This window comes from Nitrincola alkalilacustris (assembly GCF_008973755.1).
Classification (GTDB): Bacteria; Pseudomonadota; Gammaproteobacteria; order Pseudomonadales; family Balneatricaceae; genus Nitrincola; species Nitrincola alkalilacustris.
On the sequence record NZ_WBOM01000003.1, the window covers coordinates 1 to 57531 of the forward strand.

Annotated in this window: 54 protein-coding genes and 5 tRNA genes (1 of these 59 only partly in view); 43 read left to right on the forward strand and 16 right to left on the reverse strand. The window is 53.3% G+C overall.

The genetic code is table 11. The features are described 5' to 3' along the window. Positions 1–375 (forward strand): group II intron maturase-specific domain-containing protein (locus tag F7R27_RS05630; protein ID WP_276612557.1); only part of this gene is annotated, 375 nt, incomplete at its 5' end. A gap of 68 nt (positions 376–443) precedes the next feature. On the opposite strand, the gene F7R27_RS05635 is transcribed toward F7R27_RS05630, so the two are convergent. Together F7R27_RS05635 and F7R27_RS05640 are read right to left on the reverse strand one after the other, a co-directional pair. Then, positions 444–650, reverse strand: coding sequence for a hypothetical protein (locus F7R27_RS05635; RefSeq protein WP_240776253.1), 207 nt, complete (start codon positions 648–650; stop codon positions 444–446). Continuing rightward, positions 647–2191 (reverse strand): ABC transporter substrate-binding protein, encoded by a 1545-nt coding sequence (locus tag F7R27_RS05640; protein ID WP_151703271.1) that lies wholly within the window; start codon positions 2189–2191, stop codon positions 647–649. The genes F7R27_RS05635 and F7R27_RS05640 overlap by 4 nt, the downstream gene beginning before the upstream one ends. Before the next feature lie 229 nt (positions 2192–2420). On the opposite strand from F7R27_RS05640, the gene F7R27_RS05645 reads away from it, so the two are divergent. The 4 genes from F7R27_RS05645 to F7R27_RS05660 all read left to right on the forward strand — a co-directional run bounded on the left by F7R27_RS05645 (position 2421) and on the right by F7R27_RS05660 (position 5786). After that, on the forward strand, positions 2421–2744 hold the full coding sequence (locus F7R27_RS05645) for a DUF1244 domain-containing protein (protein WP_151703272.1): 324 nt from the start codon (positions 2421–2423) through the stop codon (positions 2742–2744). Next, on the forward strand, positions 2741–3262 hold the full coding sequence (gene moaB / locus F7R27_RS05650) for a molybdenum cofactor biosynthesis protein B (protein ID WP_151703273.1): 522 nt from the start codon (positions 2741–2743) through the stop codon (positions 3260–3262). The genes F7R27_RS05645 and moaB overlap by 4 nt, the downstream gene beginning before the upstream one ends. Before the next feature lie 8 nt (positions 3263–3270). Further along, positions 3271–4476: a molybdopterin molybdotransferase MoeA gene (locus tag F7R27_RS05655; protein ID WP_206060415.1), complete on the forward strand. Its 1206-nt coding sequence runs from the start codon at positions 3271–3273 to the stop codon at positions 4474–4476. 182 nt (positions 4477–4658) lie between these two features. Continuing rightward, complete coding sequence (locus F7R27_RS05660; protein WP_151703274.1) at positions 4659–5786, forward strand: Fic family protein; 1128 nt, start codon at positions 4659–4661, stop codon at positions 5784–5786. A gap of 69 nt (positions 5787–5855) precedes the next feature. Here F7R27_RS05660 and F7R27_RS05665 read toward each other — a convergent pair whose 3' ends face one another. After that, positions 5856–7943, reverse strand: a complete 2088-nt coding sequence (locus tag F7R27_RS05665; protein WP_151703275.1) for a sensor histidine kinase — start codon at positions 7941–7943, stop codon at positions 5856–5858. 1 nt (position 7944) lies between these two features. Next, complete coding sequence (locus F7R27_RS05670; RefSeq protein ID WP_151703276.1) at positions 7945–9333, reverse strand: sigma-54-dependent transcriptional regulator; 1389 nt, start codon at positions 9331–9333, stop codon at positions 7945–7947. Positions 9334–9576: 243 nt separating this feature from the next. Between F7R27_RS05670 and F7R27_RS05675 the strand changes: the two genes are divergently transcribed. The 10 genes from F7R27_RS05675 to F7R27_RS05715 all read left to right on the forward strand — a co-directional run bounded on the left by F7R27_RS05675 (position 9577) and on the right by F7R27_RS05715 (position 19329). Beyond that, on the forward strand, positions 9577–10416 hold the full coding sequence (locus F7R27_RS05675) for an ABC transporter substrate-binding protein (protein WP_240776254.1): 840 nt from the start codon (positions 9577–9579) through the stop codon (positions 10414–10416). 67 nt (positions 10417–10483) lie between these two features. Next, a complete protein-coding gene (locus tag F7R27_RS05680) occupies positions 10484–11191 on the forward strand; it encodes an ABC transporter permease (RefSeq protein ID WP_151703277.1) in 708 nt (235 codons plus the stop codon). A gap of 10 nt (positions 11192–11201) precedes the next feature. Continuing rightward, entirely contained in the window at positions 11202–11828 is a 627-nt protein-coding gene (locus tag F7R27_RS05685; RefSeq protein ID WP_151703278.1) for an ABC transporter ATP-binding protein, read from the forward strand. A gap of 15 nt (positions 11829–11843) precedes the next feature. Further along, positions 11844–12416 (forward strand): molybdenum cofactor guanylyltransferase MobA, encoded by a 573-nt coding sequence (mobA, locus tag F7R27_RS05690; RefSeq protein ID WP_151703279.1) that lies wholly within the window; start codon positions 11844–11846, stop codon positions 12414–12416. 53 nt (positions 12417–12469) lie between these two features. Further along, complete coding sequence (gene mobB, locus F7R27_RS18700; protein ID WP_206060416.1) at positions 12470–13039, forward strand: molybdopterin-guanine dinucleotide biosynthesis protein MobB; 570 nt, start codon at positions 12470–12472, stop codon at positions 13037–13039. Next, entirely contained in the window at positions 13040–14341 is a 1302-nt protein-coding gene (gene moeA / locus F7R27_RS05695; protein ID WP_206060418.1) for a molybdopterin molybdotransferase MoeA, read from the forward strand. 15 nt (positions 14342–14356) lie between these two features. Then, the gene (gene moaC / locus F7R27_RS05700) at positions 14357–15142 is read left to right on the forward strand and encodes a cyclic pyranopterin monophosphate synthase MoaC (protein ID WP_151703280.1); all 786 of its coding nucleotides are present in this window, start codon (positions 14357–14359) and stop codon (positions 15140–15142) included. A 2-nt stretch (positions 15143–15144) separates the two neighbouring features. Next, a complete protein-coding gene (gene moaE, locus F7R27_RS05705) occupies positions 15145–15603 on the forward strand; it encodes a molybdopterin synthase catalytic subunit MoaE (RefSeq protein WP_151703281.1) in 459 nt (152 codons plus the stop codon). Between the two features lie 2 nt (positions 15604–15605). Beyond that, positions 15606–16613, forward strand: a complete 1008-nt coding sequence (gene moaA / locus F7R27_RS05710; RefSeq protein WP_151703282.1) for a GTP 3',8-cyclase MoaA — start codon at positions 15606–15608, stop codon at positions 16611–16613. Between the two features lie 91 nt (positions 16614–16704). Beyond that, positions 16705–19329, forward strand: coding sequence for a mechanosensitive ion channel domain-containing protein (locus F7R27_RS05715; protein ID WP_151703283.1), 2625 nt, complete (start codon positions 16705–16707; stop codon positions 19327–19329). A gap of 152 nt (positions 19330–19481) precedes the next feature. Here F7R27_RS05715 and htpX read toward each other — a convergent pair whose 3' ends face one another. Next, a complete protein-coding gene (gene htpX, locus F7R27_RS05725) occupies positions 19482–20369 on the reverse strand; it encodes a protease HtpX (RefSeq protein WP_151703284.1) in 888 nt (295 codons plus the stop codon). 92 nt (positions 20370–20461) lie between these two features. On the opposite strand from htpX, the gene F7R27_RS05730 reads away from it, so the two are divergent. Then, positions 20462–20944: a 3'-5' exonuclease gene (locus F7R27_RS05730; RefSeq protein WP_151703285.1), complete on the forward strand. Its 483-nt coding sequence runs from the start codon at positions 20462–20464 to the stop codon at positions 20942–20944. 25 nt (positions 20945–20969) lie between these two features. Here F7R27_RS05730 and F7R27_RS05735 read toward each other — a convergent pair whose 3' ends face one another. Both F7R27_RS05735 and F7R27_RS05740 read right to left on the reverse strand, forming a co-directional pair. Further along, positions 20970–21338 carry a hypothetical protein gene (locus F7R27_RS05735; RefSeq protein ID WP_151703286.1) on the reverse strand — a complete coding sequence of 123 codons (369 nt, stop codon included), beginning with the start codon at positions 21336–21338 and terminating at the stop codon, positions 20970–20972. A 95-nt stretch (positions 21339–21433) separates the two neighbouring features. Further along, positions 21434–22648, reverse strand: a complete 1215-nt coding sequence (locus tag F7R27_RS05740; RefSeq protein ID WP_151703287.1) for a pyridoxal phosphate-dependent aminotransferase — start codon at positions 22646–22648, stop codon at positions 21434–21436. Positions 22649–22799: 151 nt separating this feature from the next. Here F7R27_RS05740 and msrB point away from each other — a divergent pair, with 151 nt between their 5' ends. Further along, positions 22800–23195 (forward strand): peptide-methionine (R)-S-oxide reductase MsrB, encoded by a 396-nt coding sequence (msrB, locus tag F7R27_RS05745; protein ID WP_151703288.1) that lies wholly within the window; start codon positions 22800–22802, stop codon positions 23193–23195. Here the strand turns inward: msrB and F7R27_RS05750 are convergent. Together F7R27_RS05750 and syd are read right to left on the reverse strand one after the other, a co-directional pair. Continuing rightward, positions 23192–23779, reverse strand: coding sequence for a YajG family lipoprotein (locus tag F7R27_RS05750; protein WP_168927438.1), 588 nt, complete (start codon positions 23777–23779; stop codon positions 23192–23194). The genes msrB and F7R27_RS05750 overlap by 4 nt on opposite strands. 4 nt (positions 23780–23783) lie before the next feature. Then, positions 23784–24362, reverse strand: coding sequence for a SecY-interacting protein (gene syd / locus F7R27_RS05755; RefSeq protein ID WP_151703290.1), 579 nt, complete (start codon positions 24360–24362; stop codon positions 23784–23786). A gap of 297 nt (positions 24363–24659) precedes the next feature. Between syd and F7R27_RS05760 the strand changes: the two genes are divergently transcribed. From F7R27_RS05760 to F7R27_RS05840, 17 genes are all read left to right on the forward strand, one after another. After that, positions 24660–24736, forward strand: a tRNA-Asp gene (locus F7R27_RS05760). 84 nt (positions 24737–24820) lie between these two features. Beyond that, a tRNA-Val gene (locus F7R27_RS05765) sits at positions 24821–24896 on the forward strand. 37 nt (positions 24897–24933) lie between these two features. Next, positions 24934–25010, forward strand: a tRNA-Asp gene (locus F7R27_RS05770). Positions 25011–25092: 82 nt separating this feature from the next. Continuing rightward, a tRNA-Val gene (locus tag F7R27_RS05775) sits at positions 25093–25168 on the forward strand. Between the two features lie 24 nt (positions 25169–25192). Then, positions 25193–25269: transfer RNA gene (locus tag F7R27_RS05780), tRNA-Asp, on the forward strand. A gap of 389 nt (positions 25270–25658) precedes the next feature. Next, positions 25659–28034, forward strand: coding sequence for a TonB-dependent receptor domain-containing protein (locus tag F7R27_RS05785; RefSeq protein WP_206060420.1), 2376 nt, complete (start codon positions 25659–25661; stop codon positions 28032–28034). 198 nt (positions 28035–28232) lie between these two features. Further along, the gene (locus tag F7R27_RS05790; RefSeq protein ID WP_206060421.1) at positions 28233–28763 is read left to right on the forward strand and encodes a DUF2271 domain-containing protein; all 531 of its coding nucleotides are present in this window, start codon (positions 28233–28235) and stop codon (positions 28761–28763) included. Positions 28764–28765: 2 nt separating this feature from the next. Further along, positions 28766–29587, forward strand: coding sequence for a DUF4198 domain-containing protein (locus F7R27_RS05795; protein WP_151703291.1), 822 nt, complete (start codon positions 28766–28768; stop codon positions 29585–29587). A gap of 22 nt (positions 29588–29609) precedes the next feature. After that, a complete protein-coding gene (locus F7R27_RS05800) occupies positions 29610–29912 on the forward strand; it encodes a hypothetical protein (RefSeq protein WP_151703292.1) in 303 nt (100 codons plus the stop codon). Between the two features lie 82 nt (positions 29913–29994). Further along, entirely contained in the window at positions 29995–30489 is a 495-nt protein-coding gene (locus F7R27_RS05805) for a DUF6162 family protein (protein WP_151703293.1), read from the forward strand. Then, positions 30486–31373, forward strand: a complete 888-nt coding sequence (locus tag F7R27_RS05810; protein ID WP_151703294.1) for a metal ABC transporter solute-binding protein, Zn/Mn family — start codon at positions 30486–30488, stop codon at positions 31371–31373. Before F7R27_RS05805 ends, F7R27_RS05810 begins: the two co-directional genes overlap by 4 nt. Next, on the forward strand, positions 31373–32077 hold the full coding sequence (locus tag F7R27_RS05815) for a metal ABC transporter ATP-binding protein (RefSeq protein ID WP_151703295.1): 705 nt from the start codon (positions 31373–31375) through the stop codon (positions 32075–32077). Before F7R27_RS05810 ends, F7R27_RS05815 begins: the two co-directional genes overlap by 1 nt. Then, positions 32077–32955, forward strand: coding sequence for a metal ABC transporter permease (locus tag F7R27_RS05820; protein WP_151703296.1), 879 nt, complete (start codon positions 32077–32079; stop codon positions 32953–32955). Before F7R27_RS05815 ends, F7R27_RS05820 begins: the two co-directional genes overlap by 1 nt. Continuing rightward, positions 32952–33773 carry a hypothetical protein gene (locus F7R27_RS05825; protein WP_151703297.1) on the forward strand — a complete coding sequence of 274 codons (822 nt, stop codon included), beginning with the start codon at positions 32952–32954 and terminating at the stop codon, positions 33771–33773. The genes F7R27_RS05820 and F7R27_RS05825 overlap by 4 nt, the downstream gene beginning before the upstream one ends. A gap of 140 nt (positions 33774–33913) precedes the next feature. Continuing rightward, on the forward strand, positions 33914–35110 hold the full coding sequence (locus tag F7R27_RS05830; protein ID WP_151703298.1) for an efflux RND transporter periplasmic adaptor subunit: 1197 nt from the start codon (positions 33914–33916) through the stop codon (positions 35108–35110). Next, positions 35110–37095 (forward strand): MacB family efflux pump subunit, encoded by a 1986-nt coding sequence (locus F7R27_RS05835; protein ID WP_151703299.1) that lies wholly within the window; start codon positions 35110–35112, stop codon positions 37093–37095. Before F7R27_RS05830 ends, F7R27_RS05835 begins: the two co-directional genes overlap by 1 nt. Positions 37096–37100: 5 nt before the next feature. Then, complete coding sequence (locus F7R27_RS05840) at positions 37101–38486, forward strand: efflux transporter outer membrane subunit (RefSeq protein ID WP_206060423.1); 1386 nt, start codon at positions 37101–37103, stop codon at positions 38484–38486. Positions 38487–38579: 93 nt separating this feature from the next. On the opposite strand, the gene F7R27_RS05845 is transcribed toward F7R27_RS05840, so the two are convergent. Genes F7R27_RS05845 through F7R27_RS05860 form a run of 4 tightly spaced genes read right to left on the reverse strand, consistent with a single transcriptional unit; the run spans position 38580 to position 41387 of the window. Further along, a complete protein-coding gene (locus F7R27_RS05845) occupies positions 38580–39533 on the reverse strand; it encodes an energy transducer TonB (RefSeq protein WP_151703300.1) in 954 nt (317 codons plus the stop codon). 33 nt (positions 39534–39566) lie between these two features. Further along, a complete protein-coding gene (locus F7R27_RS05850; protein ID WP_151703301.1) occupies positions 39567–40010 on the reverse strand; it encodes an ExbD/TolR family protein in 444 nt (147 codons plus the stop codon). Continuing rightward, complete coding sequence (locus tag F7R27_RS05855) at positions 40007–40441, reverse strand: ExbD/TolR family protein (RefSeq protein WP_168927439.1); 435 nt, start codon at positions 40439–40441, stop codon at positions 40007–40009. The genes F7R27_RS05850 and F7R27_RS05855 overlap by 4 nt, the downstream gene beginning before the upstream one ends. Further along, positions 40431–41387, reverse strand: a complete 957-nt coding sequence (locus F7R27_RS05860) for a MotA/TolQ/ExbB proton channel family protein (RefSeq protein ID WP_240776255.1) — start codon at positions 41385–41387, stop codon at positions 40431–40433. Before F7R27_RS05860 ends, F7R27_RS05855 begins: the two co-directional genes overlap by 11 nt. Positions 41388–41571: 184 nt before the next feature. Here F7R27_RS05860 and F7R27_RS05865 point away from each other — a divergent pair, with 184 nt between their 5' ends. From F7R27_RS05865 to F7R27_RS05895, 7 genes are all read left to right on the forward strand, one after another. Beyond that, complete coding sequence (locus F7R27_RS05865; protein WP_151703303.1) at positions 41572–42504, forward strand: 1-aminocyclopropane-1-carboxylate deaminase/D-cysteine desulfhydrase; 933 nt, start codon at positions 41572–41574, stop codon at positions 42502–42504. Positions 42505–42534: 30 nt separating this feature from the next. Further along, positions 42535–43404, forward strand: a complete 870-nt coding sequence (locus F7R27_RS05870; RefSeq protein ID WP_151703304.1) for an NAD(+) kinase — start codon at positions 42535–42537, stop codon at positions 43402–43404. A 63-nt stretch (positions 43405–43467) separates the two neighbouring features. Further along, the gene (locus F7R27_RS05875; protein WP_151703305.1) at positions 43468–44478 is read left to right on the forward strand and encodes a metallophosphoesterase; all 1011 of its coding nucleotides are present in this window, start codon (positions 43468–43470) and stop codon (positions 44476–44478) included. Continuing rightward, on the forward strand, positions 44475–45095 hold the full coding sequence (locus F7R27_RS05880) for a rhomboid family intramembrane serine protease (protein ID WP_151703306.1): 621 nt from the start codon (positions 44475–44477) through the stop codon (positions 45093–45095). Before F7R27_RS05875 ends, F7R27_RS05880 begins: the two co-directional genes overlap by 4 nt. 30 nt (positions 45096–45125) lie before the next feature. Next, positions 45126–45392: a YeaC family protein gene (locus F7R27_RS05885; RefSeq protein WP_151703307.1), complete on the forward strand. Its 267-nt coding sequence runs from the start codon at positions 45126–45128 to the stop codon at positions 45390–45392. Positions 45393–45406: 14 nt separating this feature from the next. Next, entirely contained in the window at positions 45407–48034 is a 2628-nt protein-coding gene (gene pepN / locus F7R27_RS05890) for an aminopeptidase N (protein WP_206060425.1), read from the forward strand. Positions 48035–48138: 104 nt separating this feature from the next. Beyond that, positions 48139–48525 carry a hypothetical protein gene (locus F7R27_RS05895; protein WP_151703309.1) on the forward strand — a complete coding sequence of 129 codons (387 nt, stop codon included), beginning with the start codon at positions 48139–48141 and terminating at the stop codon, positions 48523–48525. Here the strand turns inward: F7R27_RS05895 and F7R27_RS05900 are convergent. Both F7R27_RS05900 and F7R27_RS05905 read right to left on the reverse strand, forming a co-directional pair. After that, positions 48516–49658, reverse strand: a complete 1143-nt coding sequence (locus tag F7R27_RS05900; RefSeq protein ID WP_151703310.1) for a sensor domain-containing diguanylate cyclase — start codon at positions 49656–49658, stop codon at positions 48516–48518. The two genes, F7R27_RS05895 and F7R27_RS05900, sit on opposite strands and share 10 nt — an antisense overlap. A 96-nt stretch (positions 49659–49754) precedes the next feature. Next, positions 49755–50369 carry a riboflavin synthase subunit alpha gene (locus F7R27_RS05905; protein ID WP_151703311.1) on the reverse strand — a complete coding sequence of 205 codons (615 nt, stop codon included), beginning with the start codon at positions 50367–50369 and terminating at the stop codon, positions 49755–49757. 87 nt (positions 50370–50456) lie between these two features. Between F7R27_RS05905 and F7R27_RS05910 the strand changes: the two genes are divergently transcribed. After that, complete coding sequence (locus F7R27_RS05910; RefSeq protein ID WP_151703312.1) at positions 50457–51341, forward strand: TIGR01777 family oxidoreductase; 885 nt, start codon at positions 50457–50459, stop codon at positions 51339–51341. Between the two features lie 32 nt (positions 51342–51373). Here F7R27_RS05910 and F7R27_RS05915 read toward each other — a convergent pair whose 3' ends face one another. Continuing rightward, a complete protein-coding gene (locus tag F7R27_RS05915) occupies positions 51374–53083 on the reverse strand; it encodes a BatD family protein (RefSeq protein WP_151703313.1) in 1710 nt (569 codons plus the stop codon). A 146-nt stretch (positions 53084–53229) separates the two neighbouring features. Here F7R27_RS05915 and F7R27_RS05920 point away from each other — a divergent pair, with 146 nt between their 5' ends. Then, positions 53230–57531: the 5' portion of an NAD-glutamate dehydrogenase gene (locus tag F7R27_RS05920; protein WP_151703314.1), read on the forward strand. It continues 549 nt past the right edge of the window; the window shows 4302 of its 4851 coding nt (coding positions 1–4302); the start codon lies at positions 53230–53232; its stop codon lies off the right edge, out of view.

Here is a 57531-nt window from a genome sequence, read left to right on the forward strand (position 1 = left end):
CTGACGAAGCGAAACCGGGGTGTGGGACTGGCGGCGATCATCCGCGAGCTGAATCCTGTGCTACGGGGCTTTAGCAATTACTTCCGGGTAGCGAACTGCGCAAGGGTATTGAAACAGGTGATGAAGTGGATACGGCGGAGGTTGCGCTGCATCCAGTTAAAGCAGTGGAAGAAGTCGAGCCGACTGCATCGTAGGCTGAAGCAACTGGGTTACCGCCCGCCGTTTCAGTTTATCAAGATGCAAAGCTGGCGAAATGCGGCGTCACCACTGGCACATCTGGCGCTGTCCAATAGCTACTTGCACGACGAACTGGGGTTGCTTGACTTAACCAAAGTGAAAACGGGTATCGCTGTCCCCGAGCTCGGGGTAAGTTAAAGGCATGAGCCGTATACGAGGCCCGTACGTACGGTTCTGTGAGAGGGATGAGGCGGTGACGCCTCACCCTACTCGATCAGTCCCAGTTCGGCACGCACCAGTTCAGCTGCACTGGCAGAGACATTATCCTGACCATAGCGACCGGCAGCGATGCGGTAGGCCATATCTCCCGGCAGAGAGCGCATCAGAATAAAGGTCAGAGTGCCGACCCCCCAGGCGACCATAAATGCCTGAATCAACCGGCGCATCAGGCTATTCAACAGCGTGTGCTTCATTTTGATGAGAGTTCCATTTCACTCAGAAAGTAGCTGCGCTCAAAGGGATCAAAACGGAAGTTCTGAACACGCTGATTCACCGCTGTCTGCTGGGTATAGAAGGCGATGGGGATGAGTGGCAGTTCCTCGGCTATCTGTCGGGCTATCGACTGCGCTGTCTGACGGTAGATTTCGGCACTTGTTTCTGTTTTCAACTGCTCGATGGCGGTAGGCACGTAAGCGTTGGTCCAGTTCATGGCACCCCAGTCACCGCCTTGCTCAGAGCCGAAATCAGCTATCATCACGCCCAGTGGATCCGCGATAAAGCCGTAGTTACGGGCAATCAAGGCCATCTCCAGCGAACCATCCTGATGGCCGGCTGGAATGGCGCTGGAGTTGGTGACCGATACATTGACCTCAATACCTATCTCGGCAAGCTGCGCCTGAATCGCAGTAGCCACAACAGTCAGCTCTGGACGGTCTGCGTAGGTGATCAGGGTCAGAGCAAAGCGTTCGTCATTGCGTGTCAGGACACCATCCGGGCCGGGAGTCCACTCCAGTGCGGCCAGTAGATCACTTGCTTGCTGCTGATCCTGAATCGCTGTTGGCAGGTCGTCCAGATACCAGTCTCCCAGTGAGGAGGGGACCAATTGGTTGGCTTCTGAGCCTGGTACCCTCAGAACAGCGCGGGCGATACCGCTTCTATCCAATGCCAGACTCAGGGCCTGACGTGCCTCTACCGGCCCCAGAAACGGATGGCCGCTGTTGATCTTGAGCAGAATCGTGCGCGGGATCAGATCAGAGTGGACTGCCACATGCTGTTCCCGATTGAGCATGTTGAGGCTGGCCGGATCAAGGGTAAAGGCGATGTCCGCCTGGCCGCTTCTGGCTTGGAGCACACGGCTCTCACCTCTGTGACCGGTCAGATACTCGGCATGGCTGATGGCAGCTTTGCCACCCCAGTATTGATCGAAACGGCTGACACCCAGTTTGTGTGGTGGTTGAAATGAGCTCAACTGATAAGGGCCAGTGCCCAGTAGCTGCTCCACCGAGCCATCTGCGAGGTAAGCTGCGGGGGAGAGGATGACATTGGCATAGTTGGCCAGTACGGCCGGGAGCAGGTTGTAAGGCTGTTGTAATCGTATAACCACTTGACCGGCATCAGCCTGTATCGATTCGATCGGCGCATTGCTCAGTGGGCCATGCTTTTCCAGCGCGCGAGTCAGGCTATTCGCAACGCTGGCTTCATCCATCAGTTGGCCATCATGAAACAACACCTGCTCGCGCAGTTGAAAACGCCACTCCAGCAGATCATCACTGACCTCCCAGGCAGTGGCCAAGCCTGCTTTCAGCGTGCCGTCCGCTTCGACATCCACCAGAGTCTCAACGATTTGCATGCGGGTATAGATGTAGCCACTCTGTGAAGGATCCAGATTGGTGAATTCAAAAGGGCCACTGATCGACAGGGTATCATTTGATGGCTGAGCCGGAAGCATTGCAGAAAACAGCAGACAACTGGAGCAGGTCAGTGCCAGCAGCAGTTTTGAGCGGATCTTTTTCATCGATCTATTCCTTGTAGAAAGTTTTCCAGGAGGTGATGGTAAGAAGTTGGAGGTGGGAGGGGAGTATAAATGAGAACCATACTTATTTGTTATGTTATAACAAAATATTTTCGTATAAGTTAATTCAATACGGATTCTGCATCGCCTTATTAAAGGGTGTGAAACCCTGTAGCCCCGAACCGCATATCAGGTTATGCTTTTTGTCTGATATGCCTTTGGAGCCAACAAGATGAAAGAGTTTGACACTAACACCCGGACAGAGCTTGAAGCGGCTGCCTTTCGTCGTTTACTGCAGCATCTGGATGACAACAAGGATGTGCAGAATATTGATCTGATGGTACTGGCCGATTTCTGCCGCAACTGCCTGGCCAAATGGCTGGTGGCAGCGGCTGAAGAGCGTGGTCATACGCTGGATTATGAAGTGGCCCGCGAATACATCTATGGGATGCCCTACAGCGAGTGGAAAACCCTGTATCAAAAGCCGACCACGCCTGAACAGATGGCTGCCTTCAATGCCAGAGAAGCGCGCAAGAAGGCGGAAACGTCATCATGAGTCAGGAGCAGATACCACTGAAAATTGCCGTGCTGACGCTGTCGGATACCCGCACGCTTGAGCAGGACCGCTCCGGTGATACGCTGGTTCAAATGCTTGAGGCGGCTGGCCACACACTGGTGGCGCGCGAATTGATTCCGGATGATGTGTATCGCATGCGGGCCGTTGTCAGTGGCTGGATTGCCGATCCTGAGGTGCAGGTGGTGCTGACGACCGGCGGAACCGGCTATGCCGGGCGAGATTCCACGCCCGAGGCGATGCGACCGCTGTTTGATACCGAAATAGAGGGGTTTGGTGAACTGTTTCGCCAGTTGTCACATGCCGAGATCGGCTCTTCCACCGTGCAATCCCGCGCTCTGGCCGGACTTGCCAATCGGACTGCCATCTTCTGTCTGCCTGGTTCGACCGGTGCCTGCAAGACCGGCTGGAACAACATTCTGGCTGAGCAGCTGGACAGTCGACACAAGCCCTGTAATTTTGTCGGCATACTGCTGCACGGCAAACAACTGCATAGCTGAACAGTGAGATGATGTTGAAACCCGATCTGATACCGGTTGAAAATGCGCTGAGTGCGATGCTGCAAGCAATAGCACCAGTCACGGAAAGTGAAGTGGTTATGTTGGAGGATGCGCTGGGGCGTGTCCTGGTAGATCCGGCTGTGGCGCAGGTGGATGTGCCACCGGCAGACAACAGCGCAATGGATGGTTATGCGCTGAATCTGGAGGATTTGCCTGCAACTCTGCCGATCAGTCAGCGTATTCCGGCAGGCCAGTCTCCGCTGTTTCTGACCCCGGGGACCTGTGCGCGAATCTTTACCGGCGCAGAGGTGCCACCCGGTGCAAACTGCGTGGTGATGCAGGAGACAGTGGTCCTGACGGATGATGGAGAGATCGCCTTTCCAGAAGATCTTGGGCTGGAACTGGGCGAGAATATTCGCCCACGAGGGCAGGATGTCCGCGTTGGTCAACAGATTGTGGAGGCGGGTCAGCGGCTTGATTACCGCCATCTTGGTTTGCTGGCGAGTGTCGGTGTGGAGCAGGTCAGGGTTTATCGACAGCTTACAGTCGCAATTCTCTGTACCGGTAGTGAACTGGTACAACCGGGGCAACCTCTGCAGCCTGGGCAGATCTATAATTCTAACCGCTTTCTGCTCAAGGGTTTCTTGCAGCAAAGAGGCGTTCAGGTGATGGATCTGGGCTCGGTAGAAGACACGCTAGAAGCGACTGTGGAAGTACTCAAGCAGGCATCCGCCGCAGATCTGATCATCTCCACCGGTGGTGTTTCGGTAGGTGAGGAGGACCATATACGCCCTGCGATTGAGATCCTCGGCGAGATCAGCCTCTGGCGACTGGCTATCAAGCCGGGTAAACCCCTGGCTTTCGGTCAGGTGCAAGGCGCGCCGTTTATTGGCCTGCCAGGCAACCCAGTGTCCACTTTTGTCGGGCTTCAGCTTTTCGTGCAGCCTGTTCTGCGAAAGCGTGCAGGCGAGAGGGGTGCTTTGCAGCAGAGCTTGCTCTGTGGTGTAGCCGAGTTCAGTGCAAAAACACAGATTCGTCAGGAGTATCTGCGAGCAAAACGCACCTGGCGCGATGGCCGCTGGTATCTGGAGACCTATCCGAATCAGAACTCCGGCGTATTGACCTCAGCTGTCTGGGCCGACTCACTGGTGGTGATGCCGCCCAATACTCAGGTACAGCCGGGGGATGAGGTGAGTTTCTTTTGTTATGGATAAGTCTATTAAGGCTGCCAGCGTGCCTGCTTCCGATGGTAAGACTTATGAGGTCGACTATTCCAATCAGAATGCTGTCTTCTGCAAACAATAATCGACTGTAAGTTGAGCTCAACTACCCATTGAGCCGAATACTTGCCATAATCGGCTCATAACTTGATCTGATTGGGTGAGGTATTCGGCTCATGTACATATGGGAACAACCCGACTGGCCACATTTTATCTGGGATGAGGTGATTCTCAAACCTAAATTGGACACTGTACGACTGTTGCAGGGTCGGTTGCTGGGTCGTACAGAAGTTGTCCCCGAGCAGGCAGGACTGGACGTGGAGATGGATGCGCTGATCCAGAACGCAATCCGCACCAGTGAGATTGAGGGTGAGCACCTGGATGTGGGCTCTGTGCGTTCGTCGGTTGCGCGTCACCTGGGTCTGGAGCGGGCTGGAATATCGGGCAGAACCACGCCAGAGTCCGAGTCGTTGGTCAGGTTGTTACTTGAAGCTACGCACCAACCAGATGAGTCTCTGTCTTGCGAACAGCTTTGCCAGTGGCAATCCATGCTTTTCCCTCATGGCCCCGGTCTGTTGCTCAAAATCCGTGTAGGAGAGCTGCGTGGCGAACAGCCCATGCAGGTGGTTTCCGGTCGATTGGATCGGCCCAAAGTGCACTTTGAGGCGCCTCCCCGGCATGGCCTTGATAATGAGGTGAATGCGTTTATTGAGTGGTTCAATCATCCTCCTGCCGGATTGGATTATCTGCTACGTGCAGGGATCGCTCATCTTTGGCTGATCACTCTGCACCCCTTCGATGACGGAAATGGGCGTGTCACTCGTGCTGTGACGGACCGGGCACTGGCACAGGCTGAACGGCAGTCTGTACGCTTTTACTCCTTGAGTGCTGCCATTATGGCTCGTCGCCATGCCTACTACGATCATCTTGAGCAGGCTCAGAGTGGCGGTCTGGATATTACTCGGTGGCTTGCCTGGTTTCTGGATACATTGGAAGAGGCCTTGCAGGATGCACTGTTACGAGTGGCGCGGGTATTGGTCAAAGCACGGTTCTGGCAGCGCCATGCCACTACAGTATTGAACGAGCGACAGATTAAAGTGCTGAACCGGTTGCTGGATACTGCTGGTGAGGCGTTTGAGCAGGGTATCAATGCCCGTAAGTATCAGTCTCTGGCCAAGGTCAGTAAGGCCACAGCGACAAGGGATCTGGCAGAGCTTTTAGACAAGGGTTGTTTGTGTAAACTGCCTGGAGGGGGGCGCAGTACTCGTTATGCTATTGCGATTGAAAGCATGGAAAATGAGTAAGTAATGCCAGTCCTGCAAGTACTGACTTTTAATTTATCCAGAGGATAGTCTCAATTGTAACAACTTCGCTCAAGCCACTCCCAGCCCAGCAAGCAACTGCTGCATGGTGGCTTCATCATCGTGGCGGATCAGCGCTTTTGCTCTGAGCAGAACGGTGAAGGTGCTGCCATGGCCCGGGGTGGATTTGACTCGCAGGTCACCACCATAACGGCGCGTCAGGCTGCGGCTGATCGACAACCCCAGGCCGTTGCCGCCCTCGCGTGTGGTAAAGAAAGGGTCGAAGATCTTGTCCAGCACCGCTTCACTTATCCCCTGGCCATAATCCTCAACATGAATGCAGACCCCCTCGGCACCATCCGGTGCATGCCAGGGGCGGGTGCGGACAAGGATATCGCCAGTGTGCTCCATGGCATTGGCTGCATTCAGCAGCAGATTGATCAACACCTGCTGTATCTGCTGGCGGTTACCTTCAACATCGCAGATCTCGGTAAAGTCCAACGCTATGCCGATCCCTTTCTTGTCCAGAGCATGGCGCACCAGCGCTTCGGTATCCTCAATGGTGCGGTTGATATCGATCACCTGCAACTGATCAATCACCTGATCGGGGCGACTGTATTGCAGCAGATTATTGATGATCGCCTGGATACGGTAAACCTGTTCGATAACAGTATCGATCTCCTCCTGCACATCGGCCGCATCTGGTCCGAGCTCCGCCTGGAGCAGGTCCATATGACCCAGAATTACGGCTGCGGGATTGTTGATCTCATGCGCGATGCCAGCGGTCAGCTCGCCCAGCACGGCCAGTTTCTCTTTGGTGAAGAGCTCTTCGCGGGTCGCCTTGAGCAGTTCAATATGCTCCTCCAGCTCCAGTGTCTTGCGTGTCAGACTCAGCGTGCGCTCTTCGACCAGATGCTCCAGACGTTCGGCAGACTGACGGATGGTGGACTGGCGTGCATCCAGCTCATTCAGCATCGCATCGAAGTGGTGGGCGAGATCGGCCATCTCATCCCCTGTTTCTAAACGTCCAATGCGTGCCTGATTATTGCCGGCTCGGACTTCCATGACAGACTGGTGTATCCGCTTAACCGGGGCGAAGAGTCGGCTGGCACTTCGCCAGACCAGTAATGCCGAAATCAGCAAAATAATCGCCAGTATGGCGCCCAGTTCCAGAAGTGTGCGCAGGTAGGCGCGGATAAAGGGTCCTTCCGAAAAGCCGGCATAGAGTACGCCGATCAACTGGTTGTGCAGATCATAGATCGGTTCATAGGCGCTGACATACCAGTCGCTGACAACAAAGGCGCGATCCAGCCACATCAACTCCTCGCCCAGCACTCGGTTGTATACCTCTTCGGATATGCGGGTACCGATGGCGCGTTCCTGCAGCGTGTCCGTCAATTGTGAACCGGGTGCCGGCACATTAGTCGTGATACGGGTGTCATCCAGAAACAGGGTAACGGTTCCGATACCGCCTTCAGGCAGTGTGTCGGGGCCATAGACCAGCTCGCGGATGGTATCCACAAACTGCAGATTGTGATTCAGCATCACGCCGCCATCCAGCAGATATGCCGGGTCGCCATTGGCATCAAAAACAGGATAGAGGGTACGGACAAACATGGCTCGTGTTTCACGAGACTTATCAGATGGGCGAGCACGTGGTGTCGGAACAACCTGAATGGTGGCCTGCTCGGCCAGATCCGGATGAACTCGCTGCATCTCATCCTGCTCAATAACAGACAACCCTTTGATACCTTTGCCTTCAAGAGCCTGAGCGATCAGTGGTGCCAGACTGGGTTCGTTCTGCCGTGCCTGTTCCAGTTGTTGCATATCCAGCAGACGAAGAAAATCAAAATCATGGCGATCGCGAATCTGGTTTACCAGTGCATTCAGCAAGGGGCGTTGCTCATCTGTCAGATTTTTGTGCACGTGCCAGGCATTGCTCAACTGTTGCAGCCGCTCAAGCTGCCGATTCTGCATCATCTGCAGGGTGCTTCTGGCTACCGACAGGTCTGCCGCCACTTTCATGTAGAGTTGGCGATTGACATAGCTGCTGGTCCAGTAAGCGGTCAAACCGATCAAGGCCAGAAGTGTCAGCACAATGGGAATCAGTGTCAGCGTCAGCAGCTTACCCTTGACGGACTGATGAAGTGGGAGAGACATTTCAGCTCTGCTCGGTGGATTCTATCAGCGGCTCATCCTGCCAGGCGATCAGCTTGCGCTCCAGCGTCTTGCGGGCAATACCCAACTGACGGGCTGTGGCTGACTTGTTTCCTTCGCAGGCCTCCAGCACACGCAGAATATGGCGTCGCTCCACCTCATCCAGAGGCCAGCAACTTGGATATCCGGGCGTTCGCCCGTTCAGGCTGTCCTGTGCGGTCAGCTCATGCAGGGGCAGGTGTCCGAGCAGAATGCAGCGCTCGATAAAGTTCTTCAACTCACGGATATTACCTGTCCAGTGATGTGCCTGCATCGCCATCAGGTCTTCGTGCGAGAAGGGCACGGCAGGCAAGCCAAGCTCTTGCGAGAGTTTGCGCGAAAAATAGTGAGCGAGCTGTGGGATATCCTCTGCCCGTTCACGCAGGGGAGGCAGGGTCAGTGTCAGCACATTGAGGCGATAGAAGAGATCCTCACGAAAACGACTGGCCTGAACTTCATCGGCAAGCGAGCGATTGGTAGCTGCGAGGATACGTACATCAATGGGTATCTCCTGCTCACTGCCCACCGGCCTGACTGTTTTCGATTCCAACGCGCGCAGCAGTTTGGCCTGCATGCTCAGGGGCAGTTCGCCTATCTCATCCAGAAACAGCGTGCCACCGCTGGCAAAGTTGAACAGCCCTTCACGAGCTCTGTCTGCACCAGTGAATGCACCCTTGGTGTGGCCGAACAGTTCTGCTTCCAATAATTCAGGTGCTATGGCGCCGCAATTCACCGGTACATAAGGACCATCCCGGCCGGACTGCTGATGCAGTGCTCTGGCAACCAGCTCCTTACCGGTACCGGACTCACCCTCGATCAGTACGGCCGAAGGGGTAGGTGCAACGCGTTGAATCACAGCCTCGAGGCGTTTGATGCCGGGGCTGTCGCCGAGCATGGGGCTGTCGGTTTCAACCAGTTGAGTCATCTCACGGCGCAGCAGAAAATTCTCTCTGGCCAGTTGTCGCCTCTGCAGCACACGTCTGACCGCATTCATCATTTGCTCAAGGCGAAAGGGCTTCAGGATGAAGTCGGCTGCACCCACGCGCAGTGCCTGTATGGCTGTATCCAGTTCGGCATAGGCGGTCATGAAAATCACGTCGCTGTGACGGTTGGGGTCTTCAAGGGCTTCATACCACTCGATGCCGGATCGACCGGGCAGTTTGACATCAAGAATGATCAGGTCAAAATGGCAACGCTTGCGCAGCTCTTCCGCCAGTTCAATGCTGCCAGCCACCTCTACCAGGCCAAAATGTTTTTGCAGGGCTTTCTGCAGAAACGAGCGCATACCCGCTTCATCATCAACCACCAGAACTGATGCTGACCGGCAAAGATTGAAATCCTGCAGAATTGACATAGACAGACTCGGTTATTGTTATGTTTTAAAAAATGAGACTTATTGTCTCTATTGGATATGTCGGTGGGTTATTCTGACCCATCCATTTGATCAGCGTCCAGTAAAATACCTATTACTTTAGGCTAATATCAAGCGGCTTGCCTTGACAGATCAAGGCCTTGGCAGGCTTTTAAGCCCTATCTGGCCTTTAAATTGCTTATCATTATCTGGATATACACGATTACACGTATAAGAGATCACATCATGACAAAAAGGGGAGTTGCCCGCAGGTCACTTACCTGTGTGATGCTGCTGTTTTTTACAGTAACAGTTATTGCAACTGTTACTACCGCTGCTCAGGCCAGAGAGATGCTGCGTTTGGCAACAACAACCAGTACTTACAACTCGGGTCTTCTGGATTATCTGTTACCGCACTTTGAGGCAGAGCATGACACCACCATTCATGTGATATCAGTGGGTACGGGAAAGGCACTGAGACTGGGGCAGGACGGTGATGTCGATCTGGTCATGACACATGCTCCCGAAGCTGAAGCACGTTTCGTCGCTGACGGCCACGGCATTGATCCTCGTTCGTTGATGTACAATGACTTTGTTATTGTTGGCCCACAGGCTGATCCGGCTGGGATCAGCGAGCAGGATTCGGTGGTGGAGGTATTTCGCGCCATCGCTGCTGAGCAAGCCATATTTGTATCAAGAGGGGATGATTCAGGCACGCATATCAAAGAGCTTGAGATCTGGCAGCAGGCGGCGGTGGAACCTCCTTTTGCAGGGTATCGAGCAGTCGGTCAGGGCATGGGGCAGGTATTGTCGATTGCCGATGAGATGGAAGGCTATACACTGGCAGACCGCGGTACCTGGCTGGCGATGCGTGCCAGACTGGATGCAGCGCTGCTGTTTCAGGGGGATGAGGTACTGTTCAATCCCTATCAGGTGATTCTGGTGAGTCCCGCGCGTCATCCGGATGCGAATCATGATCTGGCCCGGAAACTATCAGACTGGCTTGTTTCTGAAGAGGGTCAGGCGTTGATAAACAGCTTCAAGGTTGATGGAGAGCAGCTTTTCTTTGCCAATCACCAGCCATGAACTCTATGATTTGCTGTATTTTCCAGGTATCCATTCATAAGCCGTAAGATGAGATAAGCAGTCGTTAATGGATTCATTGATACAGGCAACATGTGCAGCGCTTAAGCTGCTGTTTTCAGGTGATGCAGTTCTCTGGGAGATCATCATGGTCTCCTTTCGTGTATCGCTGACGGCTCTGTTCATCTCCTTGCCTCTGGCATTGCTGGCAGGTTTTGCGTTGAGCTTCTGGCGTTTTCCCGGCCACTGGATAGTGGTCACGCTGAACAATACCTTGTTGGCGATCCCAACGGTGGTGATCGGATTGATACTGGTGCTGCTGTTATCGCGCAGCGGTCCCTTCGGTGATCTGAGGCTGCTGTTCACTCAGCCCGCCATGATCATCGGACAGATACTGATCTGTTTTCCGTTGCTGGTCGCCATGCTGCATGCTGCCTACCAGGGCGTGTCGCGCCATGCCTGGGAGACAGCCCGCTCACTCGGGTGCTCGCGCCTGTATACCCTGTGGTTGATCACGCTTGAGGTGCGTTTTGCGGTGCTGGCCGCGGTAGTGATGGCTTTTGGCCGCATTGTGGCCGAGGTGGGGTGCGCCATGATGGTCGGTGGAAATATCGCCGGTTACACACGCACCATCACCACCTCAATCGCACTGGAAACCACTAAAGGTGAATATGTCCAGGGCATCGCACTGGGTATTGTTCTCCTCACGCTGGCGCTGGTATTGAATGTGATCGTGGGCGTCAGTCGTGGTCGCAGTATTCAGAGTGTCACGCAATGAGGCAGCTTGCATGAGTCATCTGCTGGAGGCCTGGAAGCTCGAACAACAGTTCGATGGTAAACGCTTATGGCAGATTGAGCAGCTGACCTGGCGGCAGGGGGAGTCTATCCACCTGGTTGGGGTTAACGGCAGTGGCAAGACTACCCTGATGAAGGTACTCTCGGGGCTGATTCAGCCGACACATGGGAAATTGTTGCTGGATAATCGACAACTGAAAGTCGGTACTTGTTGTTATCTGCACCAGCATCCCTATATGTTTGATAAGCGTGTTGTAGATAATCTGCGCCTTGTCGCTATCAAGGGCGTCAGCCGGCAGGCACGCGAAGAGCGGATCAAAGAGGCGCTGAGCTGGGCGGGCCTTGAGCACAAGGCGCACCAACAGGCGAGAACTCTGTCAGGAGGTGAGCGGCAGCGGCTGGCGATGGCGCGTGCCTGGCTATTGCGGCCAGCCTTCTGGTTGCTGGATGAACCGGCAGCCAATCTGGATACGGATGCTGTGGAACAGTTAGTGGCACTGATTCGCAGTTTGCAGGAGCAGGGTGCCGGTATACTGCTGAGCTCACACCAGACAACTGCACTCAGTGCGATCTGCGAGCAGCGCTGGGTGCTGAGTAATGGACAATTGCTGCATTATTGAAACGCAGAGGGAACTATGACATTGGCAAAAGAGAAAATAACGGCAGTTGTGCTCGCTGGCGGCAGAGGTCAGCGAATGGGTGGGGAAGATAAAGGCTGGGTGCTCTATCAGGAAAAACCCTTGATCGAACATATTATTGAGCGGCTGTCGCCTCAGGTGGGTGAGTTGATCATCAATGCTAATCGTAATATTGATCGCTACTCATCACTGGGCTATTCGGTGTTCAAGGACCTGGATGAGGGTTTTCAGGGGCCGTTGATGGGGATCGCTACCGGACTGACGCATGCCACCGGAGATTGGGTGGTATTCGTGCCCTGTGATGGCCCTTTCATACCATTGGATCTTGTTGCCAGGCTCAGTGCCGAAGCGGTTCGAAGTGAACAGCCGATCGTAGTGGCCAGTGATGGTGAGTGGTTGCAGCCGATGGTGGTGATGATGCGACGCTCAGTGTTACCTGAGCTGATGAAGGCTCTGGCTGCGAACGAACGCAAGCCGGATCGCTGGTATGCCTCGGTGGGGATGTCGGAGGTCAGTTTTCCGCCGGAAATGCTGCATAACTTCAATCGTCCGGAAGATATCAAGTCCTGATGTTATTAAAGCCTGAAATTATTAATTGATAGTGCGACAGAGTTGGATGGCTGATGAATGAAAATAAAGCGCTGCCCCTGATCGGTTTTGCTGCCTGGAGTGGCACTGGCAAGACAACCCTGCTCAAAGCCCTGTTGCCCAGATTGAAGCAGCGCGGCATTCGAGTCGGCTGTATCAAGCATGCACATCATGAGTTTGATGTCGATAAACCCGGCAAAGACAGCTATGAAATTCGTCATGCCGGTGCCAGTCAGATGCTTATCGCATCGCAAAAGCGCTGGGCCTTGATGGTGGAGGATGCACGTGAGACAGACCCCTCTCTGCAGGAGATGCTGCAGCATCTGGATCACAGGAACCTGGATCTGATACTGGTTGAAGGGTTCAAGGCGGAAGCCTACCCGAAAATTGAGCTGTATCGTGCTGAAGTCGGTAAACCCTGGCGTTACCATGAAGATGAACATATCGTGGCAGTGGCCTGCGATGAGCCGGATCAGATACCGGCCGATTGCACACTGCCCAGATTGAACCTGAACGACCTGGATGAGATCGAAACCTTTGTACTGAGTTATTGTGGCTTAATGGCTCATACTCAGAATCAGGCTGAACGGCAGAAGAGGTGCTGAATGACTGAAGTTGCCGCTCCTTCCTGTTTCGACTATATCACCCCGGGTAACCGCCATCTTACGCTGGAGGAGGGGGTGGAGCTGATTCTGTCTGCAGTGACAACCAGGCCCGCAATTGAGTCGATTGAGTTGCAGCAGGCATCAGGGCGCATACTGGCAAGTGATATTGTGGCACCCATGAATGTGCCGCAGCGAATCAATGCCGCGATGGATGGTTTTGCGCTGAAGGGCGCAGAGCTGAAAACCCTTGATCAGTGGCAGGTACTGGGTGAGCAACTGGCGGGGCAGGATCACTCATTTCAGGCAGATGCCGGTCAGGCGGTGAGGATCACTACCGGCGCGCCGATGCCCAGTGGCACTGATACGGTTGTCATGAAAGAGATGACACAGCAGCAGGGTAATCTGTTGCTGATTAAAGACGCTGATCGTATCAAGATCGGGTCCAATGTACGTCAGGCCGGTGAAGATATCCGGCTGGGCAGTAGCGTATTGAAGGCAGGTCAGTCCCTGGGGCCGGTTGAGACAGGGTTGCTGGCATCACTGGGATTTGCGCGGATAGAGGTGTTCAAGAGGGTGTCAGTGGCGATCTTCTCGACCGGTGATGAGGTCACGCTACCCGGTCAACCTCTCGGGAGTAGTGGTATCTACGATACCAATCGTTTCACTTTGCATGCACTGTTGCAGGCACTCGGTTGTGACGTACAGGATCTGGGTATTATACCGGATGATCCTGATGCGGTTTACGAGGCACTGGATAGCATTCGGGGAAAAGTTGATCTGGTGGTCACGTCTGGTGGCGTTTCCGTGGGTGAAGCGGATTTCATCAAGCAGGCCCTTGCCAGCCTGGGGTCGACCGGTTTCTGGCAACTGGCGATCAGGCCGGGACGACCTCTGGCGTTCGGGCAATTGGGCAGGGATGAAGATGAGCGGCGCAGTCTGTTCATGGGGTTGCCGGGTAATCCCGTGGCCGTCATGGTAACCGCCATGCTGTTGGTACAACCGCTGATTCGCCGACTTCAAGGGCAGACAGGTTGGACTCCGACTATCCTTAAGGCTGTCTCTGATGAGAAAATGGTCAGTAGAAAAGGGCGCAGTGATTTCCATCGTGGTGTCTTTTACAGCGATGAGCAGGGGGTTCTGAGAGTCAGAACAACCGGCTCGCAGGGCTCAGGTATTCTGACCTCCATGCAACAAGGGAACTGTCTGATCAGAATAACGGATGATCAGGCAGAGATTGAGCCTGGAGCGGTTGCTGAGATCTATCCATTTTACAGCTGGCTTCCCGGTTTTACCGGAGCCTGAAGAGAAGGTTCTGATATGAATAAGCTGACACATCTGGATGCCCGCGGGCAGGCACGGATGGTTGATGTTTCCGAGAAAAAGGTGACAGCCCGCACCGCGACAGCCTCTGCGCGAGTGCGCATGAGTGCCGCAACACTGCAGCATATCGTGGAGGGAACTCACGCCAAGGGCGATGTACTGGCCACAGCCCGCATAGCCGGAATTCAGGCGGCCAAGCGCACGCCAGATCTGATCCCGCTGTGTCATCCTCTGATGCTGAGCAAGGTCACTGTTGATCTGATCCCGGATGCATCGTTACCGGGCGTATTGGTCGAAGCAACCTGTAAACTGGCTGGTCAGACAGGTGTCGAGATGGAAGCCCTGACTGCGGCATCTGTTGCGGCTCTGACGCTCTATGACATGTGCAAGGCCGTCGATAAGGGTATGGTGATAGAAGATATCAAGGTGCTGGAAAAAACCGGAGGCAAATCGGGTGACTGGACCTATGAATCGATGCAGCATGCTGATTCGAAGCCAGTAGTAGAGACCAAAACGGCGGTGGGACCTCAGCTGCAGGTGCGTTTCTTTGCAGAATTGCGCGAAGCACTGTCTGAGGATGAGTTGTCAGTTGAGTTGGGTGAAGGGGAGGAGACAACAGTTGCTGCTCTGATTGAACAGATCAAGGCTAAAGGTGAGCCCTGGGCAACGGTCCTGAATCGGCCCAACTTACTGGTTGCAGTGAACCGCGAAATGAGTCATCCTGACTCTGTGGTCAGGTTTGGTGACGAGGTGGCTTTCTTTCCTCCCGTCACAGGTGGTTGATGATGAATCAGGTACGTGTACAGACAGAGAACTTTAACCTGGGGCTGGAGGTGGATAGCCTGACAGCTGGACGAACCGATATCGGTGCCGTCACCAGTTTTGTCGGCTATGTGCGAGACTTCAATGAGCGGCCTGAAGTAGAAGCGCTGACACTGGAGCATTACCCGGGCATGACCGAAGCGCAACTGATGCAGATCGCAGACGAGGCGGATCAGCGCTGGCCACTCCAGGGTATGAGAATAGTACATCGTGTCGGCCGGTTGGAGCCGGGCGATCAAATAGTGTTGGTGGTGGTTGCCTCCGCACACAGACAGGCAGCATTTGAAGCATGTCACTTCGTTATGGACTATCTTAAAACGCGTGCCCCTTTCTGGAAAAAGGAGCACACGGCAAGCGGTGACTACTGGGTCAGCGCCCGCGACAGTGACAGCCACGCAGCCAAGCGTTGGGAGAAAAAATAACCATGAATTCACTCATCACACCCGCAACACAACTGGTTGACCGTTTCGGTCGACAGGTCAGGTATGTGCGCCTGTCCGTTACGGACCGTTGCGACTTCCGTTGCGTCTACTGCATGAGTGAAAAAATGACCTTTCTGCCCAGAGATCAGGTGCTGACACTGGAAGAGATAGGGCGTATTGCACACGTATTCACTGAGCTGGGAGTCGAAAAGATCCGACTCACCGGGGGGGAACCACTGGTCCGGCGAGGTGTGCTGGAACTGGTGGATTATATCGGCTCGCTCGGCCTCAGGGATTTCGCCATGACCACCAATGGCAGTCAGTTACCCCACATGGCAAAAGCCCTGAAAGCGGCGGGTCTGAAACGGCTCAATGTCAGTCTGGACTCTCTTGATGCGGATAAATTCAGACGTATCACCCGTATTGGTGATCTCAATAAAGTGCTTGAAGGCATAGACGCCGCACGCGAGGCTGGTTTTGAGCGGATCAAGCTCAATGCCGTAGTCATGCGGGGGCGTAATGATGATGAAGTGCTGGATCTGGTGGAGCTGGCGCGTGAGCGTGGGCTGGATATCAGCTTTATCGAAGAGATGCCACTGGGGCACATCTCGGACCACACCCGTGACGAAACCTACTGCTCCAGTGATGATGTGCGTGACATCATTGAAACCCGATACTCACTGTCTCCCACCTCAACTCAGACTGCTGGCCCTTCGCGTTATTATGCGATGGCCGACAGCGACAGTCAGATAGGCTTTATTTCACCTCACAGTCATAACTTCTGTGGTGACTGTAATCGGGTGCGTGTCACAGTCGAGGGCAGGCTGTTGCTCTGCCTCGGTAATGAGCATTCGGTTGATCTGAAAGAGGTCCTGAGGCAGTATCCAAAGGACAATGAGCCTCTTCGCCAGACCATCATTGATGCGATGGATCTGAAACCCGAGAAGCACCACTTCACCACCGATGGTGATGTGCAGATCGTACGCTTCATGAATACAACGGGTGGATAATCCACTTGTAGTCATACTATGATGGTGAACAGCCCTCGATCAGCCAGGAAGGGTGTTTCTTCATAACCAGGTATGGGTGTTCTGCAATATCATGAAACTGTTTTTACCCTCTGTTTCAATCCGCTGGTCTCTTCACCTGACCTTGCTGGTGTTATTGTGCCTTAGCCTGCCGATCGGCTTTGCCCAGACCGATCCTGTTCGCCAGTTCGAACCGGATGCCCGTGAGCTGTTACAGCAAAAAGTGACAGAACTGACGATAAAACACCAGGAGTTGACGGAGCGCCTGCAAGAGGTGCGATCTCAGCAGCAGCGACTGAGTACCAGTGAAGAAACCCTCAATGAATACCTTGCAGCCTTGCAGGGCAGCTTCCTGATCTACCGAGTGCTGCAGGAACAGCGTCTCGGGCTGCCTCAGCCGATCAGGGATCCTGAGTTATCTGATTTTATTGCTGGCCTGCGCCTGCAGCAATTTGAAGTAGCGCAGCAGCGGCGTACCAATCGTGAATCCCGCACACGTGACCCTGCCGAACTGCTGCAGTTGCAGGAGATCATCGACCGGATACTGAGCACCTCTGTTGTGTTGCAGCAGGAGCAGCGAGATCTGATCAGCTCCAGTGAACGCATACGCATGCGACTGGATGAAAGCCTGTTCTGGATTCCCAGTAATCGGCCATTGAATCTGAACTGGTTTCTCTTACTTCCCAAGAACGCTGCCATACAGATCAAGGAGTTGGTAACACAGATCAGTGTCCGGCCTGACTTGAAGCATCCCCTGGAGCAGGTGGCTGGCGCCACGATGTTATTGTTGTTGGCATTTTTCTGCTGGTTCGGGCGGGAGCGATTACGTTACCGTATCTCAGAGATAAATCAGCTGTTCAGGAACTATACCCAGCAACGCTATTACAGCTTTATTGCCATAGCAGAGGCAGTCCCGTTGCCACCTCCAAACCCCTGGTTGACCCCGCAGGCGCTTCTGGCCGTTGCTGCCCGCGTGTTGCCGGGGCCACTGTTGCTCAGTGCTGCAGGGGTGTTGATGTTTCAGTCGGCAGATTCGGGTGTGCCGGGGCTTGGCCAGGGCTTGATCGCCATAGCCTTGAGCTGGTTTGTGGTGCGCTTTATGGGCCAGATAGTGGGAGACAGTCGCATTGCAGAACATCACTTTGGCTGGTCTGATCAGCAAAGGCGAGAGCTGCTCTGGTTTCTGAAGAAGTTGATCTGGGTTTTGTTGCCCACCAGCTTTGTTCTGGCACTTGCAGAACAGCAGACACTGGCACTGAACCGGGATGTGATCGGCATGCTGGTGTTGATCGTCAGTTTTACGACCATATCCTGGTTGTTCTTTCGTCTGCTCCGGCGCCTGCCTCTGATCTACAACTCACAAGGTATCCACTGGCTGGTTATGATTGTGCTGGTGCTGTTGCCGCTGGCGCTGGTAGTGATGACAATGATGGGCTACTACTACACCAGTCTTAAGCTGACAGGGCGCGTACTCGCAACCTTCTATCTGTTGACTGGATGGGTGATTGCCGAGGCAGTGATCATGCGAGGAATAGAGCTGGGCACGGAGCGGCTACGCCACCAGCGCATGATGAAGGAACGTGAGCTGGCCCAGAAGCAAGCTGCTGCCAGTGACGGGGAAAGTAACAGTGATCCTGACCTTGAAGCGTTGCCACAGTTGGATATTGACCAGATCCGCAATCAGACCTTGCGTCTGGGACGGTTTGCGCTGCTGCTGGCATTCGGTGTAGCGACTTATGCTGTCTGGTACGATCTGTTGAGTACGTTCCATTATCTTGATCATCTAGTCCTCTGGGAATATGGCAGTGGCGACTCACCTTTACCGATCAGCCTGAGTGATTTCCTGACCTTTCTGTTCATTATAGGTTTTACCATTTTTCTGGCCGGTAACCTGCCAGGCTTGCTCGAAATGCTGGTTCTGTCACGGCTGAATCTGCAACAGGGCAGTGCCTATGCCATTACAACGCTGATGAACTACACCATCACTGCGATCGGTCTGGTGTTTGCGCTCTCTTCGCTGGGTGTCAGCTGGGATAAGTTGCAATGGCTGGTGGCGGCACTCAGTGTGGGATTGGGCTTTGGTCTGCAGGAGATATTCGCCAATTTCGTATCTGGTCTGATTATTCTATTTGAGCGTCCGATCAGAATCGGTGATGTGGTTACACTGGATAATGTGTCAGGTCGTGTGCGGCAGATACGTATACGAGCAACGACCATCACTGATTTTGACCGCAAGGATATTATTGTTCCGAACAAGACATTTGTCACTGGGCAATTGATCAACTGGTCATTGACCGATACGGTGACGCGGGTAGTGGTCAAGGTCGGTGTCGCCTACGGATCTGACCTTGAACGTACACGCGAGATACTGCTTGAAGCGGCGCGGATCAATGATCGCGTGTTGAGTGACCCAGAGCCTCAGGTGCTGTTTCTGAGCTTCGGTGACAGCACATTGGATCATGAACTGCGTATCCATGTGAAGGAGCTATATGATCGCAATCCAGCGATTGATGAGATCAATCGACATATCGATCGTGAGTTTAAAAAATCCGGCATCGAGATCTCCTTCAAGCAGCTGGATATCCATCTGCGAAACTCCGAAGGGCTTGAAAAGCTGGTGACACAGCAAGCCAGGCCTCTAGCCCCTGATGCGGGCGTCAAGCAGGCGCCTGTTAAGGGAAGTGGGGATGTAGAGTGAGCTAATATGTCTGGCTTGATGCTCATGCAAAGATATGAATTGATGAGATATAAATACAAAAAGGGCCAATAGGCCCTTTTTGTTTGGAGCTGAGTGCTTGGTTCTGAATGCTGAACCGAATATTTGGAGCAAGTATTTTTTTGACGTACGGGCTATTTCCTGAACTGCTGCAGCGCAGCAATACGATCATCCAATGGAGGGTGAGTCGCGATCAGCTTCATGAAGCCCTGTTTGATACCACTGTTGATACCAAAAGCAGTCAACTGATCCGGCATCTGATCTGGCATGCCAGCTTCGGCTTTGAGGCGTTGCAGAGCACCGATCATGGCGGCAGGGCTGGCCAGAAGTGCACCGGCTTCATCGGCGCGATACTCACGCCTGCGTGAGAACCAGGCGACGATGGTCGAGGCTGCAATGCCGAAGATGATCTCGAACACGAAGACCGTGATGTAGTAGCTGAAACCACGGCCACCACCCTCGCCACGGCGCAGGAAGCTGTCCACTGCATAGGCGGCAATACGGGCAAAGAACATGACAAAGGTGTTCACTACGCCCTGAATCAGAGCCAGAGTAACCATATCACCATTGGCTACATGGCCGATCTCATGCGCCAGAACGGCCTTGACCTCCTCAGGGCGAAAACGTTGCAGCAGGCCGGAGCTGACCGCAACCAGTGCGTCATTCCTGTTCCAGCCAGTGGCAAATGCGTTGGACTGCTGGGATGGGAAAATACCCACCTCAGGCATCTTGATACCGGCTTTCTGTGACAGCTCGGCGACTGTATCGAGCAGCCAGCGCTCATCGGCATTCCGTGGCTTCTCGATGATCTGGGTTTTGGTTGCCATTTTTGCCATTTTTTTGGACAACAGCAGAGAGATCAACGAGCCGGCAAAGCCGAATACGGCGCAGAAAATCAATAAAGAGCCCAGATTCAGACCAGTACCAGCCAAGTAGTTCTCTACACCCAGTATTCTGAGGGTTATACTGGCGACCAGAATAACAGCCAGGTTTGTGGCAAGAAAAAGCAGTATTCTCATGATTGTCGATTCTTTCCAGTTAAGTGAGAGTTGTTGATTAGATGAGGGTAATGTTGTTTGGTTTCAAGGGGAAGAAGAATGTTTTGGAGCGCTGAGTGAATCTGGTTTTCATGGATCTGGAGGCGAGTGGGTTGGGCGAGGCTTCTTATCCGATCGAGGCTGCATGGGTCGCGGCAGACGGTGAGCGACAGGATAGTTTTCTGATCAATCCGAAAAGTGTCGCGGGCTGGCGTTACTGGGATGAGCATGCTGAAGAGGTGCATGGTATTGATCATAATGATCTGGTGCGAGATGGGATCAGTGCTCAGGCAGCCTGTAAACGTCTTAATCAGCATCTTCAGGGGTGTATTGTTGTTACGGATGCGCCGAGTTATGACCGCTTCTGGCTGGACAGGTTGTATGAAGCCTGTCGATGCGAGCCATCCTTTCGGGTTGAAGGTCTGGATGCTATCCTGAATGCCTCTCAGATAGCGCAATTTGCACAAGAGGCTGAAGGAGCAATGCGACGCCACCGTGCGCTTGCGGACGCTGAGGACCTGTACCGGCTGGCGATGAAAATACTCAGATCAGACACCTGATCGGGTGTCTGATCTAGGAGGTGGCTTAGAGGTTCGCCACCTGAGTTTCGATCACGCCACGCAGTTCCTCATAAGCTCCAATATTTTGGGGCTTGAAGAACAGTTTGTAGTACTGGCGCTCAGCCATGCGTCCTTGTTTGCCATTCTTGTTTTCGGTGTAGAAGGCATACATGTAGCTCATCTGCAGATGGACAACGCTGGTATGCTCTTCAAGAATGACCTGATGACCATCCAGATCCAGACGGGTCTTTTCCTCCTTCAGAGTGTAGAAAGACGCCTCAGCCACCAGATCCAGGTTGATCAGAAAGTTAGATGTAACTGGAACGATATGGCGCTTATCGATCCCGTTGTGTTCCATTAAGATACCGCAGTTCTTCTTGATTTTAATAAACATCTTCAATCCGTTCCCAGTAATGTTGTTACACAGATTCAGTGTAGGCTACAACGATGTCACTTGCCTTACAACGATGATTTAAAAGCGATAAGCAATTACTGTTCATAGCTTTTCAGGAAAGTTGCAATCCTTTCGATCGCCTCGGTCAACAGATCGGTAGAGGGCAGGGTTACCAGCCTGAAATGCTGCATATCGTCCAGATTGAATCCGCTGCCCTGAACGATCAGCACTTTCTGCTGCTGCAGCAGATCCAGCGCCATCTTCTCATCGTTCTTGATGGGATAGATCTCCGGATCCAGCTTCGGGAAAAGGTAGAGCGCTCCCTGAGGCTTCACGCAACTGACACCGGGTATCTCATTGAGCATCTGCCAGGCCAGCTCACGTTGATCATAAAGGCGCCCACCCGGAACGATCAGCTCGTTGATGCTCTGATAGCCACCCAGTGCTGTCTGTATGGCATGCTGCGCCGGGACGTTGGCGCACAGGCGCATGTTCGCCAGCATATCCAGCCCTTCGACATAATCACGCGCCTTATGCTTGGGGCCACTGACGATCAGCCAGCCGGAACGAAAGCCTGCTGCGCGATAGGATTTGGACAGGCCATTGAAGGTGATGCACAGTACATCATCCGCCAGCGCTGCCAGCGATGTGTGTTCAGCCTCGTCATATATGATCTTGTCATAGATCTCATCAGCAAAGACGATCAACTGATGCTCGCGCGCCAGATCGATGATCTGTTGCAGCAGCTCAACCGGGTAAACAGCGCCTGTGGGATTATTCGGGTTGATCACGACTATTCCGCGCGTGCGCTCCGTGATCTTGCTGCGAATATCCTCAATATCGGGGAACCAGCCGGCCTGCTCGTCACAGACATAGTGCACCGGATTGCCCCCAGCCAGGCTGACAGCCGCTGTCCACAAGGGGTAGTCGGGGGAGGGGATCAGCATCTCGTCATTGTCGTTGAGCAGGCCCTGCATCGACATCACGATCAGTTCAGACACGCCATTGCCGATATAGATATCCTCCAGCGCGACGTTGCGGATCGATTTGCGCTGACACTCCTGCATCACCGCCTTGCGGGCCGAGAACAGCCCTTTTGAATCGCAGTAGCCTTGTGACTCCGGCAGGTTATGAATCACATCCTGAATGATCTCTTCCGGGGCGTTGAAGCCCCAGGGCGCCGGGTTACCGATGTTGAGCTTGAGGATTCGGTGGCCCTCCTCTTCCAGCCGTCTGGCTTCCTGAAGGACCGGGCCACGAATGTCATAGCAGACATTGATCAGTTTGTTCGATTTGCGGATGACAGACATGGTTCTGTTCCTGAGCTCCAGGTGGTCGATAACGGCGTATAGAGCTGCAGATCGGCCGAGTGCCGAACTTGCAGTGTAAAAGGGCGTTATAATACGCTCTGCGCCGAAGGGAATTCAATTGTTGCAACGCTTAATAGATCAGGTGAATGAAATGGACAAGAAAACAACTCGGACTGATGAGGAATGGCAGGCCATACTCAGCCCTGAGCAATATCAGATCTGTCGGCAGAAAGGGACGGAAAGGCCCTTTACCGGCAAGTATTATCATCATGATGAGGCTGGCATATACACCTGTGCCTGTTGTGGCAGTGAGTTGTTTGCTGCGGATCACAAATATGAATCAGGCAGCGGCTGGCCCAGCTTCTGGCAGGCGATTGACGAGGGGCGTATCACGCGCCATGTTGATCACTCCCACGGCATGACTCGTGTTGAGATCACCTGTGCAGCCTGTGATGGGCATCTGGGCCATCTGTTTGATGATGGCCCGGCACCGACGGGTCAGCGCTACTGCGTTAACTCGGCCTCATTGGATTTCAAACCTCACTAAGGTCTGGCCCGTGCCAGCAAGAAGTCTGACAGGCGCGGGTCGTTAAATGCATTGCTCATCACCTCGCCCACCAGGTTATTGACGAACTGTTCGCTCTTGGCTTCATCAGGCGTGCGCACCACCTCTTCGGTGTGAGTCGCTTCGAAACTGCCTTCGTACTGATAAACGCCATCAATCACCTGGATTCTCAGGCGCAAAGTGCCGACCAGTTCACGGCGTATGCCATCACTTCTCAGGTGATAGAAAATATCATCCACGATCAGTGTCATCCGGGTGCGGGCGTCTGCAACCGGTGCTGGCACGCGCATGCGGGTCAAGGCCTCGATAGCTGCCTGACGGATCTGCTCAGGTGCCTGATGTGAAAGCGATACGGTTGTCATGTTGCCTGTCCGATCGCTGATGGTGCCTATCTGCAGAGTCTCGCTGCGATTGGCGACATGTACTGATACCGGCGGTGCTTCCGATAGGCGTGGGACGGCTGAAATGGGTGGCTGCAGTTCGATTCTCTGTGGTGGTATTCCGCTGCAGGCGGTCAAAGTCATGGCAAGCAGCAGTATTAGTAAAGAGATCAGCTTTGTACGCATCAGATTACTCCTGATAATCAGCAGGCAGAGGGGTAAGTGTGTCGATAAACTCAGCCAGAGATGAAGCCAGTTGACGTATAGGTGGCTTGCCGGGTGTTTCCACCCATACCGTGCCATCACTGTTATTAATGGTCATGATGTATTCACCATCTGGTAAAGAACAGGCAAAAAACAGCGTTAAGGGTTGTTTCTGCTTCTGCTTGGCCAGGGCATGGCCGATCAGGTTACTGCGCAGTCGTTCCATATCTTCCGGATTCCATGCCTGCAGCAGAGACAGTTCGCCTTCGTCTGTGCGGGCGGGTAGCGGGTCCGACCAGTAGCGGCTGTAAAAGGCGATAAGATCCGGGTGGATGGTTGTTTCCAATGCCTGCTCAAGCCGTTCGAACATATCAGTGGTTGGCGTTTGACGTACGGGCCTCCATCTGACCGACTCACCGGTTTTTACCTCGGCCATATGGCAGGGGCTGGGCCACTTCGGGTCATAATCTATCTCGGGCCAGCCAGCGGTCTGGCTGAGTTCTTCGAGTCGTGTGATAAATCGATCCAGCGACTCAGTTGTGCGCTGGGCTGATGCTACACTCATGGCGATTGATGATCCTCTATATGAAACTTTAATCAGTCAGCATGATACGTCAGCCTGACCCTTTAACTCCAGATAGAGTGGTTCAGTTAAATAAAGTTGCGAGAGGGGCTGTAAAAGCCGGAAATGATCCGTTATTATTGCGCGCCTCATCTGATCGAGAAACGCGAGAGGGTGATGGTGCGAAGCAGGCATCTGAAAAAAAATTACCATAAAGGTTTGACTTTTCAGGTGAACTCATTAAAATTCGCACCTCGTTAACGGATGCAAGCCAAGCAGACGGCGACGAAATGACAAGTTGGAGTGGTAGTTCAGTTGGTTAGAATACCTGCCTGTCACGCAGGGGGTCGCGGGTTCGAGTCCCGTCCATTCCGCCACTTGTAATTGAAAGCGATCTGGAAAAAAATTCAGATCAGGCAGCTGAAAACCTCTGGTCAAGGCTGTATAATGGCACGCGTTACGGGCGAATAGCTCAGTTGGGAGAGCGTCTGCCTTACAAGCAGAGGGTCGGGGGTTCGAACCCCTCTTCGCCCACCATAACGCACAGTGACATGTTGTAAGCAGTATGTAGTTCGGAGTGGTAGTTCAGTTGGTTAGAATACCTGCCTGTCACGCAGGGGGTCGCGGGTTCGAGTCCCGTCCATTCCGCCACTTAGCAGTTTGTCTGTATAAGTGGATGAACAAGTGAAAGAATAAAGCAGACAGTCATGCTGTTTGTGCCGAGTCGGCAAGTGGGCGAATAGCTCAGTTGGGAGAGCGTCTGCCTTACAAGCAGAGGGTCGGGGGTTCGAACCCCTCTTCGCCCACCACTTGCATGATTCAAAGTGTTATCCGGAGCGGTAGTTCAGTTGGTTAGAATACCTGCCTGTCACGCAGGGGGTCGCGGGTTCGAGTCCCGTCCGTTCCGCCATCAATTCAGTCCTTAATTGTTATATCAATAATCAATCAGCTGGTTATAATATTTACTGTGTAATTGGCTACCTGATTAGCCGGTCTGTCATTAGTCACTCCTGGATTCCTCCTCATCCTGTTTTCTTCTTTTTTCAGAATTATTCTCGTACACAATTTTCACAGTCTCTCTTCCAGGCTCTATGCTAACCATATCTTTTGTCACTGATTGCACTTCAGTATTTGGACAAAATAGCACTCTCGCGCAGTGCTAAAATTCATTCGCTAATCTTTATATAAATAAAAATGATTATCATCATTGATAGTGTGATTGTCTTGATTTAGACTACGGAACCTATTCAAACGCTTGCTGTAACGTCCTGTGCAGCGAGGATACGAGAGGAGTCCGCTGTGAATAACACCCCTATGCGCGCACTTGCGGTCGCAATTTCTGCTGCAATCCCGATGGCATATGCTGATCAGGATGTCCGCCTGGACAGTCTGGTAGTCAGTGCCTCGGGTTTTGAGCAGAAGATTACGGATGCGCCAGCGAGTATTTCCGTTATATCTCAGGAAGAGATTGCATCAAAACCCTACATGACACTGCTGGATGCAGTCAGAGATATAGAGGGGGTGGATATCGGTGAAACAACTGATAAAACCGGCCAGGGCACCATCAGTATTCGTGGTATGGGCGCAGACTATACGCTGATTCTGATTGACGGGCGCAGGCAGAACAATGTCGGTGACCTTTATCCTAACGCGTTTGGCGGTAATCAGTTCAACCATATACCGCCACTGGATACGATTGAGCGTATTGAGGTGATTCGTGGCCCGATGGCGACACTTTATGGGGCTGATGCCATCGGTGGTGTGATCAATATCATCACTAAACGCATTACGGATGAATGGTCTGGCTCGCTGACGCACAGTCAGACACTGGAAGAAAACTCCGATTTCGGAAACGACAGAACCACTGATTTCAGTGTCACCGGCCCCTTGATTCCCGGTGTTCTGGGCCTTGGCGTTCGTGGTAGCTACTATGAGCGCGATGCGTCCAGCCCGACCTACGCGTCTGTCACTGATCCGTCCGGTGTTGTACATGATCGTTCATTGGGTTTCGGCAGCGGTGGCAGAACCGTGGATAACGACAACTGGAACGGCGGTATTCGTCTGAGCTATCGGCCGCATGAGAACCACGATCTTGTTTTTGATGCCGAAACATCACGCCAGACCTATGAAAACGGCGACAGTCAGCTGGGCACCGTGGATGATTTCGGTACATTGTGGCGCGCCTCCAATGCCGGCATTGTTCAACCGCGCGTAGGTTACTTCGCTGATCAGAAGTTTAACCGTGATCAATGGTCGTTGACCCATCATGGTGACTGGGGTCGCTTGAACAGCCAGATAGGTTTCTCTCATGTCAAAACCAACAATCAGGGGCGATCACTTCCGCTGACGGTGGAAGAGCGTGGTGAAATTCAGGCGATCTGGGATTCTGCTTGTGTGGGTGCCGGTGCATCGGCAGGTTGCTCACCGGCTCAGATGGGTACCAATAACAATCATGATGAGGCCCGCAAACTGGCCCTGATTGAAGGGCTGCTATCACCGGAAGAGATGGAGCGGCTACGAGGATTTCTGCCGCGTCAGCAGCGTATCATGGAAACCCGACAGAATACCCTGGATGCCAAATTCGATATGGCGCTGGACAACCACTGGTTGATCTTTGGTGGCCAGTACATTGATGCCGAGATGGAGGATGGCGTGTTTGGCATGTACGGAGATGGTTTCCGCTCGGGGACGGTACAGCCGCATCGCCAGTGGGCGCTGTTCATTGAAGATAACTGGGAGGTGGTGCCGGACGTCACCCTGACGGGCGGCTTGCGCTATGATCATCATAACATCTTCGGTGGGCAGGTCAGCCCGCGTATCTACAGTGTCTGGAATATGACCCCGGACTGGACGCTGAAAGGCGGGATCAGTACAGGCTATAAAACTCCGAAAACCAGTGATCTTTTCCCCGGTATCACCGGTTTTACTGCACAGGGTGTGAATCCTACGGTCGGCACGCCCGATCTCAAGCCTGAAACCAGTGTCAATGGCGAGGTTGCTATCTACTACACGCATCCGGCAGGGCACAACTTCAACGCCACTGTGTTTGCCAACCGCTTTGAGGACAAGATCGCCAACGGTGACAATGTTCCCAACTGTGAAAGGGCGTCTGCTGGTGAACGCTGTGTTGATATAGGTGCCGGCTGGGCAGATCTCGGCTATACCACCTTCCGCCAACGTTACAACATTGATAGGGCCGATATCCACGGGATTGAACTGGCAGGACGCTATCAACTGACACCATCACTGGCGTTGCGTGGTAACTACACCTATACCGATTCCGAACAGAAGAGTGGTCTGCAGGCGGGTCAGCCTTTGACCGAAACAGCTAAACATATGCTGAACACAACGCTGGACTGGCGGGTGAATCAGGATCTGAACCTCTATCTGAGTATGGAAGCACGCTCACGTCGCTATCGTGGCTGGGATTCAGATACGGATCAGGCACTTCATTATAAAGACTTCCAGGTGCTGAATCTGGGTGGTTCCTATCAGATCAGCAAGAATCTGACATTCAGAGCGCGCGTCAATAATCTGCTGGATCGTGATTTCACCAGCTATCAGACCAGCTTTACCCGGAATGATGATGGCACCTACACGGCCAATTACCGCGATGATTACAACATCAAGGCCAAGTCCCGCAACCTCTGGTTGAGCTTGAACCTCTCATTCTGAGTGGTGGTATTTATCTGTTATCCGTTTCAAGGGGGCTCCTCACGAGCCCTCTGGCTTGTTAACGAAACTTAACAAAATATAAATTCAAATACATATATAAATCATTATCATTATGTTTATTAAAGTGTGCTTTGAACGCGTCTGAGTAAAACAGAAATTCAGGGCTTTTGACCAGTTCTTATCAGGAGTGAAACAACTATGAAGCGACGGATAGCAGTGCCTGGAGTGGCCGTTCTGGGGATGGCCCTGATGGGTATGGGGATTATGAAAAGCCCTCCGGTGCAAGCCCAGCCTGTAGAGATAGCAGTAACCATTCCCGAGATCCCAAACAACGCCTATCGGCCCTATGTGTCTGTCTGGATTGAGGATGCAAACGATGATGTGGTGACCACGCTGGCCGTCTGGAGTAAAGAGCCGGACTGGCTTAAGGATATGCGTCGCTGGTGGCGTAAGGCTGGTCGATATGATCAGGGTGACCTTGATTCGGTGTCTGGTGCAACTCGCAAACCTGGGCGTTACAACCTGTCCTGGGACGGTATGGATACTTCGGGTAATGCGGTTGCACCCGGCACTTATGTCGTGAATGTTGAGGCAGCAAGAGAGCATGGTGGTCGAAGCCTGGTCAGGCAGGAGATCACACTGGGTGATAAAGAGCAGCATCTGATCACAGAGCCTCAGGAAGAGCTGGGTGAGATTGAAATTTCAGTAAAAAGCAAATCAGGAGAGTAAAGATGAAAAAAGGGATGATGTTGATGGGTGCCGCAGTGTTGGCTGGTGGTTTTATGGTATCGACTGCAAGCGCACACCCTCTGTGGATGCTGCCGAGTGAGTTCAATCTTTCCACTGAAGAGTCTTTCTGGATTACGGTGGACGCAACGGCTTCACATGGTGTGTTCAGTTTCGACAAACCGATAGGTCTGGATAACGTCAGCATCTACGGGCCGGAAAATGATCGGCGCCGTATCGGACCCTACTATAAAGGTCAGCGCCGCAGTGTGTTTGATCTGGAAATAGCCGAGCAGGGCACCTACAAGGTCGAACTGAAAACACCGGTTCGTTATATGACCAGCTATGTGGTGGGTGAGCGTGATACGCGCCGTCGGATGATGGCTACCAAGATTGAAGCAGCCTCTCAGATCCCTGACGATGCGCGCGAAGTAACGACTACCATGGCGCAGAATATCAGTGTTTTTTATGTGACTCAGGGGGCGCCGAGCACGGCCGTTCTGGAACCCACCGGTGAAGGGTTCGAACTGCATGCACTGACACATCCCAGTGATGTGGTCGTTGGTGAAGCAGCACAGTTCCGCTTCACTTATAACGGCGAACCCATCTCTGAGATGGACGTTGAGGTAGTCCCTTTCGGAACACCATATCGCGACTCCCGCCTGCAGACTGATCTGGTCAGCGATGCTGATGGTACGGTTTCCTATACGCCAGCTCTGGCAGGTCCTCATCTGCTCAGCGCCAACCTGCGTCTTGCTCAGGAGAGTGTACTGGCTGATCAGGTGGGTGTGAATTTCCTGCTGAGTTTTGAAGCGCTGTCTCAGTAAGGCTGATCATGAGGAGCGAATCATGAGCTTACGTTATTCTGCAATCGCAATCTTCCTGCTGATGGCACCGCTGGCACAGGCTCACTACCCGGTCATGGATTGTGAGCGTGACGGGGATCTGATCGAGTGTCGTGTCGGCTTCAGCGATGGCACGCTGGCCATCGGTTCAGAGGTGGTGATGTATGCCTATGATGAGAGTGTTATGGCACGTGCTGATTCTGACAGGCACTCAAGAGTCCTGTTCGACTGGAGTGACGAAAAATTCTACATCCAGTTTGATGCCGGTCATGAAGATCCTGCGGAGTTCGATTATGTCGAGTTCTGACTTAAGTTCTGGCTTAAGTTCTGGCTTAAGTTCTGACTTGAGTTCAAGGGCTGATCAATCACCCCGATTTTCAGGGAGCAGGATGTCGTTTCAGGACGATCAGACTGTGCAGACCCTGTTGGTGAAGCCGGACAATGGGCGCAGAGAAACGCTTTGGGTGACCCTGGTCGTGATCCTCATTCTGCTGGCCGGAGCGCTGGGTATCATGTTCAGGCAGGCAGGTGCAGCACCAGCAGACCCATACGAGTCGTTGAATGGTGCTCAGCGTCAGTTGCTGACCGAACTCATGATCGCCAGTGATGAGATCCGATTCATGACACCCTCCGGTGCGCCCTTGCCTGAACTAGACGAGCTTCAAGCGCTGGGTGTTTCTCCTTTCTCCCAAACTGATGAGGCTACCTATCGCTGGAGTCAGGTGGAGCCAGGTTGCTTTCAGGCACAGGGCGGGAGTGAGCAGGGTGCCTTTCTGCTCCGCTTAGGGGCTGGTGGTGGCGTTCTGTATCACCCAGGACAGGCGCCGCTTCTGGCAGATTGTCATGGCCAGCATCACTGGACACTTTTAATGGAGTTGCAATGAACAGATGGGTGTTTGCTTTACTGGCTGGAGTGCTGCTGTTTTCCGGGCAGTTGCATGCGCGGCCACTGGTGGTGGGGATCACTCTGCATCCCTATTTCAGCTATGTCAGTCATATCGTCGGTGACAGGGCAAGGGTGTTGCCGTTGATCGAAAGCGGCTTCAACCCTCACAGTTATGAGCTGCAACCGGCAGATCTGCAACGCTTGCTGGAGATGGATGCGCTGGTACTCAATGGTATCGGACATGATGAGTTTGCTGTCAATCCACTGGAAAATCTGGAGCTGCCTGAGCTGACGCTGATTCACGCCAACCGCGATCTGCCGTTGTTGTCATCGGGATCGGGTAACAGCAATTACAATCCACATACCTTTGTGTCGATTGATGCTGCCATTCGTCAGGTCTACACGATTGCACGCGAGCTGGGACAGCTTGATCCAGACAATGCCGACTATTTTCAGGCCAATGCGCTTGCCTATGGGCGTGAGCTGAGGCAGATGAAAAACCGCTACCGCCAGCAGGTCGTGGATCTGGATCTGTCGGGTATCCGCATCGCCAGTACGCATAATGCCTATGGCTATCTGCTGCAGGAGTTTGGAATTGGTGTCGACACCGTGATTGAACCGGCGCATGGTGTTGAACCAAATGCAAAGCAGCTTCAGGGCACTATCGATCGTATCAGAGACGCCAATATCCGTATCCTGTTCACAGAGTTGGATATGGAGAATCGCTATATCGATGTGATTGAAGATGCAACGGGGGTGCGGATCTATCATTTTTCGCACATGACCCATGGCGCGTATGATGCTGAATTGGTAATGCGTGAAATGGAGCATAATCTGAAAACGCTGGTGATGGCTCTCAGCCAGGCAGTGGTGCGCTCCTGATGGGGCCTCAGATACAGCTTGAGTCCATGTCGTTGACACTCGGGCGGGTAGAGATCCTGAAACCAGTCACCGCGCTTTTTCAACCGAGGCAACTGCACGCTATTGTCGGGCCCAATGGTGCCGGTAAAACTTCCTTGATGCGATGTGTACTGGGCTTGATGCCACATAAGGGGGAGATCCGCTGTGTGTGGCCGGGTAAGGCAACCCCTGTGGCCTATGTACCGCAGCAGACCGCTTTCGAGCCAGCCCTGCCGGTAACAGTTGAGGAGTTTATGCTCACTACGCTGACGCGTTTGCCTGTGCAACTGCTCAGACGGACAAGAGCCAGGATGCGTGTCATCGAGCTGCTGCGCAGGGTGGGTCTTGAGCATAAAGGGCATCTACAGCTGGGCTCTCTGTCAGGCGGGGAGCGACAGAGGCTGATGTTTGCCCAGGCACTTGAGCGTGACAGTCTGTTCTGGTGTCTTGATGAGCCGATGACAGGATTGGATACCGATGCTCAGGCGCTGATCAATCAGGAGATCAGCCTTTTGCGGCGACAGGGTGCCACACTGCTGGTGATTCATCATGATACAGATTGGGTACGTCGCTACGCTGATCAGGTCTGGCTGATTGATGGCGGTCTGAAGCGGGCAGGCTCAGCAGATGCCGTTCTGCAGCTAAATCTGACTCCTCTCAGAGATGAGATGGAGGCCTATGCCTGATGGACTCACTCAGACAAACCGCACTCATGCTGCAGGAGCTTGGTTGGCTGCCCGCCATGTTTCAGTATGCCTTTCTGACCAATGCGCTGGTAGCGGCCTGTATGATCGGCCCGCTTTTGGGGGCATTGGGACCGTTAGTCGTGGTCAAGCGACTAGCCTTTTTTTCGGAAGCGGTCGGGCATGCAGCACTGACCGGCGTCGCGATCGGTATACTGCTGGGTGAGCCTGCGACCGAACCACTGGTATCACTTTTCTGTTTCTGTACCCTGTTTGCACTGCTGCTGCACTGGATCAAAAGCCGTACCAGCATCCCTTATGATGCGTTGGTTGGGGTGTTCCTCTCTTTTTCCATCGCACTGGGAGCCGCGCTGATTCTGTATGTCGCGAAAAAAGTGAACGTGCATATTCTGGAGAATGTCCTGTTCGGCTCCATTCTTACCGTCAAGGATCGAGATCTGCTGGTATTGGCCAGTATCTGTGCGGCTGCCGTGTTACTCATCATTCGTGGCAGTAATCAGGCACTGCTTGCCAGTCTGCTGCCTGAGCTGGCCAGAACCCGCGGTATCAACCTCCGGCTTTATGACTATCTGTTCATTCTGATGATTGCTCTGGTCACGGTGGCATCCGTCAAGGTGGTGGGCGCCATTCTGGTTGGGGCGCTATTGTTGATTCCTGCCACGTCGGCACGTCTGATCAGTCGCACCGGGCGCGAGTTCTTCTGGCTTTCAGTGCTGTTTTCTACAGTCAGCTGTCTGCTGGGTGTGCTGTTACCCATGGCGGGTGCCATGCCTGTACCGTCTGGAGCGGCCATAGTCATCATCGCCTCAGGTGGGTTTGTTCTTGCCCTTATTATTCGTACCTGGAGATCCTTTGCATGAAATCTTTGATAACAGGCTGCCTGCTGCTGTGTTTATCTGCCTTGGCTGTTGCAGATCAGTCGCCACGTATCGGCAGTGGTGTGCCGGTGCTCAACTCAATGCTGCTGTCACTGTTGCAGGATACTGATATAGAGGTTGTGTATGTCGTGCCGGAGCGCTTACCGATCAACCGGATTCCAGCCTGGCTGAATCGGGCTGAATCTGGTGAGGTCGAAGCACTGGATGCGTTGTTGACGATTGAGTCGGTCTGGCCACAATTGAAACTTTATCCCTTGCTGCGTCAGGCGTCGATCCGCGTAGTCCCGATCGACGTGGCGCATGAACTGGCGCCCGGCGGTTCGCGTGTGATTCTGATGCAGGGGCGAGAAGATTCGGACCTTTTCTGGATGGATCTGAATAACCTCAGCCAGATGGTGAATGTAGGGGCCAGAGATATTATCAGGCTATGGCCTGATCAGGCGACCAGGATTGAACGTAACCGTCTGGCACTGCAGCGTTCAGTCCAGCAGTCCCAGGTGGCGTTGGACGAACTGTTGATGCGGCATGATATCTCATCAGTGGGCGTGTCGGATGAGCGGCTCTATCCACTGGCACATGCACTGGGACTGCCACTCATGCAGGCAGAGGATGCAGATCTATTACTGAGTCTGTCGGATGTTTCTGGGCCGATTGTTTCAGGGCTCATTGCTTCAGAGCAAGTTCAGTCCCAGTGGGTTATCAATGCCATGATACAATTTCAGTCGGTGACGCTGGAAAAATGGCTTGCTGAGCAACTAATTGCATTGGAAAACAGTCTTACAGGGAATGAACGCTCCTAGTCATGGATGCAGGCAGGTTAAATAAGCAGGGATTGCTGACTATCGTTAGTTTGAGCTTTTGTTAGTTTGAGTTTTCAGCGCCTTATTTAACAGGCTGTTAAAGACCTGTCTGTTAAAGAACAATAGGAGTCTACGTCAGAATGTCGTCCAAAGATGTACGCCACAAAAAGCGTTTTGCCGGCAAAGCCCTGGTGGTCATTCTTCTGCTGTTGGTATCGGGTGCGGCAGGTGGTTATTACTACCTGACCTCGACCAAAGATACCGCGACAAGCTATACACTCTTGTCACTGGAGAGAAATGATCTGGAAGAGCTGGTCACGGCCACCGGACGTTTACAACCCCGAAACTATGTGGATGTCGGTGCTCAGGTTTCCGGCCAGTTGATGCAGCTCCATGTTGAGGTCGGGGAGGTGGTTAAAGAGGGCGATCTGCTGGCAGAGATAGACTCCACTGTTTATCTGGCCACAGTCGATTCAACGCGTGCGCAACTGCGAGCGCAGCGGGCGCAATTGGAAGACCGTAAAGCGCAACTGACACTGGCTGAGTTTCAGTATCGCAGGCAGCGCAATCTGCTGGCCGAGAATGCAACAACAGAGGAAGCCTATCAGTCGGCTGAGGCCGGGCTGCGTTCCGCAAAAGCACAGATCACGGCACTTGAAGCTCAGATAGAGCAGGCAGAGTCGACCTTGCGCGCAGAGGAAGCCAAGCTCAACTATGCCCGGATCTACTCTCCCATGGATGGTACTGTGGTATCGATCGCTGCGCGTCAGGGGCAGACCATCAATGCCACACAGCAGACACCGGTGATCATGCAGATTGCCGACCTGTCGGTCATGACCGTGCAGGCACAGGTATCCGAAGCCGATATCAATCGTATCAAGCCGGGAATGGAGGTCTATTTCACCACTCTCGGCGGGCAGGGACAGCGCTGGTATGGTCAGGTGCGGCGCATAGAGCCGACACCGGTCGTCGAGAATAATGTCGTGCTGTATAACACCCTGTTCGATGTGCCGAATGAAGCAGGTGAGTTGATGCCGCAGATGAGCACACAGGTGTTTTTTGTAGTTGATTCCACGGAACAGGCATTGCTGCTTCCTTATCACGCGGTGCAGATGAATACGCGAGATGCCACATCACGCAAAGCCAGTGTTCAGGTATTGAATGAACAGGGCGAGCCCGAGCGGCGTGATGTGACTATCGGTGTCAGTAACCGTGTTCAGGTCGAGATACTCAGCGGATTGAGTGAAACGGATCAAGTGGTACTGTCTGCAGGGAGAGGACAGGGCTCAGGCCAACGCACCTCACCCGGTGTCGGTGGTATGTTGAGGGGACGCTGATGCCTGATACTGCCCTGTTAACCACGCCGATCGCTGCAGCAAAGCAAGTACCGATCCAGAATAGTGAACCGGTGATAGAGCTGCGCGGTGTGACGCGTACCTTCCTCAGCGGTGATACCGAGATGGATGTGCTGCGGGATATTCATCTTTGCATCATGCCGGGTGAATTTGTCTCGATCATGGGGACCTCAGGATCAGGTAAAACCACGCTGATGAATATCATCGGCTGCCTGGATCGACCCAGCCGGGGCGAATATCGCTTTTCCGGTCGCGACGTTTCTCAGTTCGCATCAGAGGAGCTCGCTGAGCTCAGGCGCAGTGCGTTCGGCTTCATCTTTCAGAGCTATAACCTGATCGGCGCCCTGACCGCAGTTGAGAATGTCGAGGTGCCGGCCATTTATGCCGGTGATAGCCGTCATCAGCGCCGCGAAAGGGCAGAATCCTTATTGGGTGTGTTGGGCTTGAGTGAGCGACTGGACCATCGTCCCAGTCAGCTTTCCGGCGGTCAGCAGCAGCGCGTGTCGATCGCCAGGGCGCTGATGAATGGTGGGCAGATCATTCTTGCTGATGAGCCGACTGGTGCCCTGGACAGCAAAAGCGGACGTGAAGTGATGGCGCTGTTGAAGGAACTGTCTGAAAAGGGGCATACCGTTGTTCTGATCACTCATGACCCGGAAGTGGCGCGTTATGCGGATCGTCAGGTGGAAATCCGCGATGGTGAGATCATTGCAGACTCTGGTTCTGTTATCCGCTCCCGCGAGCCTCTGTCCTTTGAGCCCGGGAAAGAGAGCCCAGTGCTCAGAAATCTGGCTGAAGCGGGCCGTATGTCCTTCAGGTCCTTGTGGAGCAATCTGTTTCGTACTTCTCTGACGCTGTTGGGTATTGTCATAGGTGTCGCATCGGTCATCACCATGCTGGCCATCGGGGATGGTGCAAGGGCTGCTGTAGTGGATCGGATCAGTGCAATGGGCTCGAATCTGCTATTGATCAGACCCGGTGGCCCGGAGCAGGCCGGTAGAGGAAATATCACGACATTGGTACCCGAGGATGTCGATGCGATCAATGGCCTGGATGGCATTATCGCAGCGATTCCAGAATTGACCGGCGGCATGACGATGCGCGCAGGAGCGCGTGACCACGCCACCCAGATCAATGCAACGTCGGCAGATTTTCCGGCAGTCAGAGACTGGGCAGTCAGTCACGGGACTTTCTTCTCGGTGCAGGATCAGCAGCAGTATGCGGCGGTTGCCGTACTGGGCGACACCGTAGCGCGTGAGCTCTATGGTGATGCAGATCCACTGGGCGAGTACCTGATGATCAGCAATATCCTGTTTCAGGTGATCGGTGTGATGGAGCCCAAGGGCGCCTCGCCGATGGGACAGGATCAGGATGATATGGTCTATGTGCCTTTCACCACCGGCAGCCTGAGGTTGTTTGGTCAGCGCTGGCTGCGCAATGTCACGATCGCAGTTGAGGATGTTGGTCGGGTGGATGAGGTGCAGGATAATGTTCACCAACTGCTGCTGCAGCGACATGGTCGTGAGGATTTCAGGATCCGCAATATGGCCTCACTTATCGATTCTGTGTCTGAGGCCTACTCCACCCTGACAATTCTGCTGGGTTCGATTGCCGCCATCTCTCTGCTGGTAGGGGGGATAGGCGTCATGAATATCATGCTGGTCTCGGTGACGGAGCGAACACGCGAGATAGGTATCCGTATGGCAACGGGTGCCAATACCTCACATATTCTGCAACAGTTTCTGACCGAAGCGTTGGTGGTGTCTGCGTTGGGAGGACTACTTGGTGTGGTTATAGGGCTGGGTGTGACAGCTATCGTTGCATCGCTCGGGATGCCTGTGACCTATGCACTCTTCCCGGTTGTGCTGGCCTTCAGTTGTGCGTTTGCCACCGGCCTTGTTTTTGGTTTTTTACCGGCTCGCAAGGCAGCACGCCTGGATCCGGTTGTTGCTTTGGCTTCGGAGTAATCTACGTGAAAGTGGTTCGATTATCAGCACTATCGGCAGCCATGCTGCTGTTGAATGCTTGCGCCATCACTGAATCCCCACTGACACTGACACTTGAATCAGCCGCACAGTGGGAAGTGGCCGATGGACTTGGCAATCCTATCCAGATAGACCCACAGTGGTGGCAGGCGTTCGGATCCAGCCAGTTGCCGGATCTGATTGAGGAGGCACTGAAAAACAATCCCGATCTGATGGTGGCTGCTGAGCGTGTTTATCAGCAGGAATTGCAGCTCGGCATTGCTGGTGCAGGACTGCTACCGGGTGTCGGTTTCAGTGCCGGCAGCAATCTACGGCGAACAGATGCGCCAGATCTGCGGGCGCAGACAGCCGAGTCCAGCTCAGCCTCCTTGAGTGTCAGTTACGAAGTGGATATCTGGGGCAAGGTAGCCGCGTCGGTCAGGGGCGCTCAGGCTCAGTTGGAGGTTTCGCAGTTTGATGAGGAGGCGCTGCGCTTAAGCATTGTGGCAGCGGTAGCCAGCCAGTACATCACCTTGCTGGGTACCGAAGAGCGCCTGCAACTGGCAGAGCGTAATCTTGAATTGGCACAGCGCGTACTGACTATTGTTGATGCCCGCTATCGCAACGGCAGTGTCAGCGAGCTGGATCTGAACCGTCAGGAGACAGCCGTACTGAGCCAACGCTCGGCGATTGTCGAGCTTCAAACACGCGTCAAACAGCAGCGCTGGGCGCTGGACCTTTTGCTGGGGCAGTCGCCACAGACATTCAGTAGTCTGAACGAGGTGTTTGCTGAGGTCCGAGTCCCTGAAGTGTCAGCCGGCATACCTTCCGAGCTGCTACTGCGTCGCCCTGATCTGGCCAGTGCCGAGGCAAGGTTGCTGGCAGCCAATGCCGATATCGTTCAGGCGCGTGCAGCTTTGCTTCCCGCCATTCAGCTGACCGGTTCAGCCGGACTTGCGAGCAATGCATTATTGTCTCTGACCCAACCAACCTCCAGTTTGCTGATCGGTGCGGCGCTGAGCCAACTGATTTTTGATGGAGGACGGCAGCGATCTCAGGTGGATCTGTTGGAGTCGCAACAGCGCCAACTGCTGGAAACTTATCGCAATCTCTGGCTGACGGCGCTGAAGGAGGTTGAGGATACACTCAGTGATCTGGATCAGACCCGCCGGCAATTGTTGTTGCAGGAGCAGATAGAGCAGCGCTCGGCTCGTGCGCTGGAGTTGGCCGAAATACGCTATCGTGAAGGTGCCGAGGAATTGAGTACGGTACTGGACGCACAGCGCACACTGTTTCAGGCACGTGACCATCTGATCCAGTTGCAACTGAATCAGATGGTTGCCACGGTAAATCTCTATAAGGCACTGGGGGGCGGGTGGCAGCGGGGTAGCTGAACGCCTGACGCTGCCAACTCTCGGTTGGGCATCTCGAAAAACCCTTGCCAACGGTTTGAAGGCGAGCGCGCAGTGGATTTTCGAGATGACCGGCTATCGATCTGTCAGGTTAAATTGAATCGGCAAGGTCAGCGTCAACTGCTGTTGTCCCAGAGCCGCTGGCATCGCTGGAAGTGGTGTGGCGCGCTCCAGCATCTGAATCACTGCACGATCCAGCAGATCGTGCCCTGAGCTTTTGCTTATCTCGTAAGAGAGAACCTCTCCTGCGGCGTTCATTGTGAAACGCAGCTCAACTATACCCGTTTGACGTCTTTGGCGAGCGGCACGAGGGTACTGCTTATGACGATTCAACCAGGCTGACAGCTCGGCGAAATAGTCGCGCTCGGCAGCGATATTGCCACCACTGTCAACTTGCGCGGCTTGCCCGCTGGCCTGCTGCCCTCCTGGTGCTGGTACCGGAGCCTGCTCCTGCTGTACTGCGTCAGCATTCTCATTTTCCGCTGCGGCTGGTTGAGTTGTCGGTTGTGTGGCAGGCTTGGCAGCGGGTTCTGGCTTGGATTCAGGCTTGGGCTTGGGCTTGGGCTCAGGTTTTGGCTCTGGTTTTGGTTGTGGCTTTGGCTTTGGCTTTGGCTTTGGTTCTGGTTCAGGTGCTGGCTCCGGTTCTGTGGCAGCTACTTCCAGCGCCGCAGGTTCTTCAGCGAGTGGTTCGATGGTCGGGGCTTCCGGATCTGGCTCGAGAAGGGGTTCCGGCTCTGTTTCCAGCGGCTCCTCTTCAAGGAGCTCTTCTTCCTGGACTTCTTCTGCAGAGGGCTCTTCTACAGGAGGCTCTTCCACTGGCTGCTCTTCAGCGGATGTCTGTTCAGGGAGACTATCTTCGGAAGAGGGTAGAGGTTCGCCCGCAATGGCCAGGCTGATGGTTACACCCGCCACACCAGCTTCGGTAGCACCTTTCTCCGGCTTGGAGGCATAGATAGTCATCAGCAGCAGAGCATGAAGAGCCAGGGCCGTCAGTAAAGCGGTCATCCAATGACGAAAAGTTAATCTCACGAGTTCTACCTGTCTGTTATCTAGAGCCTGTTATCAAGTGCCCGTTGCAGTGCTTGATGAAGTGTCTGGAAGTGCGTCTGTCGCTGAGCGCTGCGTATACAATGTGACCTGGGCGGCGCCAGTCTCACGCAGCAGGTCGATGACAGGAGAAAGCCTGCTGACGGCAAGATCGGCATCTGCCTTAAGTGCCAGATGCGCGTCTTTAATCTGTTGTTGGCGCAGGGTCAGTGTCAGCTCCTCCAGACTCAGCAGCTCATTCTCGAAGGCCAGCCTTCCATCGGCATCGATGAAGATGGTGAAGTCCGCTTTCTGATGAGACTGCTCGTTTCCGGCAGCAGGGGGCGTCACCTTCAAGGGCATAGTGGCTTCTATCTGTCCGGCAATCATAAAGAAGATCAACATCAGAAAGACGATATTGATCAAGGGTATGAGATTGTCATCGCTGCTACTTTTGCGTGTCGGTGTGATCAGTTTCATGGTGCACTTATTGTGTTCGGGTTGCTTTGCGCCGCTGTTGCATCGGGTGCCAGGGTCACGGATGATGCGCCAGACAGTTGCAGACGCTCTATGCTGCTGATCAACATCTGAGTGGTTGTCTCGGCGGCAGCTCGGATAATCACAGGCCTCGCTTTCTCTCTGAAGAGGCTGCTCAGTGCTTCATTCTGATCAGGTGCATAAACAGTGCCTTCCAGTAACAGCGTGCCGTCAGCCTGTATCTCGGCCAGCCAGGGTTTTTCTGGTTCGTCGTTGCTGGTTTTTGCCGAGGCGGAGACATGCAACTCCATGCTGCGCCACTGCACGAAGCTGCTGGTCAGCATGAAGAACAGCAACAGAATAAAGACAACATCAATCAGCGGCGTCAGACTGATCTGACGTCGCCGAACAGGTTGAGCGATTTTAAGCAGCATGAGCGGCGCCTTTGCCGGTTGCTTCCCAGTTTTCTGCAGTGGTTGTATCGTGCCCAGCTGAATCACGTCCAGTTGCATCGCGCTCAGTCGATGGGCGCATATTGGTTTTGGGCTCAATATTGATCTGTGCAGTGAAAACGGCCGTGACCAGATCTTCCATCTGATGGGCGACGCGCTCAGTTTTGCGCTCCAGCGTGCTGTGAGCCAGCACCACAGGCAATGCCACGCAAAGTCCGGCAGCCGTAGTCAGCAATGCTTGCCAGATGCCGCCAGACAGCACGGATGGATCAACCTGATTACCAGCCAGCTGCATCTGCTGGAAGGCCAGAATCATACCGATAACCGTACCCAGCAGCCCCAGCAGTGGGCTGACGGTTGCAATTACTTCGAGCGGGCGCAGATAGCTGCGCAGGTTTTCCATTTCGTTGGCAGCGATACGGCCGAGTTCCTCACGGATCAGCTCCTGATGGTGGTTGGGTTGGCTGAATCCGGTCATGGCAAACAGTACCAGTCTGGGAACAGGCTTTTTACTGTTGCGCAGCAGAGCGGCTGCCGCGTCGGCATCGCCCTGTTGCCATAGCTTCAGCGCTTGTGCACAGAGTCGTCTTGCACCGAGCGTGGCAAAGGTCAGTTGCCAGCTCTTCATCAGTATCAGTGCCAGAGCAAAAACAGAAAAGGCACAGAGAACCCAGACTACAGGGCCGCCGATTTTAAGCAGATCTATCAGTTGCTCCATCGTTCCGAGAAGCGGTTCAGCTTCCACCGCTGATTCAGCAGCCATTTCAGGCAGTGTTGTGGCCAGCATGTTTTCATTCAGCGCTTCACTGCTAGCCTCATTGATCACTGCGCTGCTGTCTTCACGAATGGCTTCGTTGGTAGCGGCTGTCGGTTCAAATGGATTGCTGTCAGCTCCTGGTTCAACTGATGTACTGTCAATAGTATCCACGGAATGCCTCCCTGATTTCATTTAATGCAAATAGTAAGGATTCGTATTAAATATATCAATGTTAATTTGCGTCTCATCGTATTTATTTAGATGTTGTGGCCATGTGTCATAGAATCGGCGCTAAACAGAGTGAATCTCATCCTGTATGATGAGGGACCTGTAACGGCAGCGCTCATGAGGTGAAATGAACAGCAAGATTGAACTGCTGCCACTGATGTCGGCACTGTATCGCGATTGTGACGTGCAGGCGGATCTATTGCGGCTGGATCAGATTCATCCGCAAATAAGCGGCAACAAATGGTTCAAACTGCAGCCTTTTTTGCAGGCTGCGCAAAACAGCGCTCTGCCTCTGCTGAGTTTTGGTGGCGCCTATTCCAACCATATTCACGCGCTGGCGTGGGCTGGGCAGCATTTGAGTATCCCGGTTTTCGGGGTTATCCGTTCGGAATCCGACGCCGACAGTCCAACATTGCAGGATGCGCGTGACTGGGGCATGTGCCTGCACTTTGTCAGCCGACAGATCTATCGGCAGAGGGCCGAGCCAGTCTTTATCCACTCGCTGCAGCAGCTGTTTGGAGAGTTCATACTGGTGCCAGAAGGCGGCAGCTCTGCGGAGGCTGTTCATAGCTGCAGCCAGATCTGGCAACTGCCGGTACTTGAGGGCAGGCATTATGACTATGTTTTCTGTGCCCTGGGTACGGGTGGAACCCTGGCAGGATTGATAGCCAAAAAGCCAGATGGCTGTCAGATTATCGGGGTGCCTGCCTTGCGCATCACTGCAGAGGAGGGGCAGCAAATGGTTTGCTCCCTGCTGGCACAGGCCGATCTGCCGGATCCCGGTCAGTGGCAGGTGTTAAACGGCTACCAGCGTTATGGCAAGCTCAGCGCGGAGACAGCGCGCCTGTTGCTTGAGGTGAAACAGCGGCTTGATATCGAGCTTGACCCTGTCTACACCGCTGTTACGCTGGGTGCCATGAATCGTGCCATTCTGAGTGGTCTTATCCCGGCTGGCTCACGTATCCTGATGATTCATACCGGTGGTCTTCAGGGGGTACGAGGAGCAACAGAGCGGTTGCAGAAACTGGGTCCTGCCTTTAACGGGCCACTCGCTTTATAATGGAATCAAAAGGTATGAATTGGGACGCGTATGGATAATTTTCGAAACATTGGCCTGATCGGCCGCATGGGCAGCAAATCCGTTATCGTGACGCTGAAGCACCTGATGCGATTTCTGGATGAACGTGGCCTCAATGTCATACTGGATCAGAAGATTGCAGAAGTGATTCCCGGCCATGGTCGACAGGTGTGCAAACAGAAGCTGATGGGCGAGATCTGTGATCTGGCCATAGTCGTCGGTGGTGACGGCAGTATGTTGGGGGCTGCGCGTTCTCTGGCACAGAGTAATATCCCGGTGCTGGGTGTGAACCGAGGTAATCTGGGCTTTCTGACTGACATATCGCCTCAGGATTTCGAACCGCGCATCATTGAGATACTGGAGGGGCGCTACAGTGTTGACAGCCGCTTCCTGCTGGAGGTTTGCATTCGGCGCAAAGGTGAACAGATAGGCGAGCTGGTGGCGCTGAATGACTGCGTGGTTCACCCGGGTAAAGCAACACGCATGATTCAGTTTGAGCTTTATATTGATGGCCAGTTTGTCTATACACAGCGTTCGGATGGCTTGATTGTTGCGACACCAACCGGATCAACAGCCTATGCATTGTCTGCCGGTGGTCCTATCATGCATCCCAAACTGGATGCCCTGGTGCTGGTGCCGATGTTTCCCCATACGCTTTCAAGTCGGCCTATCGTCGTCAGCGGCAACAGTGAGCTCAAGCTGGTGATCAGTGAGGAGAACAAAACCTACCCGACTGTTTCCTGTGATGGTCAGGTAGATCTCAGTCTTGCTCCCGGTGATGTTGTGAACATACGTAAGAACTCTCGCAAACTTCGCCTGTTGCATCCGCAGGACTATAACTTTTATCAGACCTGTCGAGAAAAACTGGGTTGGAGCAGCTAGGAGCGTCATGTATCAACTACTGAGCCATTACATGAATCTTTGTCGGCACGACTGGAGCCTGGTTTGAGTACTTCGCGCTTTTCCGGCTACGACCTGATAGGCGATGTGCATGGTTGTGCCGTGAGCCTGACCCTGTTGCTGGACAGACTGGGCTATCGTCTGCACAAGGGTGTCTACCGACACCCGACACGCCAGGCTATTTTTCTGGGGGATATTGTCGATCGTGGCCCCAGGATTCGCGAAGCGCTGCATATTGTCCGGGATATGGTTGAAGCGGGCAGTGCGCTGATTGTCATGGGTAATCATGAGTACAACTATCTCTGCTATTCGACACCCTCGCCTGAAGGGTTTGCTCATCCCTGGCTGCGTGAACACAATCCACGCCATCATCGTATTCTTGAACAGACGATTGAGCAGTTGGCCAATCACCCTGAAGATCAGCGCGACTTCCTGAAGTGGTTCCTGGATATGCCACTGTTTCTGGAGTTCGAGCACTTCAGGGTCGTGCATGCCTGCTGGCATCAGGGGCTGATAGATCAATTCCTGCAGACGCGCCAATGCAACCATATCGATGCGGATTTTCTGATCCGCTCGGCGGTGGAGGGCACGTTTGAATGGACCATAATGGACAGGTTGTTGCGCGGTACCCACCTCCGTCTGCCCAATGGTGAGGTGATGGTCAGTGGTGATGGCTACCGGCGCCATTTTTTCAGAACACGTTTCTGGGTGAGAGAGCCTCAATTCATGGGTGATGTGGTTTTTCAGCCTGATCCTCTGCCTGAACATATAGCCAGAACCCGGCTGAGTACCGAGAACAGGGCGGATCTGATCTGCTATGATGAGTCGGAAAAGTTGCTGTTTATCGGCCATTACTGGTGCGATGGCAAGCCTGCACCGCTTGCCCCGAATATCGCTTGCCTGGATTACAGTGCCGTCAAATACGGTAAACTGGTTGCTTATCGCCTGGATGATGAACCGGTTATTCAGACAGAAAAGTTTGTCTGGGTAGATGTCGAGAAAGAGGTTGCACAACCAGCAGAGCTACTGGGACCAGAACAAGGAGGTATGACATGAAGTGGCACAGGATCTGGCTGTCGCTGCTATTGATCGGTGTCAGCGTAGGTATCTCATTGCTGATAGGTTTTGGCGATAACCGCGATATGATGCGCAGCTTCAGCTTTTCGGATTTTACACTGCGTGGTTCTCAGGTGTTTTATCAGAATCTAGACGGTGTCATGGCCAGTGGTCAGTGGTGGCGTTTTCTGACGCCGATCTTCATGCACTTCAGCGTTATGCATATCGTCTTTAATCTGCTGTGGGTGTGGGTGATCGGCACTCGGATTGAACGCCAGCAGGGATCTGTTGTCCTGTTGTTGCTGGTATTGATTTCCGGACTGGCTTCAAATCTTGCCCAGTTCCTGATCAGTGGGCCGATGTTCGGAGGCATGTCCGGAGTGGTGTTTGCCCTGATCGCCTATGTCTGGGTGTGGGACAGGTTTTCATGTCGGCCGCGTTTTGGTTTTCCACCGGCGCTGATGGGCTTTATGGTGGTGTGGCTGGCGCTGGGTTATGCCGGTGTGCTGGAAGGGCTTGGCATGGGCGCGGTTGCCAATACTGCGCATCTGGTCGGCTTACTTGCCGGGTTGCTGTTTTTACCTTTGGGACGCCTGCTGGCAGGCCGTGTATGGTAGTGAGCGGAAGTGGTTATCGGGAGCAGAGAGATGAATTTCGAAGAGATGATTGAGGCGATGTCGCCGGATATCTATGAGTCGCTGAAACGTGCTGTTGAACTGGGTAAGTGGCCCAACGGCGTCAAGCTGACTCAGGAGCAGCGTGAGCAAAGCCTGCGTGCCGTGATCGCTTATGAGCACAAGCGCAACATGAGTGAAGAGCAACGTGTGGGTTATATTGACCGCTCGCGCAAGGATGGCAGCAAGCACGGGTCTGACCCCCTGCAGCCGGATATTCTGAAAATTCTCAACGGTTAATAATGGAATAGATCATGTCGCAACAGCCAAACGTCATATACCTGAAGGACTATCAGGCTCCCGCCTGGCAGGTTGAAAAAACCGACCTGCACTTTGACCTGGATGATTCGCGTGCGCTGGTACGCTCAACACTGACACTGCGTCGAGCCCCTGAGGCTGCTGTGGATGCGCCGCTGCTGCTTAACGGCCATGAATCGGTTGAACTGTGTTGCCTGAGTATTGACGGAAAAGAGCTGACTGAGGCTGATTACACACTGCAGGGTGAGCTGTTGACCCTCGCGGGTCTGCCTGAAACCTGTGAGCTGGTATGCGAGACGCGAATTTACCCGCAGACGAATACCGCGCTGGAAGGGCTTTATCTTTCTGATGGCATGTTCTGTACCCAGTGTGAAGCCGAGGGTTTTCGACGCATCACTTTTTTTCCTGATCGTCCCGATGTGATGTCTGTCTTCACGACTACCATCGAAGCCGACAAGCGGTCTTATCCGATACTGCTGAGCAATGGTAATGCGGTGGCGCAGGGTGATGCGGATAATGATCGTCACTGGGTCACCTGGGAAGATCCCTTTCCCAAACCCAGTTATCTGTTTGCACTGGTTGCAGGCGATCTGAGCTGCCTTGAAGACAGTTACACTACTATGTCTGGACGCCACGTGAAGCTGCAGATTTTTGCCGAAAAGAAGGATCTGGATAAGCTTGATCATGCCATGCGCTCGTTGCAGAATGCGATGCGCTGGGACGAAGAGGTATATGGCCGCGAGTATGATCTGGATATCTACATGATCGTGGCGGTGGATTTTTTCAATATGGGCGCCATGGAGAACAAGGGGTTGAATATTTTCAATACCTCCTGCGTTCTGGCCAGCCCCCGCACCACGTCCGATGCTGCCTTTCAACGGGTAGAGGCGGTGGTGGCGCATGAGTATTTCCACAACTGGTCCGGTAACCGTGTGACCTGTCGTGACTGGTTTCAGTTGAGCCTCAAGGAGGGTTTCACGGTCTTCCGCGATGCTGAATTTTCAGCTGATATGGGCTCACGCACCGTCAAACGGGTCGAGGATGTCACCCTGCTGCGGACGGCTCAGTTTGCTGAGGATGCCGGCCCGATGGCGCATGCGGTACGCCCGGCTTCGTTTATGGAGATCTCAAATTTCTATACCCTGACGGTTTATGAAAAGGGTGCCGAGGTGGTGCGGATGCTGCACACCCTGCTGGGACCTGAGCTGTTTCGCAAGGGAACCGATCTCTATTTCGAACGCCATGACGGACAAGCCGTGACAACCGATGATTTTGTGGCTGCCATGGAGGCTGTATCGGGTCGTGATTTGACCCAATTCAAGCGCTGGTACAGTCAAGCAGGTACTCCGCGTCTTCTGGTCAGTGACCATTATGACGAGGCGAAGAAGCGCTACAGTCTGACGGTCACACAGAGTTGCCCACCAACACCAGGTCAGGATGAAAAACTACCTTTCCATATGCCGCTGAGTATTGCACTGCTGGGAATGGATGGACAGTTGCTGGATTTGGGGCAGGGGGAGGTCAGCCGTGTGCTTGAACTGGCCGAAAAGGAGCAGACTTTCCATTTCGATGCGATTCCGAGTCGTCCTGTACCATCTTTACTGCGGGGTTTTTCTGCCCCTGTGAAGCTGCAGTATGATTTCACTGATGAGCAGCTGCAATTTCTTCTCCGCCACGATACCGATGGATTTACCCGGTGGGATGCGGGGCAACTGCTGGCATTGAGGCTGATGCAGCAGTTGATGCAGGATTATCGACAGGGCAAGGCTTTGCAGTTGCCTGAATCGCTGGTTGCAGCCTGGCGCGCGATACTGAATGACCTGTCGCTGGATTCTGCGATGGTGACTTTGCTGCTGACGCTGCCATCCGAAGCTTATCTGTCTGAGCTGGCCGATGAGATCGATGTGGATGCCATACATCATGTGCGCCAGTTTCTACGCACCTCTCTGGCAAAAGCGCTGGAGAGCGACTGGCTGGCCACCTACAAGCGTCTTGATTCAGATAAGCCCTACTCACCGGATGCCTCCGAGATGGCGCGTCGCAGCCTGAAAAATCTGGCACTGAGTTATCTGATGTCGCTGCAGGATGGTGTTTATCTTTCACTGGCTCAGCAGCAGTTCGAAACTGCGGATAATATGACCGAGCAGCTGGCAGCATTGGCACTGGTGGTGCACTCAGAGTTCACTGAGTGTGCCGGTGAGTTGCTGGGTGAGTTCCTGTCACAATGGCAGCATGAATCGCTGGTGATGAACCAATGGCTCTCGATTCAGGCATCAGATCCCAAGCCGGGTGCTCTTGAACGCGTGGAATCCTTGATGCAGCATCCGATCTATGATGCCCGAAACCCGAACAAGATACGTTCGCTGGTCGGCGTATTCAGCAATCAGAACGCGATCAATTTCCATAAGGAAGATGGCAGCGGCTATCGCTTTCTGGCGGATCGCATTATTGAGCTGAACCGCCAGAACCCACAGATAGCAGCCAGACTGTTAACGCCTCTGACACGCTGGCGCAAGTATGATGCAAGTCGTCAGTCCATGATCTGCTCACAGCTCCAGCGTATTCTGGAAAGCGGTGATCTGTCGAGTGATGTGTATGAGGTGGTGAGCAAAAGCCTTGTATAAAACAAGAATTATTAGCCCAAGGTAGCAACCGTTGCGCTCGCCCCATGTCGGTTGCTTGGGTATACTTCTATAAACGTTTTGAAATGACCTGTCAGGAAAATGTAATGGAACGATTCCTTCTCTCCGATGATAAGTTTGATTTACAGCAGAATTTTCGCCGTGCTCTGAAGTGTCAGGAACAGATGACACAAGCCAGGGAGGGGATGAAAGAGGCCAAGAACAGTCGTGTATGGATTGTCGCCTTGGTGATTCTTATTTTTGCCATGGGTTCTGACTTCTTCCTGGGTGCATCTGCTGCTTTATTCGTATATTACTTCTACCGGGTCATACGCTCCTGGTATGAGTGCAGCCAGGCAGAAGAAGGGCTGGAAGAAAATACCCGCTGGTTTGGTACCAAAGGTCTGAAGCTTGAAGGTAGAGTACTGTATTTCCGTGATGACAGTCTGCTGGAGCAGCCGCTGGATCCCTTCGATGATGACCTCTATCGCTGATCGGCTTCTGCAATCAATGGTGTCGAGCTTTTTGGGTTGAGTGTGAGGAAATGGGTCTGGTTACGTCCCCTTTCCTTGCTCTGATAGAGCGCCTGATCAGCGGCATGAATCAGCTGTTCCATCAAACCGTTCATATCTTCAGTTGCTATGTCTTTCGGCTCGCAGATTGTAAAGCCAAAGGATGCGCTCAGGTTTAACACTGTGCCCTGATGTGTTTCGAAGGGGTAGGCGTGTAGCTTCTGACGCAGATTTTCTGCTACCTGAAGAGCATCGCTGTGATCGCAACCTGGCAACAGAATGGCGAATTCCTCTCCACCGTAGCGGGCGACGGTGTCGGTATCTCTGACCAGTTCTTTCAGTAATTCAGCGACTGCTCTCAATACCCGGTCACCGGTAAGGTGGCCAAAGCTATCGTTGATCCGCTTGAAATGATCTATATCGACAAGCATGCAGGCAAAGGGTGCATCTGTACGACTGGAGCGCTTCAGTTCGCGCATCAACTGCAGGTTGAAGGCTCGTCTGTTGAGTGTCTTGGTCAATGCATCGATACTGCTGAGTCGCTGAAGAGTTTCTCGCCGAATACAGTTCTCTATGCAGACGGCAACGACTGACGACAGATGAGACAGGTAATCATAGCTCAGGAACTGGTTGTATCTGTCAGGATCCATGCTGCCAAGGCTCAGGCTGCCGATCAGGCAGTTTTCGCGTATCAATGGCAGGATGGCGCAGGAGTTGATCACGGGCGAATGCTCAAACACCTGTTGTTTCAGGCGGCTATCGGGTTGACCATAAAACAGCCGATTTTCCGGGTGTATCTCTCTGAGAAGCTGCTGTGTCGGCAGCAGACGCAAATGGCTTTGATCCAGGGTGATGGATGAACTGTCCAATAACTCCTGTGCTGTCTCTTCCGGATCGAACAGTACCAGACCGACAGCGCAGAGCTTGAAGTGCTGGCGAAAATCATTCAGCAGGTAGTTCAGCAACTCTGCCAATGATGAGCAGGACAGCATCAACAGTTCTGCTTCAAAAAAATTGTGCAGCAAGGCTTCGTTCCGGGTGGCTTTATTCTGCATCAGATGCACCAGCCGCTTTAACTCCCGGTTTTCAACTGCCAATTTATTGATGTCATCCATCCGTTATGCCTGTCGTTGATCAAGCTTATAATTATTTTCGGCCAAAGCTTTCTGTTCTGCTTCAGTCAGGGTGGGTCCCGATGCCTTTCACACTTTTCAAACGCCCTGCTGAGCTGACATGAAGCGCTGAACAGTATCAACTATGGCTTGTGTCTGTGAATCTATTTCGATATTGATCAGATCGTTTTCTGCAATATCGGAAAAAATCGTCACAGCCAGAGTTTCAGGAATCAGGAACACATTAAAGCAGTCATCCTGCACTTCGCCAATAGTCAGACTGCAGCCATTGAGGCCGATAAAGCCTTTGGGAAAGATATAGGGTGCCAGGTGGGCCGGTTTTTCGATCCAGATGATACGGTTGTTATCAGGAGTCTGGATCTTTCGGACAGCGGCACAGGCATGAACATGGCCGGACATGGGGTGCCCACCTATCTCATCACCGAATCTGGCAGCCCGCTCAAAGTTGACCAGGCTACCAGGGTGAAGCTTACCCAGATTGGTGACGCGCAGGGTTTCCATGATCAGATCGAAGTGAACATGGCGCTCATCAAAGGCGGTGACTGTCAGGCAGACGCCATTGACGGCAATGCTGGCGCCCGTGCTGAGAGCGTTTGTATGTCCTGGCGGAAGCTGTAATATCAGCTTCATGAAGTTGTCGTGATGCTGTGTAGAGATGACCTCTGCTGTTCCTTGTACAATACCGCTGAACATACTGTGCTAATCTCATAGTGCAGAGGCAGTCTCTGCAGATTTGGTTGAGTGTCAAGTCTATACAAAAATGTGGCAGGAGATAAAGTGATGCGCGTTCTGATTACAGGCGGGACTGGATTTATCGGTCGTCATGTGTGCGCGGCTCTCCTTTCCCGTGAAGACCAAGTGGTGGTTTTGAGCCGCAGTCTGACAGGTGGTGAGCTGGATAGCCGTGTTCAGCGGGTGACTCAGCTGTCACAAATTGAGGGGAATGTGGATGCGGTCATCAATCTTGCGGGTGCTCCAATTGTGGATAAGCGCTGGACTGATCAGCGCAAGCAGTTGCTGCGTGCCAGTCGTATCGATACCACACGTTCGCTCAACGCCTGGATGGCTGACCTGGAGAACAAGCCCAGTGTGATGGTCAGTGGGTCGGCGGTTGGGTTTTACGGCAGTCAGGATGAGAAACTACTGGGTGAGAATGCTGAACCCAAGGCAGGGTTTTCTCATCAGCTATGTGCTGACTGGGAGTCCGAGGCGATGCTGGCTGAAAAGTTGGGTGTTCGTGTCTGTGTGATCAGAACCGGGATTGTGCTGGGTGACGGTGGTGCACTGAGTAAAATGCTGTTGCCTTTCAAGCTGGGTCTAGGTGGGCCGATAGCCGATGGTCATCAGTGGATGTCCTGGATCCATATTCAGGATGAGGTTGCTGCGATTCTCTGGCTGCTGGATCATCCGGTTCTGGAGGGGGCGTTTAATCTCACGGCACCACGCCCGGTCAGTAATGATGCGTTCAGCAAATCTCTGGGTAGAGCGCTGGGCCGACCGGCATTTTTCCGTATGCCTGGTTTTGTGATGGAAATGATGCTGGGAGAGGCGAGTGAGTTGCTGATTGAGGGCCAGCGCGTGATTCCGGAAAAGCTGCTCGCATCGGGGTTCAGTTTTCGTTTTGATGAGCTGGATGATGCGCTGGCTGACCTTCTTAAGGGCTGACCTTCATGAAGGGTGATCCAGCGCTGACTGAATCAGCGTGTGTCATGCAGTGACAGGTCGAAAATGTCCATATCCTCATCCTCGGTTCGGCGCTGTCGTTTGCGCAGCGCCTTGATCGCTTCCAGCAGCAGATCCCCCTGCCACAGATCGATATCATCACTGTAAAGATGGTGCTCCAGATCCAGGATCAGAAAACTCAGGGTCTGATGCCCTGCTGCCTGTCCGATGGATTCCAGGTTATGAATGGTTGCATCGGGCCAGAAACGGGGTGCCCAGATCAGCAGTGCTCGGCTGCTCAGTTGAGCATCATTGGCAAGGCAGGCTGCCGACAGTACATCAAATGCTTCCTTTTCACTATCTTCAGAGTGCTCGGCAGGGAAGCTGGAGAGGCTGCTCTGGTCTGAGACGGATACCGGTTCTGATAGAGTCTGTGCCCGGCGCCGGAAATGGAAAAAACTGTAAAGGCACCCCAGAGAGGCGAGCAGGCTGATGCTGCTGAGAAATATTATGAGTCCTGTCGGGAAGCTGTCTCTGGGCTGGGTAGTTTCCTGGCCAGAGGTTTGCGTCGGTAATAGCGGTACCTCTGACAGGAGTACTTCAACGCTGGTGGCCGGCGTACTGCTTGACTGCGCTCGATCCTCCAGTGTGTTCCACCAGCTCAGTTCAAGAGCCGGAATATTGAAAGTACCGCTCTGTGCAGGCGTGATCAGCCAGGATTCACGCAGATTGCCGGTCAGGCCAAGTATGGCGTGTTCGCTTTCATCGCGTTGGCGGGACAGAAGTCTTGCGCCTTCAACAGGGGCCTGCTCATACAGGCTGGTTGGAAGCTGTTCGCTGCCGAGTGCAGTTGCCGACAGCGAGACGTTCAGCAGGAGGCTGCCAGGAAGGTGTTCACTTTGAATCAGGTCCTGGCTGAGTGTCACTTGTTCGGCCGGCAGCCAGTGAGTGCTGCCGCCTTCATGTGCAATGGGCAGCACCTCAACTTCCAGATCGTCTGCTCGAGCGGAGATCGGGCTGTTTTCATCAGTTTGCAAAGAGGCTCCCAGTATCTCCATAAAACCGGGTTCGTGCGGAAAGAGTGCATAAAACTGCTCTGTGACCATGTAGCCTTGCTGATCAAGCGTGTCTGTATATCTGCGCTGAGGGCCCACTTCACGTGTGGTACCACTGTTTATCTGCGGGGGGGTCAGTCTGGCAGACTCGGGTAGAGGGTCAAGATGGTAAAGGCTGGCACGATAGAGCAGCTGGGCACCTTGATAGACCCTGCCGCGGTCCAGTTCAACGGTAAAGAAAACAGCATCGCGAGCCATTTCCTGAGTGTTATTGTTCTGGTTAAAGCCGTTCTGATCTGCCGTGCTAAGGCCGTTGCCGGAAAAGCCGCCACTTACCACCAGTTGCAGAGGTTCGGACACCTGCTCATTAAGTCGCAGTGCTGGAATGGTCAGTGTACCGGACCTGAGCGGGTGGAGATTGATCTGCCAGCGGGTACTGGCCTCACGTGAGCCACTGGTATGACGGAAAATACTGGAGCGTTGACTGCTGGATATACGGAAGTCCCGCGCCAGTGGGCTCAGATCGGGAAGAGGTCTGTCGGCACCCGGTATCTCCAGCATCAGCGTCACTGTATCGCTAATGCCCAGTGAGCTTTTATCTGTCTTGGCTGATATTTGAGCAAAGGCTGAAGATGTCAGCAAAATGTATAAAAAACAGTAGGAAATCGCTTGCTTATAGAGGTTGTTCATATACTCTTACTTTTAAGGGTGCCAGGGTTGTATCCATTATCAGTCAAGGCAGTCAGGGAGGCAACGGCATACTGAATCTGCTGCTTTCTGACGGTAATACGGCACCTGTCATAATGGAAATGTGCAGATAAAAAAGAGAGACAGTCATGCCCCGTCCAGGCCCGGAAAGTAAATCAGAAATTCTAGAACACCTGAGCAACGAAATCTCCAAACGACTTCAGAAGAATAAATCAGAACTGCTGCTGAAGTTTATCGAACACTATTATCTGACTGCCCCGGAAAGAGATCTTAAAAACTGGCGGTTGGATGACCTGTATGGCTCAACACTGAATATCTGGGAGTTTCTTCAGGTTCAGCCGGAGCGCACCGGGCGTGTCAGGGTCTTCAACCCCGATTATGAAAAGCATGGCTGGCAATCCACACATACCGTTATTGAAGTTTCTGCACTGGATATGCCGTTTATCGTCGATTCGCTGCGTATCGAGCTGAATCGTCTTGATGTCACCATCCACTCCATCACTAATGCGGTTTTCAGTGTCAAGCGCAATGATGCAGGTGAGGTTACGGACTTTATCAGCTCTGGCAAGAGCACCAATGATACATATAGCCGTGAGTCGGTTGTTGCGATAGAGGTGGATCGTCATACCAATCAGGAAAAACTTGAGCTGATAAGAGCTAGTCTGCAAGAGGTGTTGCAGGAAGTCAGAAGAGTGGTGGATGACTTCTCATCCATGCTGAGTGCTGCCGATGACCTGGCCAAATCCTTGACCGCCTGCAAGGGCGCAGTGGTTAAATCCGATATTGCCGAAGCGCAGGCATTTATCAAGTGGCTCGGAGGTAACTTCACCTTCCTTGGATATGAAGAGCTTGAGCTGGTTACGCAAGGCAAGAAAAAGTCGCTCAAACCAGTAGCTGGGTCCGGGTTGGGTCTGCTGCGTGAGTGCGATGGCCAGTGTCGTGCTGATCTCAGACACAGTTTCGATCGTGATGCTGCAGTGTTCACACTGATTCCTGATCTGCTCACTTTTTCCAAGTCAGCAGCCAAGTCACGCATTCATCGCCCGGCTTATCCTGATTACATCAGCTTCAAACGCTTCAATGATGAGGGCGATGTATGCGGAGAGGTGCGCTTCCTCGGTCTTTACACCTCCTCGGTTTACGTTCACTCGCCACGTGGTGTGCCTGTGATTCGTAACAAGATCAATGAGGTCATGGAGCGCTCTAATCTGTATCCTGAGGGTCATAACTGGAAGGAGTTGATGCAGATTCTGGAGACCTTCCCGCGAGATGATCTGTTTCAGAGCAGCGTCGAGGAGCTGTTCGACAGCACCCTGGGTATCCTGCAGATCAGAGAGCGCCGCCAGATACGTCTGTTCCTGCGTCGGGATCGCTTTGGTCAGTTTTTTTCGGCACTGGTGTATGTGCCACGTGATATTTACAGTACTGAGTTTCGTGTCCGCAGCGAGAAGATACTCAAGGATGCTCTGGGCTGTGATCTGGCAGAGTTCAATACCTACTTCTCTGAGTCCATTCTGGCGCGTACACAGTTCAATCTGAGGCGCTCCGATGAAGGTCGCGTTATTGAAACCTTCGATGTCGATCAGATAGAGCGCAGAATTCAGGATGCGGCCAGGAGCTGGGATGAGGATCTCTATGCTGCGCTGACAGACAGTCTGGGTGAGGAGCAGGGGATTCACTGCTATAACCACTATGGCTCCAGTTTCTCTCCAAGCTATCGTTCCGACTTCACACCACGCACCGCGGTGGTTGATATCCAGCATATGCGCAAACTGTCGCCGGCATCGCCCATAGCGCTGAGCTTTTATCGAGCGCTTGAGCGTGAGCAGGATGAGCTTAACTTCAAGCTCTTCCATTACGGAACAGCCTTGCCGTTGTCTGACGTCATGCCGGCACTGGAAAACCTCGGGCTGCGGGTTATAGACGAGCACCCGTACGAAATCATTTCCGAGGATAAGTGTGTCTGGATACATGACTTCAACCTGCGCTATCGCGGTAAACAACAGAGCAGTATCGAGGAGCTGCAGGCTATCTTTGAGGATGCCTTCCAACATATCTGGTCTGGTCATGCAAATAGCGATGATTTCAACAAGCTGGTACTGGGTGCGGGCCTTGGCTGGCGCAAGATCGTTATTCTGCGTGCCTATGCGGCCTACATGAAGCAGATCCGTTTCCCGATCAGTATCGAAGCAGTCAGTGCAGCACTGAACAATCATCCCGGTATCTCTCGTCAGCTCGTTGATCTCTTTGAGTATCGTTTCAATCCTGCGAAAGTGAATGAGAGCAAAGCGCTTGAGACTGAAGAGGCGATCATGCTCAGCCTTGATGATGTCTCCAGTTTGAATGAGGATCAGGTGATTCGTCAGTATATCGAGCTGATCAAGGCAACGGTAAGAACCAACTATTATCAGACACTGGATGGCCAGGACAAATCCTATGTCTCATTCAAACTGATGCCCGCCAGCATACCTTTCATGCCGCAGCCAAGGCCGATGTTTGAGATCTTTGTTTTCTCCCCCAGGGTGGAGGGGGTTCACCTGCGCGGCGGCAAGGTGGCGCGTGGTGGTCTGCGCTGGTCGGACCGTAATGAGGACTTCCGGACCGAGGTACTGGGCCTTGTAAAGGCGCAGCAGGTCAAGAATGCAGTCATTGTTCCTGTCGGTGCCAAGGGGGGCTTCGTGCCCAAACAGTTGCAGCCCGACTGGGATCGTGATGCCTGGCTGGCAGAGGGTATTGCCTGCTATCGGATATTCATCAGTGCATTGCTGGATATTACCGACAATCTGGTCGATGGTGAGGTTGTACCGCCGCAGAATGTTGTGCGTCATGACGAAGATGACACCTATCTGGTTGTCGCTGCCGACAAGGGTACGGCAACCTTCTCCGATATCGCCAATGGCATCGCCAATGATTATGGTTTCTGGCTCGGAGATGCGTTTGCATCAGGAGGCAGTCAGGGATACGACCACAAGAAAATGGGTATCACCGCCCGTGGTGCCTGGGTATCGGTAGAGCGTCATTTCCGTGAAATGGGTATCAACACCAAGACTGACCCTTTCACCGTTGTGGGCATCGGTGATATGTCGGGTGATGTTTTCGGCAATGGCATGCTGCTGTCGGATCAGATCAAACTGGTGGCGGCGTTCAACCATATGCATATCTTTATCGATCCGAGTCCGGATCCGGCCAGCAGTTATGCTGAGCGCAAGCGGCTGTTCGATCTGCCACGCTCCGGTTGGAATGATTATAATGCGCAGCTGATCTCCAAAGGCGGTGGTATTTTCCCACGCAGTGCCAAGTCGATTACCCTGACGCCTGAGATGAAAAAACTGACCGGACTCACTCTGAGCCGGGTCACACCCAACGAACTGATGTCGGCCTTACTGGCCGCGCCGGTTGATCTGTTGTGGAACGGTGGGATAGGTACTTACGTCAAAGCCTCTGATGAGAGCCATGCGGATGTTGGCGACAAGGCGAATGACGGCTTGCGTGTTGATGGCGGCATGCTGCGCTGCAGGGTGATTGGCGAAGGTGGTAACCTGGGGATGACCCAGCGTGGCCGTATGGAGTTTTCACGCCAGGGGGGGCGCATCAACACCGACTTTATTGACAATGCCGGCGGGGTTGATTGTTCCGACCACGAGGTCAATATCAAGATACTGCTGAACGGCATGGTGGCAGCTGGCGATATGACCATGAAGCAGCGTAACCAACTGCTGGTGGAGATGACCGAAGAGGTGGCGGAGCTGGTTCTGTTGAACAACTATCGCCAGGTTCAGGCAATCTCGCTTGAGGAAAAGCGTTCCCTGCTGTCCATGGCCGAGTATCAGCGCTTTATCAGTAAGCTGGAGGCGCAGGGCAAACTTAATCGCAAGCTTGAATATATCCCTAGCGATGAAGAGCTGGCGGAGCAGCGCAGTGCCGGGCGTGGTCTGACTCGTCCTGAACTGTCTATTCTGATCTCCTACTGCAAGGCCGATTTGAAAGAGGTGCTGCTGTCGACCAGTGTGCCCGATGATCTCTATCTGTCGAAGGAGCTGGTAACTGCCTTCCCGAATAAGATGGAGCTGCGTTTTGGCAGTGAGCTTAAACAGCATCGGCTGTGTCGGGAGATCGTGGCAACCCAGATTGCCAACCAGATAGTCAACTTCATGGGAATCAATTTTGTTGATCGTCTGATGACATCCACAGGCGCTTCTGTAGAGACGATTGTGCGGGCCTATGTATTGGTGCGCGATATCTTTGATCTCGAAACCCTGTGGGAGATGATTGAGGTACTCGATTATCAGGTGGATGCCGAGATACAGAGCGAGATGATGAGCAGCCTGCAGTATCTGGTGCGTCATGCAACACGATGGTTTGTACGAAATCGTCGTGGCGAGCTTAACTGCCAGGTCGAAATGGATAATTTCCATGATCACGTTTCAAGT

Bases quoted from the DNA above. Each gene is read 5' to 3' on its own strand.
- F7R27_RS05635 (WP_240776253.1), bottom strand. From the start codon at position 650: ATGAAGCACACGCTGTTGAATAGCCTGATGCGCCGGTTGATTCAGGCA.
- F7R27_RS05640 (WP_151703271.1), bottom strand. From the start codon at position 2,191: ATGAAAAAGATCCGCTCAAAACTGCTGCTGGCACTGACCTGCTCCAGT.
- F7R27_RS05645 (WP_151703272.1), top strand. From the start codon at position 2,421: ATGAAAGAGTTTGACACTAACACCCGGACAGAGCTTGAAGCGGCTGCC.
- moaB (WP_151703273.1), top strand. From the start codon at position 2,741: ATGAGTCAGGAGCAGATACCACTGAAAATTGCCGTGCTGACGCTGTCG.
- F7R27_RS05655 (WP_206060415.1), top strand. From the start codon at position 3,271: ATGATGTTGAAACCCGATCTGATACCGGTTGAAAATGCGCTGAGTGCG.
- F7R27_RS05660 (WP_151703274.1), top strand. From the start codon at position 4,659: ATGTACATATGGGAACAACCCGACTGGCCACATTTTATCTGGGATGAG.
- F7R27_RS05665 (WP_151703275.1), bottom strand. From the start codon at position 7,943: ATGTCTCTCCCACTTCATCAGTCCGTCAAGGGTAAGCTGCTGACGCTG.
- F7R27_RS05670 (WP_151703276.1), bottom strand. From the start codon at position 9,333: ATGTCAATTCTGCAGGATTTCAATCTTTGCCGGTCAGCATCAGTTCTG.
- F7R27_RS05675 (WP_240776254.1), top strand. From the start codon at position 9,577: ATGACAAAAAGGGGAGTTGCCCGCAGGTCACTTACCTGTGTGATGCTG.
- F7R27_RS05680 (WP_151703277.1), top strand. From the start codon at position 10,484: ATGGATTCATTGATACAGGCAACATGTGCAGCGCTTAAGCTGCTGTTT.
- F7R27_RS05685 (WP_151703278.1), top strand. From the start codon at position 11,202: ATGAGTCATCTGCTGGAGGCCTGGAAGCTCGAACAACAGTTCGATGGT.
- mobA (WP_151703279.1), top strand. From the start codon at position 11,844: ATGACATTGGCAAAAGAGAAAATAACGGCAGTTGTGCTCGCTGGCGGC.
- mobB (WP_206060416.1), top strand. From the start codon at position 12,470: ATGAATGAAAATAAAGCGCTGCCCCTGATCGGTTTTGCTGCCTGGAGT.
- moeA (WP_206060418.1), top strand. From the start codon at position 13,040: ATGACTGAAGTTGCCGCTCCTTCCTGTTTCGACTATATCACCCCGGGT.
- moaC (WP_151703280.1), top strand. From the start codon at position 14,357: ATGAATAAGCTGACACATCTGGATGCCCGCGGGCAGGCACGGATGGTT.
- moaE (WP_151703281.1), top strand. From the start codon at position 15,145: ATGAATCAGGTACGTGTACAGACAGAGAACTTTAACCTGGGGCTGGAG.
- moaA (WP_151703282.1), top strand. From the start codon at position 15,606: ATGAATTCACTCATCACACCCGCAACACAACTGGTTGACCGTTTCGGT.
- F7R27_RS05715 (WP_151703283.1), top strand. From the start codon at position 16,705: ATGAAACTGTTTTTACCCTCTGTTTCAATCCGCTGGTCTCTTCACCTG.
- F7R27_RS05735 (WP_151703286.1), bottom strand. From the start codon at position 21,338: ATGTTTATTAAAATCAAGAAGAACTGCGGTATCTTAATGGAACACAAC.
- F7R27_RS05740 (WP_151703287.1), bottom strand. From the start codon at position 22,648: ATGTCTGTCATCCGCAAATCGAACAAACTGATCAATGTCTGCTATGAC.
- msrB (WP_151703288.1), top strand. From the start codon at position 22,800: ATGGACAAGAAAACAACTCGGACTGATGAGGAATGGCAGGCCATACTC.
- F7R27_RS05750 (WP_168927438.1), bottom strand. From the start codon at position 23,779: ATGCGTACAAAGCTGATCTCTTTACTAATACTGCTGCTTGCCATGACT.
- syd (WP_151703290.1), bottom strand. From the start codon at position 24,362: ATGAGTGTAGCATCAGCCCAGCGCACAACTGAGTCGCTGGATCGATTT.
- F7R27_RS05790 (WP_206060421.1), top strand. From the start codon at position 28,233: ATGAAGCGACGGATAGCAGTGCCTGGAGTGGCCGTTCTGGGGATGGCC.
- F7R27_RS05795 (WP_151703291.1), top strand. From the start codon at position 28,766: ATGAAAAAAGGGATGATGTTGATGGGTGCCGCAGTGTTGGCTGGTGGT.
- F7R27_RS05800 (WP_151703292.1), top strand. From the start codon at position 29,610: ATGAGCTTACGTTATTCTGCAATCGCAATCTTCCTGCTGATGGCACCG.
- F7R27_RS05805 (WP_151703293.1), top strand. From the start codon at position 29,995: ATGTCGTTTCAGGACGATCAGACTGTGCAGACCCTGTTGGTGAAGCCG.
- F7R27_RS05810 (WP_151703294.1), top strand. From the start codon at position 30,486: ATGAACAGATGGGTGTTTGCTTTACTGGCTGGAGTGCTGCTGTTTTCC.
- F7R27_RS05815 (WP_151703295.1), top strand. From the start codon at position 31,373: ATGGGGCCTCAGATACAGCTTGAGTCCATGTCGTTGACACTCGGGCGG.
- F7R27_RS05820 (WP_151703296.1), top strand. From the start codon at position 32,077: ATGGACTCACTCAGACAAACCGCACTCATGCTGCAGGAGCTTGGTTGG.
- F7R27_RS05825 (WP_151703297.1), top strand. From the start codon at position 32,952: ATGAAATCTTTGATAACAGGCTGCCTGCTGCTGTGTTTATCTGCCTTG.
- F7R27_RS05830 (WP_151703298.1), top strand. From the start codon at position 33,914: ATGTCGTCCAAAGATGTACGCCACAAAAAGCGTTTTGCCGGCAAAGCC.
- F7R27_RS05835 (WP_151703299.1), top strand. From the start codon at position 35,110: ATGCCTGATACTGCCCTGTTAACCACGCCGATCGCTGCAGCAAAGCAA.
- F7R27_RS05850 (WP_151703301.1), bottom strand. From the start codon at position 40,010: ATGAAACTGATCACACCGACACGCAAAAGTAGCAGCGATGACAATCTC.
- F7R27_RS05855 (WP_168927439.1), bottom strand. From the start codon at position 40,441: ATGCTGCTTAAAATCGCTCAACCTGTTCGGCGACGTCAGATCAGTCTG.
- F7R27_RS05865 (WP_151703303.1), top strand. From the start codon at position 41,572: ATGAACAGCAAGATTGAACTGCTGCCACTGATGTCGGCACTGTATCGC.
- F7R27_RS05870 (WP_151703304.1), top strand. From the start codon at position 42,535: ATGGATAATTTTCGAAACATTGGCCTGATCGGCCGCATGGGCAGCAAA.
- F7R27_RS05880 (WP_151703306.1), top strand. From the start codon at position 44,475: ATGAAGTGGCACAGGATCTGGCTGTCGCTGCTATTGATCGGTGTCAGC.
- F7R27_RS05885 (WP_151703307.1), top strand. From the start codon at position 45,126: ATGAATTTCGAAGAGATGATTGAGGCGATGTCGCCGGATATCTATGAG.
- pepN (WP_206060425.1), top strand. From the start codon at position 45,407: ATGTCGCAACAGCCAAACGTCATATACCTGAAGGACTATCAGGCTCCC.
- F7R27_RS05895 (WP_151703309.1), top strand. From the start codon at position 48,139: ATGGAACGATTCCTTCTCTCCGATGATAAGTTTGATTTACAGCAGAAT.
- F7R27_RS05900 (WP_151703310.1), bottom strand. From the start codon at position 49,658: ATGGATGACATCAATAAATTGGCAGTTGAAAACCGGGAGTTAAAGCGG.
- F7R27_RS05905 (WP_151703311.1), bottom strand. From the start codon at position 50,369: ATGTTCAGCGGTATTGTACAAGGAACAGCAGAGGTCATCTCTACACAG.
- F7R27_RS05910 (WP_151703312.1), top strand. From the start codon at position 50,457: ATGCGCGTTCTGATTACAGGCGGGACTGGATTTATCGGTCGTCATGTG.
- F7R27_RS05915 (WP_151703313.1), bottom strand. From the start codon at position 53,083: ATGAACAACCTCTATAAGCAAGCGATTTCCTACTGTTTTTTATACATT.